Source organism: Mycobacterium sp. 852002-51961_SCH5331710, assembly GCF_001665535.1.
Classification (GTDB): domain Bacteria; phylum Actinomycetota; class Actinomycetes; order Mycobacteriales; family Mycobacteriaceae; genus Mycobacterium.
Map to the genome: position 1 here is coordinate 56,237 of NZ_LZSQ01000001.1, position 55,934 is coordinate 112,170.

The following is a 55,934-nucleotide window of genomic DNA, read 5'->3' on the forward strand; positions in this document are numbered from 1 at the left end:
CGGTGCATTTCGTCCAGATGTGGGTGGTCCCCGACGAGTCCGGAATCGACCCCGGCTACCAGCAGCTCGAAATCGATGACGAACTGCTGCGCGGCGGTCTGATCACGATCGCCAGCGGTATGCCCGCACACCGGGACCAGACCGCGATCTTCATCCGCAACAAGTACGCCGCCCTACACGGAGCGCGCATGCAGCCCGGTGACAGCGTCGAGTTGCCGCACGCCCCGTATCTCCACCTGTTCGTGCCCCGCGGCGAGGTCACGCTCGAGGGCGCGGGCCCCTTGGGTGAGGGCGACGCCGTTCGTTTCACGGGTGCGGGTGGCCAGCGCGTCACCGCCACGACGTCGGCCGAAATTCTGGTCTGGGAGATGCATGCGAGTTTGGCTGCGGCATAACGCGATCGCCTGCATCGCAGGTGTGATGCTGGCGACGGGCTGCTCGTCGGATTCCGGGAGCGCGCCTGCGCCGGACCCGTCCACGAGCGAACCCTCGACCACCGCGGAAGCGACCTCGGACCTGTCCGAGGTGACCGTCGCCGTCGACCCGGCCCTGGCGCAGGCGCCGTTCGACGAGCCGCGTCAGGCGCTCGTTCCCGCCGGTTGGTCGATGTCGGTGTGGGCGCGCATCCCGAAGGCGAGGCTGGCCGCGTGGGCACCCGACGGTGCGCTCCTCGTGTCGCAGCCGAGCACGGGCGAGGTGTTGCGCCTGCAGCCCAGCGATGCGCAACCCCGCCAGTCGACCCTGCTGTCAGGACTTGACCAGCCGCACGGGCTGGCGTTCGAAGGCGACACGCTCTACGTCGCCGAAAGCGACCAGGTCGACGCCTACGCCTACGCCAACGGCGCGGCCACCGTTCGGCGCACCGTCGCGGGGGATCTGCCCGACGCGGGAAGTCCGGACCTGCGCGGCGCGTATGCCCACGCCCTCAAATCCGTCGCGATCGGCTCTGATGGCAGCGTCTACTTCTCGATCGGTTCGACGGGCAACATCACTGCCGCCGATCGCGACGCCGATCCGCCGCGCGCCACGATCATGCGGGTCCCGCCGGGAGGTGGCCCCGCCGAGCCGTTCGCGACCGGGGTCCGCAACGGGACCGGCCTGGCGATCGCGCCGGACGGAGCGGTGTGGACCGCCGTCAACAACCGCGACAACGTCGCCGACCCGCGCACCGGCGAGGTCCGCCAGGACTACGTCAGCCTGCATCCGCCGGAATCGGTGGCGCGACTGACGCCCGGCCGCGAACTGGGCTGGCCCTTCTGCAATCCCGAGGGTGGCCCGGCGCGGCTGCCGTTGATCCGCGACGTGCAGACCAACGCCGACGGCAGCCGCCTCGACTGTGCGGCCCTGCCGCCGATCGAACAGAGCCTCGGCGCGCATGCCGCCCCGCTCGGGATGAGCTTCACCGACGGCGCGTTACCTGCTCCGTACTCGAGCGGTGCGCTCGTCGGCGTGCACGGGTCGTGGAACCGGGAGCCGCCGTATGCCCCCGAGGTGGCGTTCTTCGGCTGGCGCAACGGAGAACTCGCCGACAAGCAGACGCTGGTCGGCGGGTTCCAGTCCGAAGACGGCTCACGGTGGGGCCGCCCGGTCGCCGCGGTCGTCGGGCCCGACGGCGCCGTCTACATCACCGATGACTACGCCGACGCGGTTTACCGGTTGGCCCCGCCGGAGCGTTAGCGCGTTCTCGGCGCTCCCGTGCCCCGCCGTCCGGTGATCGCTACGTAGATGCCGATGAGGATGATGGCCACTACCAGCCCGATGACGAATGGGATCGGGGAGAACATCTTGTCCCCGGTGCCGAACATCTCATTCGAAATCCACGAGCCGAGCAGGGCTCCCACTGCACCGAGCAGCACGGTGATGAGAACACCGACGTTCTGCTTACCGGGCAGAATCAGGCGCGCCAGTGCGCCGAGGATTGCGCCGACGACGAGCGCAACAATGATCGTCCACATATGTGACTCCTTCAGTTGGCGGCACTATGTGCCGCTAAGCACACAGTGCCCGTCTTGAGCGGTTCGTAACCCCTTGATTCGGCCTCCCACTCGTCTCCTGGTGCGTGGTCGCACACAATGATTTGACTCCTGCGGGACCTCAAGCGGCGCCGGAGCATCGAATCGCGACCTCCCAGCAACTCAACTGTGATGTAACTGCGACATATGTTGACAGTGGGATTGTTGTGAATAATGTGGCATTCGTTCCGCAGTCAACGCCAAAGGAGCCTCACGTGTCGGCGCGAACAGCAAACATCAAACGCTTCGCGGCCTCGGCTGCGGCGCTGTTGCTGTGCGCGGTGCTGTCGACGGCCCCTGCCGCCAATGCCGCCGGCGCACGCGAGAAACTCGCCAACGCGATCGCCAACACCCGCGGGTCCTATCTCGTCTACAACTTCGGCGGTGGCCATCCCGCCCCGATGCTCAACGCGGGCGGCGGCTGGTACGAGACCACCAGCGGCGGGCGTCTGATGATCATCAAGGCGGCCTCCACCCGGCTTGCGCCGCGGCTGCTGGTCGACTCGCACCGGGGTTATCAAGCGCGTTGCGAGCGCGATCCCCGCGCCCGCACCGGGGAGGGGCTGTTGCAGGCGTCGGAGATCTTCACTCCGCTGCAGGCCTGGCAGGCGCTCGGACAGCCGACGATCGCGATCAACGCCAACTTCTTCGACGTGCGCGGTCAGCGAGGCGGTTCGTGGAAGTCGACTGGATGCAGTTCACCGCTGGGCGCCTATGTCGACAACACCCGTGGCCAGGGTAAGGCGAACGTGGCGGTGACCGGCACCGTCGCCTATGCGGGTAAGCAGGGGTTGTCCGGCGGCAACGAGCACTGGAAAGCGTTGTCCACCATGATTCTCCCGGTGGGCGGAGCGCCGTACGTGGTGCCGCCTGCCAGCCCCGACGACTACGACGCGGCGTCACCGGTGGTGCAACGGCTGGTCGACGAGGGCGTGCGGTTCGTGGCGGTCGCAGGCATCGGCCTGCTCGCCCCCGGGGACACCGGGCAGCTCAACGACGGTGGGCCGAGCGCGGCGCGCACCGCGCTGGCATACGCCAAGGACAAGGACGAGATGTACGTCTTCCAGGGCGGCAGCTACACCCCGGACCAGATCCAGGATCTGTTCCGCGGGTTGGGCAGTGACACCGCCATTCTGCTCGACGGCGGCGGTTCGTCGTCGATCGTGCTGCGTCGCGACACCGGCGGCATGTGGACCGGTGCGGGTGTGCCCCGCGGATCCTGTGACACACGGCAGGTGCTCTGCGATTCGCGCGAACGCGGATTGCCGAGCTGGCTCGCATTCAACTAGGCGGCGGCGCTGTCGGAGCCTTCGCCGGATGTGCCGCCGGCGGTATCGCCGGTGCTGGTGGCCGAGGAGTCGTTGTCCGGCTTGGCATGTCGCGGTGACGATCCCGGTATCGCGCTGACCGGTTCGCCGTTGTCCGGCTTGGCGTGCTTCGGGCCGGACTTGGCTCCCGTGTTCGGGCTGAACTTGTTGCCCGGCTTGTAGCCCTTCTTCGACGAGACGGTGTCACCGTCCTTGTCGGTGCCGGTCTTGGCTTCCCCGGTCTTCGGGTCGCCGGTCTTCGTGTCGCCGGTCTTCGTTTCGCCGGTGTTGGTGTCGCCGGTCTTCGTTTCGCCGGTGTTGGTGTCACCGGTGTTGGTGTCACCGGTCTTGGTGTCACCGGTCTTGGTCTGGGTGACCTCGGTCTCGCGCACCGGAGCTTCGTCGGCCTTCACGTCCCCGGTCGCGGTCTCTTCGGTGACAATCGTCTGCCCGTCGGGCGTCTGCGCGACGGTTTCGCCCTCGAGTTTGTCTGCGACGACTTCGTCGCCGGCCTTGTCCGTAACGACTTCGTCGATGACGTGGGAGCCGATCTCGTCGGTGGGCTCCTCACCCGGTTCGCCCGTCACGAGGGTGAGCATCCGCGCACCGGATTCGGGCAGGTCCGTCGGCGAGGGAAGTTCGCTCTCCTCCTGCGTGGCGCCCGGGAGGATGCCTTCGGTAGCCTGTTCCAAGGCCTCATCGACGATGCCGGTCAGCACACTGGTCGGCGTTGTGCCCCACAGGGATCCGCCGGTGAGGAACCGGAGCAGACTGGTCAGGACGTTCGGTGTGCCTGCGGTCGGGTTGCCGCTGAAGAACTCCTTGAAGATGCCCTGGACCAACTGGTTGAGGATGACGCCCGGCGCCTGGGCCCAGTCGACGTTCGGAAAGGACATGAACGGCGTCGGGTCGCCGGCCTCGTCCAGTGTCCGCTCGTAACCGCCCGTCTGCGGGTTGTAGTAGACGTCGGTGTAGCCGAGGTTCACCAGGCTGGTCAACGCCGGGGCAAGCGCGTTGGCCACCATGCTGAACGGGTTGTAGCGCGCGACGCCTCCGAGCGTGACAAGGTTGAGCACGTCTGCGGCCAGATACAGTGGCTCGAGCAGAGGCAGGGTCGCCGAGCGCAGCGTGAGATAGAGGTTGACCGCGAGCGGGTCGCCGTTCGCGATGCGCTGCGCAAGATCGTCGAGCTGCAGCAGCTGCTGGGGGTCGAGCGTGACGCCGCGAAGCATGTAGGTGGGGAGCAGCCCCGCAAAGAGGTTGTTGGCCAACGAGAACGGGTTCGGCCATGCGGCGAAGTCGCTCAGCAGGTCGTACTGGACCGTCGCGTCGAGCTTGATCGGGATCAGGTTCGCGCCGCCGACGGAAAGGCCGGTGCCGGGCACCGGGAGGCCCCCGCTGTAGGAGGCTTCGGTCTCCGGCGTGACCGTCTTGATGCCCGCAAGCCCGAAGAGGGGATAGAAGCGGGCGAACATTCCGCCGTTGGCCCGTCCGGGATTACGCAGCAGGATCATCGGGAGGATGGTGATGCTGCCCAGGAGCGGATGCTCGTCGGCGTTCTCCCCGCCCGGTTGATTCACCAGATCGGCAACGATTCGCTCGTATGCCGCGCCGGCGGAGAAGGCACCGAGCCCCATGCTCAGAACCACCGGGACCCGGACCTCGACGGCGTCGATGTCGGGGATGGGAATGTTGAGCAGGTCCAGCACCGGGTTCAAGATCTCGAGCTCGCGAAGCACTGACTCGAGGCTGACTTCAGCGTCGAGGTACGGGGTCTTGTTGACCTCCTCGGCGATGGCGCGCGGCAAGCCGGGCACCCAGCCCAGGTCGACTCCCAACAGCTTGAGCAGGGTGAATACCGGGCCCGCAGTTATCACGTTGACCGGGCCGGGGAGGTTGGAGAGGTTGAACGGATCGCTGAGGTCGAGGCCGAGCAGTCCGAGCAGACCACCGAGGGTTTCGGGTAGTGAGCCAGCCAATAGGTTGCTGATCTGCTGCTCTACGTCGGGGGCGAGTACCCCGAGGGGATCGATCAGCGCACCGACGACACCGGGTACATCGACCGGGATCGCGCCGACCACATCTTCGAGCAAACCTGGTGGAATCTCACCCAGGACCCCGCCGAGCAGGTTGTTGAGCACCGACTCCGGGTCCGCGCCGGCCGCCTGCGCCAGCACGGCCAGGTTGAAATTCTCGACCACCAGTCGGATCAGCACCTCGGCGGCGACCTGGCCGAGGTCGTAGACCGCCGAGCCGAGGCCGAATGTCAGGTCGGGGATCTCGTCGGGCCCGGGCCACTGATTCACCGCCGCGGCCAGGCTGACGTCGGTATCTACCACAGCCTTCGCATCGTCGCTGGGCTCCGGAAGGGGTGCCGCACCGATGGTGAGCGCCGTCGCTGTCGCAGTTACCGCGCCGATCGCCGCGATTTTGTTGGAGCTCCGGCTGCGTTTGCCATGCCTGCCGCGTCTGCCAGCCACTGATCCGGTCCTTTCGAACGAAACAGCAATTTACGTGACCGTAACAGGCAGACTCTCACGAGAGCACAGTTTGAGCAAATTTCTTTGCACGGTAAATAAGTTAACTTATCGAACCCGACGCATAGCCAGCGGAATCGTTTCGATCACCCGACGAGGACGCTGCGCGCCGCCGCCGATGTTTGCCGTACATAACCGCCACCGAACAGGACGACGTGGGCTAACAGCGGATAGAGCTGATGCAGACCGACCCGGCCGCGCCAGCCCGCCCGCAACGTCCGCGCGGATTGGTAGCCGTCGATCACCTCGTCGAAGTAGGGGCAGCCGAACAGTGCAAGCATGGCCAGATCGGTCTCGCGGTGGCCGCCGTGGGCGGCCGGGTCGATCAGCACCACTTCACCCGGTGTCCACATAACGTTGCCACTCCACAGGTCGCCGTGCAGGCGGGCGGGTGGGTCGTCGTCGTCGAAATCGCCTTCTTCGCACTTCACCATCGCCGTGTCGATGGCAGCGCGGCACTCCGCGTCCAGTCGATCGGCCGCTGCGCGCGCCATCGGGGCCAATCTCTCGCGCGCGTAGAAGGCGCCCCAGCGCTCGTGTCCCCTCAACGACATGGGCAGCGGATCGTGGAGCGGCCCGAAGAACCCGGGCCCTTCCCATCCGTCGGGCGGGGCTCCGAACGCCCCGGCTCCGGCGTCGTGCGTACGAGCGAGTCGGCACCCGAACTCGCGCGCGGCGGATCGGCTGGGTCCAACGCTTCGCAGCCGTTCCAGGGTGAGGCTGCGGTCGTCGTAATCGAGCACGGCCGCGCACGGAACCCCTCCGTCGGCCGCCGAAAGCCACTGCAGCCCAGCGGCTTCACAGGCGAAGAAGCCTGGGGGTGCGGAGGCGTTGCGCTTGACGAACTCGCCCATCGGTCAGGGTTGGCCGGACACCCGGCGCAACACGGCGTCGCGCACGCGGGTCGGCAACTTCGGCACCACGGCAACCTGCAGTTTGGGCCCCACCCCGACCACATAACGAGCTCGTGGTCTGCGCGCGGTGAGCGCCTCCTCGACCACGGCGGAGACTTTCGCGGTCGGGACAGCCATTCGTTGCGCGACGGGCACCATCTTCTTCATCCCCGCGATGTGTTCGGCGTACAGCGCGCGGTGCTCCGGGGAAAGGGCGGCCTCGGCTTCGACCACCATGGTGTCGGCGGTACGCCACATGTCGGTGTCGGTCTGCGCCGGCTCGACGACGACAACCGGTATCTGCCAGGGCCGCAACTCCATACGCAACGCATCGGCCGCGGCCTCGAGCGCGAACTTGCTCGCGGCATACGCTCCGAGCAACGGCATCGACATCCGACCGTTGACGCTGGAGATGAACACGATCCGGCCGCGGGCTGCCCGCATCCGCGGCAGTATCGCCCTGGTGACGGCGAGCTGGCCGATCACATTGATCTCCAACTGCTTTCGCCATTCATCCGATGTCACCGTCTCCATGGGCCCGGTGACGACCACACCGGCGTTGTTGACCACCGCGTCCAGTCGCGGAGGCAGGACGTCGGCCAACGCGGCGATGTGGCCGGCGTCGGTGACGTCGAGGAGTACCGCCGAGATACGGTCCGGATCCAGCCCGGTGACCGCCTCGGCATCCTGCTCCGTGCGGACACCGGCAATCACCTGCCATCCACGCGCGGCCAGGTGCACGGCGATCGCCCGGCCAATTCCCCGTGACGCATCGGTGACGAGTACCGAAGGCATACGGCAAGACTAGCCTCGGCCGCGCCTGTCCCCGACCCAGAACAAGACTCCGGACAGCGCCACCATTGCCGCGGCGATGCCGATGATCGGCGCGACGGTGAAACGGCTCATCGTCGCCCCCACGACCGCCCCACCGCACATCGTCAGAACCACGCTGTAGCGCAACTTCTCCCGCTCACCGGTGCCACCGGCCAACCGGCTGTCGAAGCCGATCCGCACGATCGTCGTCGTCAACACCGTGGTCGACAACTCCTGGATGCCGAACTGCTGGGCGCTGGAGTTCTGGACGCCGAACGCCACAGCCAGGCCGGCGATGAGCAGCAGTTTGGTGTTGTCCTGATAGTCGAGCACGCCGGTCCCGGCAAGCACCGACAGGGCCGCGAGCAACACGACCTCGAACGTCAGCGTGATCGCCAGCCACCGGCGGACATCGGTGCCGATGTGGCGGGTGAACCGGCCACTGACCACCGCACCCGCGACGAAGCCGGCGAACGCGACGAGCGCGGCGGTCACGTCCACCCCGGAGTTCGGCACCAGCCAGAAACCCAGGAAGATCACGTTCCCGGTCATGTTCGCCACGAACACGTGACCGAGCTTCAGCACGCTGACCGCATCGACCAAGCCGGTCGCGAACGTCAACAACAGCAGGCAGGTGATCGTCAACCGTTGCGAGACAGGCGATTCGACCGCCATGCGCCAGCTCCCCGACTACAGCTGTGGTGTCAGGTCCAGCGACGTGATGGTCGACATATTCGTGATCAGCCACTTGGCATCGCGGCGTTCCATCGTCAACCGGTAGGACAGGTAGCGCAGCGAAGGGATGTTCTTGCTCATCGGGCTGGTCGCCACCGAGTTGGTGTAGACGATCGCGGTGGCCTCGTCGGGGGTCAGGGTTTCCACCGCCGCGCCCAGCACCTGCGTGGTGTTGGTGACCTGCGCTTGTTTGTTCGTCGCGACGATCGCGTCGATGTACTTGCGGTACTCATAGGCGAAGTCGCCACCGAGGAACGCCGCCGACCGGTCCGGCAACGTCTCCATGTTGTCCGGCGTGTAGGTCCACAGTGTGGAGATCGCACTGGCCGCGGTGCGAGCCACGTCGAGTTTGGTGTCGATCTCGGCTCGCTCCGACAGGTAGGGCTGCAGGGTCGACGCGGCGAACGCGGCTGCACCGACGAACAGCACGGCGGCCGCCGCCATCGCCGCGACGAGCCGCTTGCCTGCTGGCCGGTGCGGTACGAACCGCACTTCCTGCGGCACGACGGCGGACTCGTCCGTGGGGTCAGGCTCGACGGCCCCGGCTTCGGCCTCTTTGGGTTCCGAGGCGGCTGCGTCCTGCGCCGCGGCGTCGACGGTGTCGTCGTCGGCCTCCTCGACGCGCGTCCTGCCCTGGCGTTTCGCCTTGCCGACCGGCCGACGCGCGGGCGTATCCGCTGCGGGTGCCGCCTCCGGCGTCTCCGCCGTGGCGGAATCCGGGGCGGCTTCCGCCGATTCCTTCTGCCGACGCCGAAGGAAGGACCACCGACGCCGGCTCGGCGCCGGGGTGGATTCCGCCGGGGGTCCGGTGGTCAGATCACCTGGATCAGCTGGCTGATCTTCCACTGCTGTCCCTCCTTGATAGCCGTTGCTATCCAACGACTTCCACTCTCGACTGTCGATTTGCCGTCCGGCCCTTTCGTGGAGACCTTGGTCGCGACCAGGATGTCGGCGCTGCCGTTGTCGTTCCACCGCTGCACACCCGCGGCCAGCACGGCTCCACTGGTGGGCTCAGCCTGCGCGACCTGGATCAGTATCTCGTTCTGCTTCTCCTTGAACATCTTCGCGAAATCACCCGTCCCCTGCGCCAGGATCCGGTCCACATAGGCGTTGGCGTTGAAGGGGTCCAACGACGTGTAGTCGGTCATGAATTCGCTGACGTACACCAGCGCGGCGTGGTCATTGGCGACCGTGCGGCGGTTGTTCTCGTGGCTGACCAACATCAGCGATCCCGCCGCGATCGCGGCCGCCATCAGAAGTGACGCCGCGGCGGCGATGATCGGAAGCCCCCAGCGGCGCGGTGGCCTCGGTTCCACCTCGAAGAAGTCTCGCTCATCGGCGTCGACTCTGCGCCGCGGACTCATCGGCCCTGCGTATTCATCTGGGGTCGCTTCAGCACGGTGAGATTGGCGACGCGCCACTGGCCGTCGCCGGATTTCGCCAACTCGACCTGCACGGTGGCGGTGATGAACTTCAGCTCGTTGGGGTCATCGCCCCGCTGGCCCTGCAGCGCCAGCAGCATCTCCGCGGTGTCCGGCGTCGCTTCGAGCACCGCGCTGCTGACCGCCCAGTACTCGTTGGAGCTGACACCCGCGCTCTGTCCGGCCTTCTGCTGGTCGATCAACTGCTGCCGGTAACCGTCGGTGGCCAGCGACTGTGCCCGCGCGAAATCCTCCTGCATGGTGTCGCTCTTGAAGCTCAGCATCTGCTCGACGATCCGCGGGCCCTGTTCGGCGATCTGTTCTCTGGTCTCCTCGACCGCGCGCTCGTGCCGGTACACCACCCAGTAGTTCACTGCGACGGCCGCCGCGCAGGCCACCGTGGCGACGATGAGCACGACGGCGGTCAGCGTGCTGACGTTGCGCTCGGGCGGCGGCACCGGACGTACCTCGGTGCGCAGCAGAAGGTCGGCGAAGGTGCGGTGGCGCCGATCCCACAGTGGCCATAGCCATCCGATGAACAACGCCGCGGTGTCGAGCACGTGCGCGCCGTCACGAATCAGCAGCCGCCACACTCCGACCGGTGAGCCGTCCCGCTTCCTGACCGCGATGCCGAAAACGGCGCGTCCCAGCGAGAAGCCGACGATGCCAGGCAGTACGAGGCGATTGACCGCGATCACCAACACCACGACGACCACCGCGGCGATGTAGCACCACCACAGCGGACTGCGCAGCGGCGCGGTCAGCGAAACCAATGCCAGCGTCACCAGCACGGCGAGCCCGATCAGGACGTCGACGGCGAACGCGCCGGCCCTGGCCGGCCACGACGCCACCGGCTCCACGGTGGCCTGGTCGGTGGCCGGCGAATCCGGGGTCGTGTCGAGTGTCAGGGTGGACGATGTCACGATGTGACCTGATCCAACTCGGCGACCTTGTAGGTCCCTTCGTCCGGTGCCATCCGCACCCGCAGCCGGTAGCCCTGCTCCTCATCGGCGGTGTCGGAGTTGGTGACCTTGACCCGCACCGCGACCAGGATGTCGAAAGACCCGTCGTCGTTGTGCTTCTCCACCGCCGCGCGCATATCCGAAACCTGCACCCGCACGTCGGCGGCCTGGTACGCGTCGACCAGCACCCCTGCGTACAGCGAGGACTGCACGGCGAAGTCGCCGGTCGAGCAATCGATGATCTTGGTCTGCGCCGCGGTCATGGCGGCGGTGTCGGGCGCGTGCGTCGCGGCCACACAATCCTTCGCCGCCTGCAGTGCCGCCGCTTCGGCGCGCTCGCTGGCCGCGACCCGTTGGTCATTTTTGAAGAGCAGGAATCCCGCGACACCCCCGGCGACGGCGAGCGCGAGCAGCGCCGCGCAGATACTGACAGCCAGGCCGCGACCGATCCGCGACGGTCGGCGGGGATCGGCCGAAACCTGTTCTTCTGTGGTGTCCGGATCCTCGGCGGGCGCTGGGCCTGGGGATACTGCTAACGACTCGTCGGGCGTCTCATCAGCATCGGTGGGGTTCAGCTGGCGGGTGCCAGCATCTCCTTCCATCCGTCGTCTCCTGGGTTACTCGAGTTGCTGACGTTGTATTTCACGCCGTCGGGTCCGACCACCTGGCCGCTGCTCGGGCTGTACACCGCCGTGGAGCCGGGTGGCCCTGGTGCCGGAGTGTAGATGCAGGGGTTGGGTTGTTGTCCACTGCAGGTCACGCTGCCCTGTCCGGGCGGGCTCAGCGGATCGCTGACCGGCGCCGTCGAGTTCGGCGGCGGCAGGTCGCTCGCGGGTGCAGGATTCATCCCGCTGTTGACCGACGGCGCCTGGATGACGCCGCGGCCCGGGTTGACGCCCTGATCGCAGCGCGCGCCAGGGGCCGGGCAGGACAGGATCTGGTTTGGGTCGCCGTACCACGGGTTGGTGCCCAGCGGAACGTACGGCTCATCGCTGCGGCACTCCATCGGCGTCGCCGCCCGCTTGCCCGGGACGTCGACGCAGGGATAGTTGCGGGCGCCGCGAACGACGTTGCCCTGGTAGTCCTTCGGGATCTTGCAGTAGGTGCCCCGCGGCAGCGGCGCCATGCTGGTGTCGGCCGGCGAGCGCCACTCGGACGCGGGCAGGAAGCCGGTCAGACATGGCGGCGGCTGGTTGAGTGCACCTAACGCGAGCGGCAGTTGGCCGTAGCCCTCAAACAACGTGCCCGCTTGCGCCACCGCCGCGCCCTGCGGTAAGAGAACTAGCGACTGCTCGAGGCCCTTGTTGTAGCGCTTGAGCATGTCGGTGACGATCGCGAGGTTCGCTAGCGTCTGCGGCAACGACTCGCGCACCCCGCCGAACACTGCGTTGAGCTGGTCGGCTGTCGGAGCGGCCTGCTGGAGGCCGCTCCGCAGCGCCGCATCCTGCTCGGCCGACTGCGCGGCGATCACGTTCAGGTTGCGCGACCACTGCTCGATGTTGTCGCCGGACTGCACCTGGCTGTCCAGGATCGGGCCTGCGTTGACGATGATGTCGTTGACCTGCGGCAGATGGTCCTTGAAGCCCTGCGCGATGTTGGTCGTCGAATCCACCAGCCGTTGCAGCGCCGGGCCCAGCCCGCCGACCGCCTGTGACGTCTCGGTGAGCAGCGCGTCGATCTTCTCCTTGGGCAGCACCGCCAGACCCCTGTTCGCGGCGTCCAGCGCCGGGCCGACCTCGCTGGGCACGGTGCTCTCGGTGATCGTCGAACCCGGCGACAGGTACTGGTCCGCGTCGCCCGTCGACACCAGGTCCAGATACTGCTCGCCGATCGCCGACACCGAGTGCACGTTCGCCGTCGCGTCGGCGGGAATCTTGTAGCGGTCATCGATGCTCATCACCGCGAGCGCGCCCCGCTGGGTCGGCTCGACCGAGGTGACCTTGCCGATCTGCGTGCCGCGGTAGGTGACGTTGGCCGTCGCGTACAGACCGCCCGAGCGGGGGAGTTCGGCCTTCAACTCGTACTGGCCGATACCGACGAGGCTCGGGATGCGCAGGTAGTACCACCCCAGCACCACCAGCGCGACGATCGTCAGGATGGTGAACAGCACCAGCTGGATCCTGATGAACCTGGTCAGCACAGCTCACTCACCCCTTTCCACCAGCGGGCCGTTCGGTGCGTTGTGCGCGTTCGGCACGAACCGCACATCCGGGATCATCGTCGCCGGGTCGCGACCCCACGCCTGCTCCAGCGCGCGCAGCATCCCGGAAAGGCCCGTGCCCGTCAGTACTGCATTGTCGAGCGACGAAAGTGTCAAGTCCACCATCAGTGACGCGTTGAGGTAGTCGCCGCGGATCACCTTCGGCACGTTCTCAATCGAGAACGGCGCGGTGAGCATGAGCTTGAGGGCGCCGATCAGGTACGGCGACGCCCGCCCGAGCTGCTTGAGCGGCCGCTGCAGGTTCTGCAGGTTGGTGTGCAGATTGTCGCTGGCCGGCGCCAACGCGTTGTCTGCGGCCCGGCTGATCCGGCCGACGGCCTCCACCGCGTCGGCGAACAGATCGCGCGTCTCCGCGAAATGCTTGATCAGCGGCGGGAACTCGGTCAACACCCGGTCCAGCGTGTTGTTGCGCTCCGCGACGATCGTGAGTAGCCGGTCGGTGGAATCGATTGCGCGCGTGATGTCCTGGCGCTGCTGGTTCAATTCGGCGGTGAACGTGTCCAGCTTGTTGAAAAACTCGCGGATCTCATCGGCCCGGCCGTTGAGCACGTTGAAGATCTCGGTCTGGATGACCTCGAGGTTCTGCACCCCGCCGCCCTGCAGGATGGTGGCGATGCTCGCCAGCACCCGCTCGGTGCTCGGGTAGGCCGACGAGTTCGCGAGCGGGATCGTGTCACCGCTTTGCAGCGGCTCCGGCGACGGGTTCGGCGGCGGCTCCAGCTCCACATGCTGTGAACCCAACAAGCTGGTCTGGCCGATGCGGGCTAGGGCGTTCCTGGGCAGTTCGATGTCGGGCTGCAGATCCAGCGTCAGCGTCGCGACCCAGTTCTTCAGCTCGATGGCGCGCACCCGGCCGACATAGACGTCGGCGACCCGCACCCGGCTGTTCACGTTGAGCGCCAAGGTGTCCGGCATCTGCACATAGATCGTCGTCGCGTTCGGCCCCGTGCCCGGACCGCCCGGCAACGGCACGTTCGCGATGCCCTTCCAGTTACCGCAGGAACTCAGCACGAGCGCGACCGCGCCCAGCGCGACGGCTCGCTGCGCGAACCTGCTCCACCTACGAACGCTCATCACCGACCTGCCTCTGCTGGTAGCGGCGGCCCTGCCGGGGCGGGCGCGGCCGGAGCGGGCCCCGGTCCCGGGCCGGGAGCCGGCAGCGGGCCGGCCATCGCCGCTCCGCCCGGATCGCCCGGGATCACACCCGGCGCCGGCGGCGGCGGCGGGCCCGGCTGCGGGTACCACGGCGGCGGCAGCGGGTTGTTCTGGTCGAAGGCATTCGGCGGACCGGGCAGATTGCCGTTGCGCGTCGTGCCGAACGCCGGCGGTGCCGCGGGGACCACACAGTTGGGTCCGCCCAACAGTTCCGCCAGGCACTCCGGGGTCATCATGTTCGCCGTGAACGGTTGCACGTCGACACCCTGCATACCCGGCGCGGCGACCCAGCCCGGTTCGTGGTTGCCGTGCGAGAACAAGGTGTCGCGTGACCAGATGCCCGGCACGGTCGTGTCCTTGTAGCCCGGCGGCGGCTGCAGCCGCGGCTCGGAGTAGGCGATCTGCTTGGGCAGCGTCATCGCCGAGCTGAACTGGTTGATCCCGAACGGCGGGAAGTTGAACTTGATCGCGTCCAGGATCGGCGCTAGGTACTGCGCGCACATCTCGGCCGACTCCTGATAACCCAGCCGGCTGCCCGCCTGGATTGCACTGCACACAAACTGCAGCGGATTGGCGAAGTTGTTTATGACGGCGTAGCTGTTTATGCCACCGGTGACCGGAGAAGCAATATTCACGAGATTCGCGCCGAGATTCGGGAACACGTGTAGGGCGGTCTCCAGACCGTTGCGCGGCTCTGGTTGCAGGATCGCGGTGGTCGCTTCGGCCAGGTTGTTGACGTCGGTGGTGAGCACCTCGGCGTTCTCGTCGAGGAACCCGCGGGTGGTCGTCAACAGCTGGTTGAGGTCCTGCAGTGCGTTCGCGACCTCGCGGTCGGTGTTGGTGAACGCGTTGGTGAACTCGGCGAGATCGTCGTTCAGCGCGACGAACTGCTGATCGCTCTGGTGCAGCGCGTTGACGAACAGCGCCAGGCTTTTCACCACGCTGAAGAAGTCGTCGCGGCCCTCGTTGAGCGCGAACAGTGCCTCCGACAGGTTGTTCAACGTCTCGTTGAGCTGCTTGCCCTTGCCCGCGAAGCCGTCGGCCGCGGATTCGATGATGTCGCCGAACGGGCCCATGGGCTGCTCCGGCGTCGGCCCCAGATCGGTCAGGATCCGGTTGATCGAGTCACGCAGCTCGTCGTACTCGACCGGCACCTGCGTACGCTCCAGCGGGATGACCGCACCGTCCTCCATCACCGGCCCGCCGGTGTACGGCGGCGACAGCTGGATGGTGCGCGACGCCACCAGGCTCGGGTTCAGGATCGACGCGGTGGCGTTGGCGGGCACCTTGTACTTGTTCTCGTAGTGGAAGGTGACCTTCATCTTGTCGCCGGCCGGTTCGATCGCGTCGATCGAGCCGACCTTCACCCCCATGATCTGCACCTTGTCGCCGGGATACAGCGCCAGCGTGTCGGTGAAATAGGCGACGACGGTGTTGGTGGTCAGCTTCTTGTACAGGTTGTACCCGACGAAGGCGGCCACCAACGCCAGCACCACGACCAGCGCGCCGATGATGACGGTCACCCGGGAAACCTTGGGCAACTTCAGGTTTCGGATGTTGAAGATCGTTGTCATCGATCAGCCCCCCTGTCCCTGAGAGAGTGGCGGCAGGAACGGTGGGTTCCCCGGCAGCGGTGGCGTGTTGGCGGGTGGCAGCTGCTGACCGGGGCCCGGGACCGCCGGCGCGGGCAACGCCGGTGGCAACGGTGCGATGCCCGGCGTGAAATCCGGCGGCAGCGGCGGTTGCGGCCCGACCGGCACTGTGCGCGCTCCTGGCGGGGCCGGCGGCAGCGGCATGTCCGCACCCGGCACCGGCGGCGAGATCTGACCCGGAATCGCCGCGGCCGGCACGCCCGGAGACGGCTGCGGGCCGTGCACATTCGGGTCAGAGGTCGCCACATTGGGTGGCCCGTACGCGGGACCGCCGAACGGCCCCACGGACAGATCCGCGCAGGGCAGCGGGTCGCCTGGTGTCGGCAGACCGTCGGCCGGCGGCGTGTACGAGCACGGTGAGCCCTTCAGCACACCGGGTCCCGGGTTCTCGGGGGTGCCTTCGAGCACGGCCGGTCCCGGCGGCGGGGCGCCGTTCTCGAAGCCCTGCGCGTTCGGGTCCGGGAACCGCCAGGCGGGCAGGCCCGCGTCGCGCCAGAACTTCTGCGGGTCGATACCGCGCTTCTTGAAGGCGGCGTCCACGAACGGCTGCAGGATCTGGCCCGGCAGCAGGTTGACCAGCATGACCTTGAAGTACGGGCCCGAAGCGACCGCTTCACCGAGCGACGCCACGAAGCTTGCGACCGTGGTCAGGGTGTCCATCAGGTCGTACTTGCGGTCGACCAGCACGCCGCTGACCACGCGGAGTTGTTCGAGCACCCGGTTGAGGTTCGGGTTGTCGTCGATCAAGCCCTTGACCTGTTCGGAGAACGAGCCGACGCGCTCGAGCAGCATGCTCACCGCGTACTGGCGCTCATTGATCGCGCCGAGCAAGGTCTGGGCGTTGACCAGCAATTGGTTGATCTGTTCACTGCGGCTGCCCAGGATGCCCGCGATTTTGTTGGCGTTGCTCAGCAGCTTCTTGATGTCCTCGTCGCGCTTGCCGATGGTGTCGGAGAACCGGGCCACCCCGTCGAGCGCGGCGCTCAGGTGTGGATAGGTCTGGTCGATGGTCTCCGAGAGCACGTTCAGCGAACGCTTCACGGTCTGGGTGTCCCAATCCGAGGCGGCCTTCGTCACGTCGAAGAACGCGTCGTAGATCTGGTACGGCGTCGTCGTCTGGCCGAGTGGCAGAACGCCGTTCGCGCGCAACGGATCCGAACCGCGTGGCTCGATCTCCATGGTGCGGCGTCCGAGAATGGTGTCGGTGCGGATGGCGGCGCGGCTGTCGGTGCCGATCTGCGTCCCGCCAAGCCCGAAGCCGATCTTGACCTTGTCGCCCTCGATCTCCATGCTGCGCACATCGCCGACGTCCACGCCAGCGATGCGCACCTTGTCGCCCGTGCCGATGCCACCGGTGTCAGAGAAGTACGCATAGTAGGTGGGCGATGCGAAAAGCATCGGGACACTGGCGAAGCTCTGTCCCACGCCGATGACGATGATCAGGATGATGATTCCCATCAACCCGCCACGGACCCGGTTCGACCCTTCGAGCGTCCTCATTGCGGTGTGCACCTACCCGACGGCTGACTGAAGAGTTTGACGGTCCGGACCGGCCCACCCGGCTGAAGGCCGTTGAGCCGCAAGGAGATATCGCAGGCGTAGAAGTTGAAGAAGTCGCCGTAGATACCGCCGGCCCTGCCGATGATCTTGAACGCGGTGGGCAGCCTGGTGAGCAAGTCGTTGAGCTCGTCCTTCTGATCGATCAGCGGTTGCTGGATGACCTCGAGATGTCCGACGGTGCTCTGCAGCAGCGGCCGGTTGTCGGCGAGCAGGTCGGCGACCGTGCCCGCCGCGTCGCTGATATCCCCGACCGAGGTGGCGATCGGATCCGCGCGGTTCTTCAAGCCGGTGATCAGCTTCTCGAAATCCTGCACGGTCTGGTCGAACTCGGCCTGATGCTTGACCGTGGTGTCCAGCACGGTGTTCAGGTTGCGGATCACCTCGCCGATCGCCTGGTCGCGGTCGGCCAGCGCCGATGTGAGCGAGGCGGTCTGGTCCAGGATGTCGTTGATCGTGCCGCCCTGGCCCTGGAAGACCGTGATGATCGACTCGGCGATGGTGTTGACCTTCTCCGGGTCCAGCGCGCGGAACACCGGCCGGAAGCCGCCGATCAGCGCGTCGAGATCCAGTGCGGGCTGGGTCTGCTCGAGCGGGATCGTTGCGCCGCTGGGCAGCCGCTTGTCGCTGTCACCCCGCTTGAGTTCCAGATAGCGGTCGCCGATGAGGTTCAGGTACCGCACCGAGGCGGTGGTGCCCTCGAACATCGGCAGCGATCGGTCGACATTGAATTCGACCTTCGCCTGCGATCCGCCGTTGACCAACTCGACGCTGTCAACCTTGCCGACCTCGACGCCCGACGCGCGGACGAACTGGCCGGCGCGTAGCCCGCTGGCGCTCGAGAAGATCGCCGAGTAGCTGGTGGTGCGGTCGAAGCGCATCTGTCCGAACACCACCACGATAATCGCGGTGAACAGCAGCAGCACCACTGAGAAGGCGCCGAGCTTGATGGCGGTACCGGTGATTTTCATGGGTTGATCGTGTTCTCCCCGACCTGGCGACCCCAGACGTACTCGATCAGGATCGGCTGGCCCAACTCGAAGTGGTTGTACGGCGCGATCGAAACACCCGTGTCCGCCACAAGATACGGCGCGGGATACAGGTCGCGCGTGATCGGCTGCCAGCAGCCCGGCCGGCCCTCGGGGCCACCGCGCGCGTTCACCCGCGGCAGGTTGTCCGGATACACATAGGGGTTACCGGCGCCTTCAATGGTGGACAGGGTCTGCAGCGAATACCCGTTGCCGCCAAGGGATGCAGCGACTTTTGGCTCCACGTCGTGAAAATTTCGAATGGTGCAGAACAGCGCAGGGCTGTACTCGTCGAGCGTCTTCGATGTCGTCAGAAGGTCTTCGGTGCCGCGAATCAGGTACGGCGCACTGCGCTCGAAGATGTCCGCACCGGTGTTGCCGAATCCGACGGCCGCCATCAGTGCCTGGTCGATGTTGCCCTGCTGCTCGTTGAGCGTGCGGGCGGTGGTGACCGCGTTCTCCAGTCCGTCGAACAGGTCGGGCGCCGCGTCGGCGTACACCTCGCCGAGGTCGGCCAGCAGCCGGTTGTCTCGGCGCAGCTCGGGCATCCGGGCGTTGACGTCGGTGAGGATCTCGTTGCCGTTGATGATCGACTGCCCGAAGCGGTCGCCGAGGCCGTCGAGGGCCTGTGCCGTCGCACTCAGGGTCTGGTTCAGCTTGATCGGGTCGACCTGCTCCGAGAGCGACACGACCGTCTCGAACAGCGTGTTGAACTCCGTCGTCACCGTGGTCACGTCGATCACATCCGACGACGTGATGCGTTGTGGCGTCGGGTTTTTCGGCGACGAGAAGTTGATGTACTTGTTGCCGAACACGGTGGTCGCGTCGATGCTGGCGTCGACGTTCTTCGGGATCAGCTTGAGGTACTTCGGGTCCACGTCCAGCGTGATCTTGGCCCTCGGCTCACCCCCGACGTCGACCGCGTCGACGGATGCCACCCGGCCGATCTCGACGCCGTTGTAGGTGACCTTCGCACCGGGATCCATCGACAGGCCCGAGCGCGCGGCCATCAGGGTCAGTTGTTCGCGCGGCAGGAAGTCACCACGGAACTGCATGTACACCAGCACCAGCGCGACGATGGCGAGCAGGCTCAGCACCAGGCCGGCCAGCTTGTACGGCGGGGTGCGGGGGTTGTTGAGGGGGGCGGTCATGGCGCTACACCGTCAGGTTGAAGTTCGGGTCGACGCCGTAGAGCGCCAACGAGGCGAACAGGACCACACACACGATCGCCACCAGCGATGCGCGCATCGAGCGACCGACGGCCTCGCCGACGCCGACCGGGCCGCCGCTGGCGAAGTAGCCGTAATAGCAGTGATTGAGCATCACGATCACCGAGATGATCACGGCCTGGATGAACGACCAGAACACGTCGTCGGGACGCAGGAACGTCCGGAAGTAATGCTCGTAGGTGCCGATCGACTGCCCGTAGAAGAAGGTCGTGGTCACCTGCGCGGACAGGAAGCTCATGATGATCGCCATCGCGTACAGCGGGATGATCACGATGAACCCGGCCATGATGCGCGTCGACACCAGGTAGGAGATCGACTTGATGCCCATCACCTCGAGGGCGTCGATCTCCTCGCTGATGCGCATGGCGCCCAACTCCGCGGTCGCGCCGGCGCCCACCGTGGCGGCCAGCGCCTGACCCGCGACGACGGGTGCGGCGATGCGCACGTTGATCAGCGCGGCGAAGAAGCCGGTGAACGCCTCGACACCGATGTTGCCCAGTGACGCGAAACCCTGAATGGCGACCAGCGACGAACCGGACAGCGTCACGAAGCCGACGATGGCGACCGTGCCGCCGATCACCGCCATCGCGCCGGTGCCCATGCCGATCTCGGCGATCAGCCGCAGCGTCTCCTTGCGGTAGTAGCGCAGCGCGTGGCCGATCGAGCCGACTGCGGTGATGACGAACCACGCGACGTGTCCGACGCTGTCGAGGAACCGCGCGGGTGCGCTGGCCACCCCCTTCGTGCGCTCGTACGCCCGCGGGAACCGAGATCGCAGGACCGTTGTCGTCGACACGTCAGCTCCCTGTTCCGAACCGGACACCGATCGTGGTCAGGACCACGTTGACCGCGAACAGCGCGATCACGCAGAGCACCAGCGTCTCGTTCACCGCGGTGCCGACGCCCTTCGCGCCGCCCGCGACCGTCAGCCCGCGGTAGCAGCCGACCAGGCCGGCGATCAGGCCGAAGGTCATGGCCTTGATGATCGAGATGAGGACCTCGGGCAGCCCGGTGATCAGGGTCAGCGTCGAGACGTACGCGCCGGCCGAGACGTTCTGCAGGTAGACGCCGAAGATGAAGCCACCGACCAGTCCGACGGTGATCACCGCGCCGTTGAGCAGCAGGGCCACGAAGGTGGAGGCGACGACGCGCGGCACCACCAGGCGGTGGATCGGGTCGATGCCTAGGACCTCGAGCGCGTCGATCTCCTCGCGGATGGTGCGCGCACCGAGGTCGGCGCAGATGGCGGTCGAACCCGCACCCGCGACGACGAGCACGGTCACCAAGGGGCCCAGCTGGGTGACGGCGCCGATGGCCGCACCGGCGCCGGACACGTCGGCGGCGCCGAACTCGGCCAGCAGGATGTTGAGCGTGAAGATCAGGAGCACGGTCAGCGGGATGGAGACCGCCAGCGTCGGCAGGAACGCGACGCGCATCAAAAACCAGCTCTGAAGGATGAATTCGCGCCATTGGAACGGTGGCTTGAGCAGGGTTTTACCGACGAGGACGCACATGCGGACGAATCCGCCCACCGCTTCCAGACCCGGCCGGACCTGGTCGCGGACGTACCCGACGACCCCGGTCGACGCCGTCACCAGTGTGCTCCCGCGGCGCAACGGCGACTGTCGTGGTGCACCGGCAGCCCCTGTCGCACGGCCCCTCCTTGCCCCGACCTGGTTGTTGTTATCCCCGTCTCGCTACCGATCGGTAGTAAGACAGACCACAGGAATGTACCCGATGCGATTCCCGCCGTGCAGGGCATCGGGCGGATTGTGCCTGTAACCGTTAGCAAACCCGAGTCCGTTCTCTAATTCCTCTGCGGCGCAGCGGAAACCGCGGCGCCGGCAGAACTTTCACCGACGTCAACCTGGTTTGCAGCCCCAAATCGTGCGCGCAGTTCGGTCTTGAGGACTTTGCCGGCGGGGTTGCGCGGCAACGCATCAACGACCTCGACGGCCTTCGGGTGCTTGTACCGCGCCAGCCGTTCGTCGAGGAAAGCATCAAGCTCTCGCAGGTCAAGATCGGTCTGATCGGCCGCGTCGAGGGCGGCATCCAACGCCACGACGGCCACCGGCACCTCGCCCCACTTCTGGTCGGGACGTCCGATCACGGCGACCTCGGCGATCGCCGGGTGCGCCGCGAGCGCGTTCTCGACCTCGGCGCAGTAGATGTTCTCGCCGCCGGAGATGATCATGTCCTTCTTGCGGTCGACCACCCAGACGTAGCCCTCCTCGTCCTGACGGACGAGGTCGCCGGAGTGGAACCAACCGCCGGCGAACGCTTCCGCGGTGGCCTTCGGGTTGTTCCAGTAACCGGCCATCAAAGTCGGTGCGCGATAGACGATCTCACCGACCTGACCGACCGGGACGTCGTTCATGTCCTCGTCGACGACGCGGGCCGCGACGGTGGGGATCACCTTGCCGACCGATCCGAGCTTGCGGATCGCGTCCTCGCCCAACAGCATGCAGGTCACCGGCGACATCTCGGTCTGGCCGAACGCGGCCAGGATCTGAGTGCCGGGGAACGTCTCGGCCATCTGACGCAGCAGCGTGTCCGACGCGGGCGCCGCGCCCCAGGACAGCACGCGCAGCCGCAGATCGCGGGGGCGGGCCTGCTGTGCCGCGCACACCGCCTGCCACTGGGCGGGCACCAGGAAGATGCCGGTGACCTGCTCGGCCTCGAGCACGTCGAGCAGCTCGTCGGGGTTGAACGCGCCCAACGGATAGACGACCGTCGGCCGCCCCAGCAGCAGGCCGGGGATCATGTTGCCGATCCCGGCGATGTGGAACAGCGGCACACCGATGAAGCCGACGTCGCTGTTGATGTCGGCGCCGTTGGTGAACAGGAAGGTCAGCGCCTGCCCGGCGATGTTGGTGTGGGTGAGCACCGCGCCCTTCGGCCTGCCCGTGGTGCCCGAGGTGTACATGATCAGCGCTGGGGAGTCGTTCGGGATGTCCACGACCGCCGCCGGTGCGCCGGCCTCGGAGGTCAGGTCGTCGTAGCCGATCAGGTCGTTCTCGGTGCTGCCGCCGGCCACGACGACGGTGGTCAGCGTCGGGTCGATGTCACGCACCGCGGTGGCCACGCCGGCCAGCACCGCCTCGGTGATGACCACCTCGGCCTGACAGTCGCTGACCAGGAAGGCGATCTCGGGCGGGGTCATGCGGAAGTTGACCGGGACCGCGATCGCACCGAGCTTGTTGACCGCGAGGAACGACTCGATGTACTCGGTGCGGTTGAGCATCAGGATCAGCACCCGGTCGCCGAAGCCCACTCCGCGCCGGCTCAACGCCCCGGCCAGGGCGCCGACCCGCTCGTCGAGCTCCCGCCAGGTGGTCGTCTTGCCGAGGTAGCGCAGCGCAGTGGCGTCCGGCTGCATCAGTGCGTGGCGGGCCAGCTGGTTGGTCCAATTCTGTCTGCGAGCGAGATAGGGCTGGGCGGTGGGGTCCGGCTCGATCAAGACTTGCTGCTCCATCGGATCTCGGGGTTGCGCGCGTTTGACATTTGATCAAACATGGTGTTGCCCCGGTCACACTATGGCCTCGGCCGCTCGGGTACAAGCCCTCGTCAACGAAGGCCGGATCGCACCGGGAGAACGCAGTGAACGCACCGACCGCACGGCTCTCGAAGCCGCGCCGGGGCGTACGGCGCGAACAGCTGTCCGACGAGGTCGCGGCGCGGCTGCGCGCCGACATCATGACCGGCGTGCTGCGGCCGGGCACCTTCATCCGACTCGACGAGACGGCCGCAGCGCTCGGGGTCAGCATCACGCCCGTGCGCGAGGCGCTGCGCACGCTGCGCGGCGAAGGCATGGTCCAGCTCGAGCCGCACCGCGGCCACGTGGTCGTGCCGCTGACGCGCGCCGACGTCGAGGACATCTTCTGGCTGCAGGCCGCTATCGCCCGTGAGCTGGCGGCGACGGCCACGGCCCGCATCACCGACGCCGAGATCGACGAGTTGGACCGGCTCAACGACGAGTTGGAAACCGCGGTCGCCCACCACGACATCGCCGAGATCGCCGCCGCGGAGTTCGCGTTCCACCGAGCGTTCAACCGGTCGACCGGCCGCATCAAGCTGGCCTGGTTCCTGCTCCACGTCGCCCGCTACCTGCCGGGCCAGATCTACGCCGGCGACCCGCAGTGGGGGGTCGCCGCGGTGGCCAGCCACCGCGATCTCATCGCCGCCCTGCGCCGCCGCGACGTCGACACCGTCGTCGCGCTGACCGCCGGCGAGTTCACCGACGGGGCCCAGCGCCTGATCGCGCGCCTCGACGAAACAGGGTTGTGGAGCTGACCCCTCTACGTGGCAGCCAGTTGTTCGGCGCGGGCCTTGAGGTTGTCGGCCAGATAGTCGAGCGTGTCACCGATGGCCTTCTTCACCATCGGCTTCGGGATGGGCAGCTTGGTCTCGACGTCGAGGTCGACGGTCAGCAGCGAGGTGGCGCCCAGCGGCACGACGGAGAACTTCTGTTCCTGTTTCTCGAAGTGGTCGCCCTGCTGCAGGACGGTGAAGATCTGGTTCTCGCCGGGGTAGTAGACCGCGGTGATGAAGGTGCCCGCCTGGCCCTGCACCACGACGTCGAGTCGCAGCTGGCTGGGCCGGCCGTCGTTGTACCGGGCCAGCACCCAGCACCCCTTGATCTCCTCGTTCCATTCGGGGTAGGCCTCGAAGTCCGCGACGATCCCCATGATCGCTTCGGCGGAGGCCGCCACCTCGACTGTCTTGCTCACGAGCGGCATCCGACGAGCATATCTATTGGTCGGTGCGGGCCTTTTCCAGCAGTGCGCGGATCGCATCGGGGATCGGCACCGGCTTGCGTCCCGCCCGCTCGACGTAGACGTGCACCCAGTGCCCGACGGCGGCGGTCGGACCGTCCTGCTGCCACAGCCCCAGCCGGTACGTGACGCTGCTGTTGCCCAGCCGGGTGACCGCGAGGCCGACCGTCAGCGGATCCGGGAAGCGCAGCTCGGCCAGGTACCGGCAGCCGGACTCGGCCACCACGCCCAGCCAGGGCGCGGTCAGCGGGTCGAGCCCGAGGCTGGTGTTGATCCATCCGTTGATCGCCGAATCGAAAAGCGCGTAGTACACCGCATTGTTGAGGTGTCCGAACATGTCGTTGTCGGCCCACCGCGTGGTCACCGGCCAGTGTACTGGGAAATCCGCCGCGGCCGGGACCGCCTTGCGTTCGGTCATGGCGCAAGTCTGGCAGGCGTGCGATTGCCGGTTCGGGCGGTGCGACGGCAGGCTGGTCCCATGAGGATTCGCGGTGCGGTGCTGGAGGAGATCGGCCGCGACCGGCCGTATGCCGTGTCCCGACCCCTGACGGTCGGCGAGCTCGACCTCGCCGCGCCGGGGCCCGGGGAACTGCTCGTGCGGGTCGAGGCCGCGGGGCTGTGCCACTCCGACCTGTCGGTGGTCGACGGCAACCGCGTCCGGCCGGTGCCCATGCTCCTCGGCCATGAGGCGGCCGGCGTGGTCGAAGAGATCGGCCCCGGCGGATCCGACATCGGGGTCGGCACCCGCGTGGTGATGACCTTCCTGCCGCGCTGCGGCGAATGCGCGGCATGCGCGACCGACGGCCTCACCCCTTGCGAGCCGGGCTCCGCGGCCAACGGCGCGGGCGCGCTGTTGACCGGCGAGCGCCGGCTCTCGCGCGACGGGCAGCCCGTGCACCACCACCTCGGCGTCTCCGGTTTCGCGACCCACGCGGTGGTCGACCGCCGGTCTGTCGTGCCGGTGCCCGACGACGTGCCCCCGGTGGTGGCGTCGCTTCTCGGCTGCGCCGTGCTGACCGGCGGCGGTGCGGTGGTCAACGCCGGGCGGCCCCGCCCGGGCGACACCGTCGCCGTCGTCGGCCTCGGCGGGGTGGGCATGGCCGCCGCGCTCACGGCGCTGGCCCAGGACGACGTCCGCGTGGTCGGCGTCGATCGGCTTCCCGAAAAGCTCGAGCGGGCACGCGGTCTCGGGGTGCACGACACCTACTCGCCGGAAGACGCCCGCGAGAACGGCGTCAAGGCGCACATCGTGATCGAAGCCGTCGGGCATCCGAGCGCACTGGAGACCGCGGTCGATCTCACCGCCGCGGGTGGGCGCACCGTGACGGTGGGCCTTCCCCGCCCCGATGCGCGAGTGACACTGTCTCCGTTGGGTTTCGTCGCCGAGGGACGTTCGCTGATCGGCAGCTATCTCGGTTCGGCGGTGCCGTCGCGCGAGATTCCGCAGTTCGTCGAGCTGTGGCGCGCGGGGCGGTTGCCTGTCGAATCGCTGGTGTCGTCGACGATCGCGCTCGACGAGATCAACTCCGGTATGGACCAGTTGGCCGACGGCCGGGCGGTGCGGCAGGTCATCCGGTTCGACTAGGCGTCAGAACCAGCCGTCTCGCATCTCCAGTGTCGTGCGATCCAGGCTGGCCAGCAGGTCGAGTTGCGGTGCGGTCCTGGGCAATTCGTATCGGAAGAAGTAGCGGGAGGCCTGGCGCTTGCCGTCATAGAAATCGCCGGTGTGGCCGTGCGCGGCGATCTCCTGCTGTAGCCATATCCAGGCGACGACGATGTGGCCGAACGCCTCGAGGTAGATCACGCTGTTGGCCATGGCCGCGTCGACGTCACCGGCGCCGAACATGTCGGCGGTGACGGCGGTCAGGCGGTGCCACGCCGCGTCCAGAAGGCTCGCGTGTTCGGCGGGGCGACCCCCGAGTGCGGCTGCCTCGGCGACCGTCTTCTCGATCGCGGTTCCCAACGCCGCCAGCCCCGCACCGCCGCGCGCCGGGACCTTGCGGCCCAACAGGTCCAGGCTCTGGATTCCGTGCGTGCCTTCGTGGATCGGGTTGAGCCGGTTGTCGCGGTAGTGCTGCTCGACGTCGTATTCGCGGGTGTAGCCGTATCCGCCGTGCACCTGGATCGCCAGGCTGTTGGCCTCCAGGCACCACTGCGACGGCCAGCTCTTGCCGACGGGCGTCAGCATCTCGAGCAGCAGGGTGGTGGCGTCGCGCTCCTCGTCCGACACCGCGCTGTGCTGCAGGTCGACCAGCTTCGCGCAGTACAGCAGCAACGCCAGCCCGCCTTCGGCATACGCTTTCTGCGCCAACAGCATCCGCTTGACGTCGGCGTGCTCGATGATCGGCACCTGCGGCGTCAACGGATCCTTGGCGCTGACCGGGCGGCCCTGCGGGCGCTCGCGGGCGTACTGCACCGATTTGAGATAGCCGGTGTAGCCGAGCGCCACCGCGCCCATCCCGACGCCGAGTCGGGCCTCGTTCATCATGGTGAACATGTAGGCGATGCCGCGGTGTGGTTCGCCGACGAGATAGCCGACCGCTCCGGGCTTTCCGCCCGGCGTGTACGTGCCCTCGCCGAGGTTGAGCACCGTGTTCGTGATGCCCCGCTGGCCCATCTTGTGGTTCAGCCCCGCCAGCACGATGTCGTTTCGCTCACCGACCGCGCCGTCGCCACCGGGCAGGTATTTGGGCACGATGAACAACGAGATGCCCTTGGTACCCGGTGGCCCGCCGGGAATCTTGGCGAGCACCAGGTTGACGATGTTGTCGGTCAGCTCGTGTTCGGCGCCGGAGATCCACATCTTCGACCCGAACAGCCGGTAGGTGCCGTCTTCTCGGGGTTCGGCGCGGGTGGTGATGTCGGCCAGCGACGAACCCGCCTGTGTCTCCGACAGCGCCATGGTGCCCGAGAACCGGCCCGCCAGCATCGGTTTGACGAACCCCTCGAACTGCTCGTCGGTGCCGAAGCGGGCCAGCAGGTTGGCGTTGGCCATCGTCAGCATGAGGTAGCCGGTCGTGCTGAGGTTGGCCGCCGAGAACCAGGCGAACGCGGCCTGTGCCACCGCTGCGGGCAGCTGCGCGCCACCGAGACGGTGCTCCATCGACATCGCAATCAAATCGGCGGCGGCGAACGCGTCCCACGCCTCCTTGACCTCGGGGATGACGGTGACCTTCTCGCCGTCGAAGGTCGGTTCGTTGGCGTCGCTGGTCTTGTTGTGGGGCGCGAAGTACCGCGTCGCCAGCTGCTCGCAGAGTTCCAGCACCGCGTCGAAGGTCTCGCGCGAGTGCTCGGCGAACCGTTCGCGTTCGGTCAGCTGCTCGACGCGCAGCCACTCATAGAGCAGGAAGTCGAGGTCGCGACGCGACAGCAGCAGCGACTTCACGGTGCGGTCGCGGTGTCCGGTTCGCCGGGTAGCGCGTCGACCTCGATGCCCAGCGGGGACTCCGCCCGCACGGACTCGTCGCGGATCAGGCCGCGCAGTAACGCCGTGCTGAACTCGACGGCGATCTCCTGGGCGGTGCGCCTGCCGTGGGGCCGCAGCCAGCGGTACGCGCCCAGCGTCATGCCGATGTAGCCCAGCGCCAGCACGTGTGAGTCGCAGTCGTAGAACTCACCGCTGGCGATGCCACGGTCGATGACGTCGCGCACGTGTTCGTAGACCTGCGTCTCCTTCTCGCGGATGTAGGCCACCTGCTCCTCGGTGAACCACTCGCCGATGTAGGGGCCCTCCTGGAAGTACACGGCCGCACGTTCGATGTCGCTGGCGATGCCGACGAGCAGGCGCCGGGTGAAGTGGTAGATCGTCTCGCGGGCCGACGCCGTGGGGTCGTCGTGCAGCGCGTCGACCGTGAAGTCCGCCGCGCCCTTGTAGATGTCGTAGAGGATCAGCGACTTGCTGGCGTAGTAGTGGTAAACGGTCGCCTTGTTCAGGCCGACCGCGTCGGCGACATCGTCCATCCGGGTGCCGTGGTAGCCGCGCGCGGCGAAGAGCTTGGTGGCTACGGCCAACAACTCGTCGCGACGGGTCCTCCCGTTCTGGGTGGCGGCGTCCGAAGAGGGCATGGCGACTCACTATATGCAGGCCGGAAGCGCGTCCGGCGGTCAATCAACTGGTTGGAAGTGTAGGTGTTGGGGGTGTCGCACTCCGCAGGGCGGGTCTAGACTTCGGTCATTACCGGCCGCACTCGAGAGGTGACCCCATGGATCCGAATCCGGACTATGACGCGAGCGACGAGCTGGAATACGGCGTGAACTGGTTCGCCTGGATTCTGCGTGGGGTCTACCCGCCGCCCGCCTATCCGCCGGTCTAACCCGTCAACTGCCAGCGGTGTACCCCTGCGCCTTGGGCATAGGACAGGTGCCCGCCGAGCGCACCGCCCACTGAAACCGCGGTCAACCCGAGCACGCTGAACGTGCGCGCCGCGCCCAGCTTCCCCCTCTTGTACTTCCGATAGGCCATCCAGAACGCCAGCGCCGCGACGGTGTTGCCTGCCGCGTGCACGAGCCCGACCCGCCGCTGCCGCGTTCCCAGCGTCGGGAACTCCGCAAGCCCCGCGAGTACCGCGGGTGGCGTCGCGGCCAACCCGATCGCGATGAGCTGGCGCGCGGCGTCGCGGTCCTTGAAGATCAGGTCCAGCACCATCGACGACATCCATGCGCCTATCGGAAGCGTGATCATCAACGGATGCGTCGGGTGGCCGAGCCAGGAGCCGCGCAGTCCCTGCGCCAACGCGCCGTCGCCGAGGACCCGGTCGACCGCGTCGGCCGTCCGGTCCGCGACCGCGTCGAGAGAGCCGGCCGATTCGGGGATCTGAAGAAGGGCGTGCATGTCCATGACGTCGGATTACCCGACCGCCGTCGGCTGAACCGCCCAAGGTCAGGCCGCGGCCGCCTTCACCGCTGCCCCCACCTCCGCGCGCAGTTCCGCGTACTCCGGCGAGCGCCGCAACTCGTCGGGGTCGATGCCGGTGCGGGGGAGGTCGACGGGAATGTCCAAGGCCACCTGGCCGGGCCGCCGGGTGAGCACCACGATGCGTGAGCCGAGGAACGCGGCCTCGTCGGCGCTGTGCGTGACGAACACCGTCGTGCGCCCGGTCTCGGCACTGACCGCGCGGACGTCCTCCTGCAACAGCTCACGTGTCAGGGCGTCGAGCGCGGCGAACGGTTCGTCGAGCAGGAACAGCGGGGTCTCGGCCGCCAGCGCCCTGGCGATCGCGACCCGTTGCTGCTGCCCGCCGCTGATCTCCCAGATCTTGCGGCCCGCCGTGCCTTCGAGCCCGACCCGGCGCAGCAGTTCGTCGCGCCGATCGGTGCGACGCTCGCGCGGCACTCCCGCGTATCGCAGCGCCAGGTCGACGTTTCCGCCGACCGTGCGCCACGGGAACAGCCGCGGCTGCTGGAAGACGACGCCCGCGGTGACGCCCGGCGTAGGCGGGGCGCCCGCCACCCGGACCGAGCCCTCGCTCGGTGCCTCGAACCCGGCCAGCAGCCGCAGCAGCGTGCTCTTTCCGCAGCCCGACGCCCCGACCAGGACCAGGAATGCCCCGGGTTCCACGGTGAGGTCGACGGGGCCGAGTGCGGTCACGGCGTCGCCTCCGCGGCCGTACCGGTGTGAGACGCCGCTGATCCGGATACCGTCGGTGTTCCGTTGCTGTGCAACGGTTTCGACGTCACGAAGTGAGGACACCCGGCAGACCCTTGGTGTAGAGCGCGGCCTGGAACGTCGACAGCGGTGCGGCTTCGGGAATCTGCTTCTGGTCGGCGAGGAACTGCGAGGCGCTCTGCAGGTTGACGGCCAGGTTGCCGGGTTCGCCGTCGGAGCCGAGCCATTCGGCGGACGCGACTTCCTGCGGTGTCAGGTACACCGTCTGCTTGAGCTGTCCGGCGACTTCCGATGGAGTGAGCCCGATTTCGGCAGCGATGGCCTTGGCCGCGGCGTCGGGATCGTTGTGGAGGACGTCGAGCGCGCGGGCCTGCTGCTGGCGCCAGGTGTCGACGACGTCGGGATGTGCGCCGGCGAATTCGTCGGCCACCACGGCGAGGTCGAGGGTGGGCTTGCCCGCCTCGGCCAGTTGCCGGCTGGTGATGAGGTCCTTGCCGTTCTTGCGCAGCTGATCCAGCGTCGGCAACCAGGAGTACCCGGCGTCGATGTCGCCGCGGTCGAAGGCCGCCAGAATGGCCTGCGGTTGCAGGTCGACGAGCGCAACGTCGTTGGCGGACAGCCCGTTCTGGGCCAACGCGGCGAGCAGGCTGTAGTGCGCGGTGGAGGCGAACGGCGTGCCGACCCGCTTACCGCGCAGTTCGGCGATGGTGTTCACACCGCTGCCGTTGCGGGCCACCAGCGCCTCGTTGTCGCCCGCGACGTCGAGCACGAACGCGACCTTGTAGGGGATGTTCAGCGGGGCGGACAGGCCGCGCGCGACGGGGCTCGAGCCCAGCGCGCCGAAGTCGAGTTCCTTCGCGATGAACGCGGTGTTGACGTCGGCACCGGAGTCGAACTTGGTCCACTTGATGTTGTAATCGGGCAGCGCCTCTTCGAGCCAGCGGTTGTTCTTGACGATCAGGTCGCCGCTCGGGAAGGTCTGGTAGCCGATCCGGATCGTCGGTTTGCCGGCCACCTGGTCGGACTTGTCGACCGAGCAGCCGGCAAGGGCCAGGACGGCCGAAAGAAGCGCTATCAGAAGAGCTTTCGTTCTCATATCTTTCCTCTCCACGGGACGGCGCGCCGTTCGGCCGCCCGAAGCAGACCGTCGATCAGCAGGCCGGAGATGCCGATGGCGAAGATGCCGACCAGCACGACGGGGGTGTTGTTGTAGTTGCTCGCGTCCTTGACCAGACCGCCGATGCCCGGAATGCCGTTGAACAGTTCGGCGGCGACCACCGACGAGTAGGCCATGCCCACCGCGAGCCGGATGCCGGTGAACGTTTCGGGCAGTGCGGACGGGACGACGACGTCGCGGATCACCTCGCGCCGCGACGCGCCCAATGCCCGTGCGGCTTCCTGTAATCCGACCGGCGCGGCGAGCACGGCGGCGGTGGTGGCGACGGCGGCGGGCGGCAGGGCCGCCAGCGCCAGCAGGGTGATCTTCGGGGCCTCGTCGATGCCGAGCCAGATCACCAGCAGGAAGAAGTACGCCAGCGGCGGCAGCGCGCGCAGGAATGTCAGCCACGGTTCGAGGACGCTGCGCACCCAGCCGATCGAACCCATCACCAGGCCAAGCAGCACGCCGAGGGCCACCCCGATCGCGACGCCGGCCAGCACCCGGCGCAACGTCATGTAGAGGTGCTCCCACAACAGATACCCCGCATAGCCGCGGACCCCGTCGTGGGTGGTGGAGATTTCGACGAAGGCTCGCCACACAGTGCTCGGATAGGGCACGAACGTCTGGTTCCAGACCCCGCTCGCGGCGGCGAGCTGCCAGACGGCGAAGAACACCAGCACCGACAAGACCGGCAACACCGCACGGGTCAGACGGCCGCGCCACCTCCTCGTGGGCGTGTCGACGATCGGCTCGTCGGGCACGATATCAACGAGTACGGACACGGTCTGCGGCTTTCTGTGGCTGAAGTGAGGCGAGAAGGGTTCAGCGACAGCAGCAGTCGGCAGGCAGTGTCGCGCTCACCCGGGTATTCGTACCGGGTGTTGGCGCAGGGGTGAATATCTGCGATCAGCGCGAGCGAAATTCCGCGAGCGGCTCAGGCGGAGCGCGGCAGCGTGCGCAGCGCGGTGCGGATCGCGAGGTAGATGACCGTCGAGGTGACCACGAAGATCGGCCAGCCCATCGCGACGCGCGCCAGGGCAAGCAGCCCCTCCCGGTCGGTGTCGTAAAGGTAGTACTGCACACAGAATCGTGACCACGACGCCGCGGCCATCACCGCGGTCGCGATGTCGAATGCCAGCCGCGCACTGCGCACCCGGCGCCAGGAGCCGTCGCGTCCGGTGATCCACGCCCACACCACGCCGACCAGCGGGCGGCGCACCACCAGCGAGGTCGTGAACGCGATCGCCAGGCCCAGATACATCCAGATTCCCGGCAGATAGAAATCCTTGGCGCGCCCGGTGATCAGTGCCACCACCGCGCAGACCGCGACCGCGCCGAATCCGAACAACGCCGGCCGCACCGAGTTCCGTTGCAGCAGTTGCCAAATAGCCACCACCGCCGCGGCGCCCACGGCGGCTGCGGTGGCGACCGGCAGCCCGAGCGTCGGCGACGTCGCGGCGAACACCGCGACCGGCAGGGCGGAGTAGATCAGGCCGCGAACACCGCCCGCGCGGGCCAGCAGGACCTCGAACGGTGCACCTCGCTGCGTCACCCGCCCGAGCTTACGTTCGACGCGAGCTCCGCGGCGGGCGGGACCGCTGCCGCGGTCACCCGGGCGGCCGCGGCCTGGGCGGCCTGGTCGACCAGGCCCGACTGGATGTAGAGGCTGTGTGCGGCACGGTCGTCGCCGTCGGAGCACACCGGGTCACCGACAGTGCAGTACTCGGCGGTCTTGGCGCCGTACAGCGGACTCGCCCCGGTCAGCGGCAGGCCGACCCGGTCGGAAGGGTTGCCGAACACTGCGACGGCCGCGACGCGGTCGGCCAGCGCCGGCGGCAGCGGGTCGGCGAAGTCGAGTACGGGTCCCGGTGCGGCCGTGAGGATATCGACGACCGCGGCACCCTGCGAGTAGCCGCCCAACACGAAGCTGGTGTTCGGGCAGGCCGCCGCGGTGGACTGGATGTGGGCGCTGGCGTCGTTGGCACCGTCGGTGGCTTTGAGGAAGTTGTAGGAGGCGGGATAGTTCACCGCGTAGGAGCTGACCGTCTTGTCGGGTAGCGCGCTGCGCAATGCGTCGACGAACACCTCACCCTCGGGGCCGATGCCGGCCGGCTCGTTGGTGCCCCGCGCGAACACCACGTCAACGTCGGCGCAGGCGTCGTCGGCCTGTGCCGTCGGCGCTAGTCCGATCAGCGCGGTCGCGCCCAGCATCCAGATCGCGGCAGCCACGGTGGCCAGCACGCCGGCCTTCGAAGTGTTCTGACCGGACATGCCGCCTCCTTGGTGAGATCTGTTGTTGCTTCGATCTCACCGCGGGCGCAACGCCGCGCCAATGGCGCTGGCAGCAGAAACCGCTACCGGCTAGCAGGTAGTCGCTAGAGCGCCTTGAGCTCCTCGATCACCGAGGTGACGGACTTCTTGGCGTCGCCGAACAGCATCGAGGTCTGGTCGAGGAAGAACAGCGGGTTCTCGATGCCGGCGTAGCCCGCGTTCATCGAACGCTTGAGCACGATCACCGACCGCGACTCGTCGACGTTGAGGATCGGCATGCCGTGAATCGGGCTCGACGGGTCGTTACGCGCGGCCGGATTGGTGACGTCGTTGGCGCCGATGACCAAAGTGACGTCGGTGCGGCCGAATTCGCCGTTCACGTCGTCCATCTCCTTCATCGAGTCATACTCGACGTCGGCCTCGGCCAGCAGTACGTTCATGTGCCCCGGCATGCGCCCCGCGACGGGATGGATGGCGTACTTCACCTCGACGCCTTTGCTTTCCAACAGGTCGGCCATCTCTTTGACGGTGTGCTGGGCCTGCGCGACGGCCAGCCCGTAACCGGGGACGACGATCACCTGGTTGGCGTAGGCCATCTGGATCGCGGCGTCCGCGGCCGAGGTCGCCTTGACCGTGCCCTGGTCGCCCCCTGGGCCAGCCACTGCCTCGGCGCCGCCGCCGAAGGAGCCGAACACGATCGCCGGGATCGACCGGTTCATCGCCACGGCCATCAGGTTGGTCAGGATCGAGCCCGATGCGCCGACGATCATGCCCGCGACGATCATCGCGGTGTTGTTCAGCGCCAGACCCGCTGCGGCCGCGGACAATCCGGTCAGCGCGTTCAGCAGCGAGATGACGACCGGCATGTCGGCGCCGCCGATCGGGAACACCACGAACAGGCCCATCAGGCCGGCCAGCACGAGCACCACCGCGATCGTCCAGTCCGGGCTGCCCGTACCGGCGTTCAGCCCGATGTAGATCGCCGCCGCGGTCGCACCGAGCAGCAGCACCACGTTGGCGGCCTGAAAGACCTTGGCCGAGGCGACAAGTCGCTTCTCGACGTTCTTGGGTATCGACTCCTGCAGTTTGAGGAAAGCCACCAGCGAACCCCAGAACGACACCGAACCGATGATCGCGGCGAACAGCGAACCGGCGACCAGCGCCACCGTCGGGTGCTGGTCCGGGGTGAAGTGTCCGAAGCCGTCGGTCTCGATGAACTCCGCCCACGCGATCAGCGCGACAGTGCCGCCGCCGACGCCGTTGAACAGCGCCACCAGCTGGGGCATCGCGGTCATCTTGGTCTTCTTGGCCGGCGGCACACCGAGAATCACGCCCAGCGCCAACCCGGCGACGATCAGGATCCAGTTGATCGGCGCGGTGTCACGCACCTTGATCAGGGTGGCGATCACGGCGATGGCCATACCGGTGGCGGCGATCCAGTTGCCCCGCACCGCGGTCTTGGGCCCGGTCAGCCCCGAGAGGCCGAGGATGAACAGCGCGAACGCGACGATATAGAGGACGGTGACGAGGTAGTTCACTTGTCGGCCGCCGCTTCCGTCGTCTCGATAGATTTCGGCTCCGGTTTGCGGGACTTGAACATCCCCAGCATCCGGTCTGTCACCAGGAAGCCGCCGATCACGTTGAGCGTGCCGAAGATCAAGGCCACGAACGCGATGGCGCGTACACCCCAGTGCGCGTCGGCGGGCAGGTCGCCCAGCACGATCAGCGCACCGAGCACCACGATGCCGTGGATGGCGTTGGTGCCCGACATCAGCGGTGTGTGCAAGGTGTTGGGCACCTTGGAGATGACGGCGAACCCGACGAACCCGGCGAGCACCAGGATCGCGAGATTGGCCAGCAGATTGTCGTACATCATCCCTCCCGGGTGACGCAGGAGGCCGCCACGACCTCGTCGTCGAAGTCGGGTGCCAGCGCACCGTCGGTGATCAGCAGGTCCAGCAGCGAGGTCAGGTTCTTCGAGTACAGCTCGCTGGCGTGCTCGGGCATGGTCGCGGGCAGGTTCAGCGGCGAGGCGATGGTGACGCCGTGCTTGACGACCGTCTGCCCCGGTTCGGTCAGCTCGCAGTTACCGCCCGTCTCACCCGCGAGGTCGACGACGACACTGCCCGGCTTCATCCCCTCCACGGCGGCCGCGGTCACCAGCCGGGGCGCCGGCCTCCCGGGCACCAGCGCCGTGGTGATCACGACGTCGAACCCGGTGATCGCGCGTTCCAGCTCCTTCTGTTGCTGCGCGCGCTCCTCCTCGGAGAGCTCCCGGGCGTAGCCACCCTCACCCGCGGCCTCGATGCCCAATTCGAGCCACTGCGCACCGACCGAGCGGACCTGATCGGCCACCTCGGGACGTACGTCGTAACCGGTGGTGCGCGCGCCCAACCGCTTGGCGGTGGCCAGCGCCTGCAGTCCGGCCACCCCCACGCCGAGCACCAACACCGACGCCGGCTTCACCGTGCCGGCCGCGGTGGTGAGCATCGGGAAGAACCGCGTCGACTCCGAAGCCGCCAGCAGTACGGCCTTGTAGCCCGCGACGTTGGCCTGAGACGACAGCGCGTCCATCACCTGGGCGCGCGAGATGCGGGGGATCGCCTCGACGGCGAACGCCTGCACGCCCGCGGCCTTCAGCGCCGCGATCTGGTTGTCCGCGTTGCGCGGTGCGAGGAAGCCGATCAGCGTCTGCCCGCTCTTGAGCCTGGCCACCTCGTCGGCGCTCGGCGGCGCCACCTTGACTACGACATCAGCGTTCCATGCGTCGCCGATCGTCGCGCCTGCGGCGGTGTAGAGATCGTCGGGCAGCAGCGCCCGCTCGCCCGCCCCGGATTCCACGACGACGGCGACGCCGCTGTTCACCAGCGACGCGACGGCCTTCGGCACCAGCGCGACGCGGCGCTCGTCCGCCCCGGATTCGCGGACCACCCCGACCGTCGGAGCCGCCGCGGCGGCGACATCAGCATGCGTCTGCTCCGTCATGACGGAACACCTTAACCGCTACCGCTGGTCACAGCTAAATCGATACGGGTCGTCGCGAATTTCCACCGGCACGGCGCGCCGGAATCCAGCGCCGCTGCAACTAGCATCCGCGTGGTGGGGGAAGAAGAACCGTCGAGGTTGCGCAGCCGCAGGCGCTCACGGTTGAACGACATAGCCACCGTCCTGATCATCCTGGTGATCTACGCCGCCTCGCTGGTCGGCTACCACTACCTCTCCGGGCAGGCCTCGACGCTCGGTTCGCCCGACCTCGGCACCGACGACGACAACATCGTGCGCGTGACCTTGTCGGAGCTGCACACGGTCGCCAACCAGATCGACGTCAAAGTCGTCGTCTTCCCGTCCGACGATCACATGAACGACGACCTCAACGTGGTCAACACCGATATCGCGGTGCGCCTGTTCATCGACGAGGTCAACATCGACGTCGACGATCTGCAGACACCGAAGGGCCAGCTGCCCGCCGAGATCAGCACCACGCTCACCGCCAGCGGCGACGCCGACAAGTGGCCGTTCGACTCGTACAGGCTGGGCGCGCTGGGGGCCGACATCCTCGTCGGCAGCGGTGACGCCCGCACGTTCGAGCCCGCACGGGTGGTGGTGACCGGCGGGCTGGACGGCTGGGACGTCTCGAGCACGCGCAGCGGCCCGGCCACCCAGTCGGCCAAAGACGGTGACTACGAGACGGTGACGTTGAGGCGAGCCAAGGGCCCGCTCGCGTTCGACGTGGGCCTGTGCCTGGTGTTGATCACGCTGCCCGCGCTGGCGCTCTTCGTGTCCATCGAGATGCTGCGCGGACGACGCAACTTCCTCCCGCCGTTCGGTACCTGGTATGCCGCGTCGTTGTTCGCGATCATCCCGATCCGCAACTTCATGCCCGGTGCTCCGCCGCCCGGCGCGTGGATCGACCAGGTGCTCGTCCTGTGGGTGCTGCTGGCGATGACGGGGGCCATGGTGCTGTACTTCACCGCCTGGTGGAGACGCAGCGACTGACGGCGCCAGCGCCCGCCTATGGTTGTCTCGACCCGCACAACCAGGAGGCCATCGGATGGCTGTCGACCGGCTGCTGCCCACCCCGGACGCCGAGGACCTGATCGCGCTGACCCGCGACATCGCCGACAAGGTGCTCGATCCGATCGTCGACGATCACGAGAAGGCGGAGCGCTATCCAGAAGGCGTGATGGCGCAGCTGGGCGCGGCCGGGCTGCTGAGCCTGCCCCAGCCCGAGGAATGGGGCGGCGGTGGACAGCCGTATGAGGTCTATCTGCAGGTGCTCGAGGAACTGGCGGCGCGCTGGGCGGCCGTCGCGGTGGCCGTCAGCGTGCACAGCCTGTCGTCACATCCCCTGCTGACCTTCGGCACCGACGAGCAGAAGCGGCGTTGGCTGCCCGGGATGTTGTCCGGTGAGCAGATCGGCGCGTACAGCCTGTCCGAACCCCAGGCTGGTTCCGACGCAGCAGCGCTGCGCTGCGCGGCCACCAAAACCGATGGCGGATACCGGCTCAACGGCTCCAAGTCTTGGATCACCCACGGTGGGCGCGCCGACTTCTACACATTGTTCGCGCGGACGGGCGAAGGCTCGCGGGGCATTTCGTGTTTCCTGGTGCCCGGCGACCTTCCGGGGCTGACCTTCGGCAAGCCCGAGGAGAAGATGGGCCTGCATGCGATTCCGACGACGTCGGCGTTCTACGAAGACGCCGACATCGAGGCGGATCGGCTGATCGGCGGCGAGGGTCAGGGCCTGCAGATCGCTTTCTCCGCACTGGATTCCGGGCGGTTGGGTATCGCCGCGGTGGCCACCGGGTTGGCGCAGGCCGCGCTCGACGAGGCCGTCGCCTATGCGAACGAACGAACCACGTTCGGGCGCAGGATCATCGACCATCAGGGTCTCGGGTTCCTGCTCGCCGACATGGCGGCCGCCGTGGCGACGGCCAGGGCGACGTACCTGGATGCGGCCCGAAGGCGTGATCAGGACCGGCCGTACTCACAGCAGGCCAGCGTGGCCAAGCTGGTCGCAACCGACGCCGCGATGAAGGTGACGACCGACGCGGTGCAGGTGTTCGGCGGCGCCGGCTACACCCGCGACTACCGCGTCGAGCGATACATGCGTGAAGCGAAGATCACCCAGATCTTCGAGGGCACCAACCAGATTCAACGTCTCGTCATCGCCCGCGGCCTCACTTCCTGACCGCGAGCAGACGGCAAACTGCCCATTTTCGCGGCGGAATGGTCAGCTTTGCGTCTGCTCGGCGGTTGACGGGGGCGGCTCCGGCGGCGAGGTGACCGTGGCCTGGGTGCCGTAGCCCTCAACGGAGTTCACCTTCATCGAACCGCCCATGGCGTCGAACCGGGCCAGCAGCGAGCCCAGTCCGATATGGCCGTCGGCGACATACTGTTCGACGATCGCCGCGTCGAAGCCCTTGCCGTCGTCGGAGACCGTCAGCACGACCCGGTCCCCCCGCCGTGTCAGCCCCACCCGCACGGTGGTCGCGCCGGCGTGCTTGTGGATGTTGGCGAGCAGTTCCCGGGCGGCGCGATAGAGCAGTTGCTGTGATTCGGGCTTTCCGACATCGTCGAGGTCCGCGTGCACGACATAACCACCGCGGGATTCGAACTGCCGCACCAGCTCTCGCACGGCCGGCGTAAGGCCCAGCTGTGCGAGCACCTGGGGGTGCAGTTCGGTCACCGTCGAGCGCAGCGCGGAAGCGGTCTGCTGAAGCGCTTCACGCACCGCTTCCAGCGCGGGATCGTCATTGCGCTCCTGCAACTCGTCGAGGTCGAGGCGCGCCGCGAGCAGTGTCTGCAGCGGTCCGTCGTGCAGGTTCTCGGCCACGTCGCGGTTGTGGCGCTCATCGGCCTGCATCGCCTCCGACACCAGTTGACGCCGCACCGCTTGAAGTTTCGCGACACGCGCCTGGCGGCGGACCAGTACGACGCACAGCGCGGTCATCGCCACTGCGCCCCACAGCAGAAAGCCGAAGTGCGTGTAGACGACGTTCGGTAAGCCGACCGAGTCGTCCCGCTTCGAGTAGACGATCCACGCCCCGAGGTACGCGCACGCCGTGCCGACTCCGAGCAGCGCCGTCAGCGTCGGCCGGTCCTGGAACGCCACCGCGATGGGCAGCAGGAAGAAGACCGGGAGCAGGGCCGCCGTAGCGCCTCCCGACACCAGGCACAGCACCAGGACCATCAGGACGTCGACACCGGTGGACGCCCAATCTCCCCACCGGGGCACCGGGCCACGCAACACCGCGATGAGCCAGACCACGGCCGCCACCGCCCACGTCCCGAGCACCACCGCGTAGAGGCCCGGCAGCCAGTGATCGACCTCCCAGATCAGCACCAGCACCGCGACGAGTGCGAGCAGCGGCAGCCGCATCACGGCGGAGACGCGCACGGGTTCCGTGGCGAAGAAGTTGGCGATCCGATCCACCACGGCGGCGTCAGTCCAACAGCTTGCGGCGCATCGCCTCGGCGACGGCGGCACCGCGGTCGTTGACCCCGAGCTTCTCGTAGAGCCGCTGCACGTGGGTCTTCACCGTCGAGGGCGCCAGGAAGAGTTGTTTGGCCATCGCCGGGATGCTGCTGCCGGACGCGATGAGCTTGAGCACCTCGCGCTCGCGAGGGCTGAGCGTCGGACCGTCGGGCTCCGCGCGCTTGCGGATCTCACCGGCGAGTCCGGCGGCCAGGCTCGGGGCGACGATGTCTCGACCCTTGGCGCAGTCGAGCACGGCGTTGACGAGCTCGGAGCGGGTGGATTCCTTGGGCAGGAAGCCCGAGGCGCCGTTCTGCAGCGCCTGATAGACGATCGCGGATTCGTCGTGTGCGGAGATCAGCAGCACGCGGGTGGGCAGTTCGTCGCGCGCCACCGCGGCGGCCACCTCCGAACCGCCCATCCCGGGCATCCGGTAGTCCAGCAGCGCCACTTGCGGGTTGTGCTCACGGATCGCGGCAAGCGCCGTCACCCCGTCGTCGGCCTCGGCAACCACGTCGATCTGCCCGCTGGAGACCAACGCTCGGACCACGCCGTCGCGAAACATCGGGTGGTCGTCGCCCACCACCACCCGGACCCTGTCACCGGTCGTGCTGCTCACCACCCGGTCAGCTTGGCACAGCGGTGCGTTCGCTTCCCCCATTTGGAGGACACGAGATTCATCCGGTTCGACCGCCGTTCACCGGACATACACCCGGCCCGCGGTGCAGCACTCTTGAGTCATCGCCGGAACAGCCCGGTCGGTCAAACCAAAAAGGGAAGAATCAAAGGAGATTCAGATGAACACCAACACCACTCGCCGCTTCGCCCGCTTCTTCGCGCTGCCGGTCCTCGCGGCCGGAATCCTCGCCGGGGCACTCGGTTTCGCCGGTGCGGCCAGCGCCGGGACCTACACGCAGGATCCGACGCCGCGGCCGGGCATCGTCGCGACGCCCGAGATCCACGCGCCGGGAGTCCAGTCCGGGACCCACGGTCACCGCATCGATCACATCGAGTTCGAGCAGCCGACCTGGCATCGCTGACGCGGATACGAGAGCGGGGGCACCGATTCGGTGCCCCCGCTTCTTCGTGTTCGGTCAAACGGTTGTCAGCACGTCGGCGGTCTGCAGCGCCTGGGCCACACCCGAGACGATCGAGGCCAGCCGGATCGCTTCGAAGATCACCGTCCGCGACACCTGCGCGTCACGCAGCGTCTTCTCGTGCGCCGCGAGGCAGTGGCCGCATCCGTTGATCGCCGACACCGCCAGCGACCACAGCTCGAAATCCTCCTTGGCCACACCGGGATTGCCGATGATGTTCATCCGCAGGCCGGCACGCAGATCGTCGTAGGCGCCGTCGAGCTGGCCCTTCGTGCGGTAGAACACGTTGTTCATCCCCATGATGGCGGCCGCGCCGAGGGCGGCGTCGTAGGCCTCCTGGCTGAGGATGTCCAGTGCGTCCTCTGCGATTTCGCGCAGCAGGCGGTCGGACTTGGTCGCCGCGGCCGTCGCCACCAGGGCACCCCACAACTGTTGCTCGGACAGCTCGGTGGTCTTGACGATGCTGCCGAAGTTGAGCTTCAGATCCTTGGCGTAACCCGGAAGCGCTTCCTTGATGTTGTCGATGCTCATGGTCACACCGCCTCTGCCAGCAGCTCGGCCGGCTTGATCGTCGGATCGCCCTTCTTCCAGTTGCAGGCGCACAGCTCGTCGGACTGCAGCGCGTCGAGCACCCGCAGCACCTCGTCGACGTTGCGGCCGACGGAGCCGGCGGTCACCGACACGAACTGGATCTCGTTGTTCGGGTCGACGATGAACGTCGCGCGGTCGGCGACTCCTTCGGCGTTGAGCACGCCGGTGGCCAGCGACAGCTCGCGCTTGAGGTCAGAGGCCATCGGGAACGGCAGCGTCTTGAGGTCCTCGTGCTGGGCGCGCCACTGGAAGTGGACGAACTCGTTGTCCACCGACACCCCGATGACCTTCGCGTCGCGGTCCTCGAAGTCCTCGTTGAGCTTGCCGAAGGTGGCGATTTCGGTCGGGCACACGAAGGTGAAGTCCTTCGGCCAGAAGAAGACGATGCGCCACTTGCCGGGGTGATCCTCGCTGGTCACACGGATGAAGTAGTCGTCGGGCTGCTTGGCATCGACCTCGGAGAGGTCACCGCCGACCACCGCCGCCATGTCGTAGCTGGGGAACTGGTCACCGATTGTCAACAATGCCATCGCGAGCACCATCCTTGTTTCGCTTAGTTTGGATTCAGTCCAGATTACGTACTCAATACTCTGTCCCTCGCACGAATAAGGCAAGCAAAACGGCCGTGATTGTGGCCACACCGGGCCCAGTCAAATCGATTCGCAGTCAGCAGATTTCGGGGGCGTGCCCGACAGTGGACGCATCGGCGAACGCACGACACCATAGCCTGCAGCCGGCGTTGCTACGGTCGACGGATGTCGAACATCTCTGAGAACGACCGCATCGAGGACGTCGCACCCGGCGACATCGTGCTGGTCGACCGCGGCGAAGAACCCGTCCCCTGCAAGGTGGTGCACAAGGACGTCAACGACGGCACCGCCCTGATCACCTACGAGGTCGACGACGGTGCGACGTTCCAGGTCGAGTACGCCGCGGGCACCCGGGTGACCCGCAGCCTGGAGTCCAAGTGGGAGTCCCCGCAAAGCCCGACGCAGCAGAAGCCCGGCTGAGGATGTGACATATCGTGGCGGGCATGGATTTCGCGATGTCGGCCAAGGCTGCGGACTATCACCAGCGGCTGTCCGAGTTCATGACGGAGTTCGTCTTCCCCGCCGAAGCCGAATACGACCGCTACCGCGAAGAGGCCGGCCCCAAGGACCACACCGTCCCGCCGATCGTCGAGGACCTCAAGAAGCTCGCCAAGGACCGCGGCCTGTGGAACCTGTTCCTGCCCGCGGAGTCCGGTCTGACCAACCTCGAGTACGCGCAGCTCGCCGAGCTGACCGGCTGGAGCATGGAGATCGCACCCGAGGTCACCAACTGCGCGGCCCCCGACACCGGCAACATGGAGACGCTGCACCTGTTCGCCGATGAGCAGCAGCGCAAGCAGTGGCTTGAGCCGCTGCTGGCCGGCGAGATCCGCAGCGCATTCGCGATGACCGAGCCCGCGGTCGCCTCCAGCGATGCCCGCAACATCGAGACGACCATGCTGCGCGACGGCAACGACTACGTCATCAACGGTCGCAAGTGGTGGATCACCGGAGCGGCCGATCCGCGCTGCAAGATCCTGATCGTGATGGGCCGAACCAATCCGGATGCCGCCAGCCACCAGCAGCAGTCGATGATCCTCGTGCCGGTCGACACCCCAGGTGTCGACATCCGGCGGTCGCTTCCGGTGTTCGGTTGGCAGGACCAGCACGGTCACTGCGAGATCGTGTTCGACAACGTGCGGGTGCCCGTCGAGAACCTGCTCCACGAGGAGGGCAGCGGCTTCGCGATCGCCCAGGCGCGACTGGGTCCGGGCCGTATCCACCACTGCATGCGGGCGCTGGGCGCGGCCGAGCGCGCGCTGGCGTTGATGATCGACCGTGTGCAGAAGCGCGTGGCGTTCGGCAAGCCGTTGGCCGAGCAGGGTGTGGTGCGCGAGTCGATCGCGAAGTCGCGCAACGAGATCGACCAGGCCCGGCTGCTGTGCCACAAGGCGGCGTGGACCATCGACCAGCAGGGCAACAAGAGCAAGGACGCCCAGGTGCAGGTGGCCCAGATCAAGGCGGTCGCCCCGCAGGTCGCCTGCGATGTCATCGACCGCGCCATCCAGGTGCACGGCGGCATGGGCGTTTCCGACGACGTGCCCTTGGCGCGCCTGTACGCCTGGCACCGCGCCATGCGGCTGTTCGACGGCCCCGACGAGGTGCACATGCGGACCATCGCGCGCGCCGAACTGGGCAGGGAGAAGAGCGCTTTCGCTGCCGCGGTGACCGGAGGGGCCGGATAGGTGGCGGGCAACCCTGACGCCCTGTCAGGGGCGTGGAACTTTCGCGACATCGCCGAGGAAACGGGCATCCGGCCGGGCCGGTTCTTCCGATCCAGCGAGCTGAGCGGTCTGGACGATGCGGGCCGGGAGCTGTTGCGCCGGTTGAACATCACCGATGTCGCCGACCTGCGCTCGGAGCGCGAGGTCGAGCGGCGCGGGCCGGGCCGCGTACCCGACGGTGTGGCGATTCACCGGCTGCCATTCCACGAGTTGGCCAAGCCGGGCGCGGAGGCCCCGCACGAGCAGAGCTTCCAGCGGATGATGACCGAGAAGCCGGACGACGAGGACGTGACGGTGGCCGCGCGCCGGTTCATGATCGAGGAGTATCAGAAGTTCCCGACGTTGCCCGGTGCGCATCTTGCCGTGCGCCAGGTCGTTTCGATGCTCGCCGAACAGCGCCCGGTCATCGCGCACTGCTTCGCGGGTAAGGACCGCACGGGTTTCACGGTGGCGTCGGTGCTCGACGCCGTCGGCGTGGATCGTGACGCCGTCGTCGCCGACTTCCTGCGCAGCAATGACGCCGTGCCGCGGCTGCGCGAAAGCATTCTCGAATCGATCCGCGACCGGGCGGAGGAGAGCACCGACGAGATCGTCACGTTCGCCGAGGCGCAGCTCACCTCCGAAGTGCTGGGGGTGCGCGAGGAGTACCTGGATACCGCGCGGCGCTCGATCGTCGAGAACTACGGATCGGTGCGTGGCTTCCTCGAGGCGTCCGGCGTGACCGACGACGAGGTGGTCCGGCTGCGCGCGGTGCTGCTGGGCTGAAATCCCCTCAGCTGCCGCCTTTTTCGGCCTCGTACTTCTGCGTCATGTGCTCGATCGCGGACAGCTGCGTCTGCGCGAGGTTTTCGCGCACATCGCGGGCCCGCTCCGCGGCGTCCAGCGTCGGCTGGGCCTGACCCTGGAAGTGCGGCATGACCTCGGCGGCGAACAATTCAGCCGAGCGTTTGGTGGCCGCGGGGTTGGCCCACTCGTGGCCCATCTGCAGCATGCAGCCGAACCCGCCGGACTGGTCCCACAGCCGCTGCACCTGGGCGCGTGCCTGTTCGGGTGTTCCGATCACGCCCGCGCCCGCGCCGTTGATGATATCGACGACCTCGTCGAGGTTCTCCCCCGGAACCTCCATCTGCGGGAACGCCGCAACCTTCTGGAAGTAGCGGTACCAGTGCTCGAGGCCGAAGCGCACGTCGGCGCGGGCCTGCTCCTCGGTCTCGGCGATGTGCATGGGGCAGACCAGCGACCAGTTGCGGCGGTCGACCGTGGTGCCGAACGCGGCCGCGCGTTCCTCGGCGATGCCCCAGTGGTGCGCGAGCGCGTCGAATCCCTCGACCACCAGCGTCGCGCCGATCGACAGCAGGCCGATACCGTGCTTGCCCGCCAGCCGAGCACCGGTCGGTGACGACACCGCGGCGACGGCGAGCGGGATGCCGTCCTCCGAGTAGGGCGCCAGTTGCAGTCGCGCGTCGAACAATTCGTGTGTGGCGGTCTTGGCGGACACCGTCTCGCCCTTGAGCAATCGGACCATGATGTCGAGGTTGGTCTCGAGCAGTTCGCGGGTGTCGGTGGGGGTCAGCCCGATCATCGCCGAATCCGTGGGCAGCGAGCCGGGCCCCACGCCGCCAATGATCCGGCCGTGGGTGAGGTGGTCGAGCAGCATCAGCCGGTCGGCCGTCCACAGCGGGTTGTGATACGCCAACGAGATGACGCCGGTGCCGAACCGGATCCGTTTGGCCCGCTGCGCGGCCGCAGCGATGAACACCTCGGGTGAGCTGATGATCTCGCTTCCGGCCGAATGGTGTTCGCCGATCCAGGCCTCGTCGAAGCCCAGCGCGTCGAGGTGCTCGATGAGCTCCAGGTCGCGCTGCAGCGCCAGCGTCGGGTTGGTGCCCGCGCGGTGGAACGGAGCGATGAAGTATCCGAAACGCAGCTTGGCCATGCCTGCAAGTTACTGCGTCAGGTACACCCCGATGGCCCAAACGACGGTGGCGAGCAACGCGCCGGCCAACTCGACGCCGACCGACAGGGCGACGCCCTTGAGCGCGTGCTTGGTCGACGTCCACGCCGCGCGCTGCTCGTGCCGGTTGGCCAGTTCGGCGAGGTAGATGCCCAGCACGAAACCGATCGGCAGTCCGAGCACGGGGATGACGAAGAAACCGACGACACCGACCACGGCCCCGGCGACCAGGCTCGACGTGCGCACGTCGGCCTCACGCATCCGCCGGACGGGCCAGGTGTACTTGATGAACGCGGCCGTCAGGAGCAGCGCGGACGCGACGCCGAGCGTCACCCACGCGGTGACGTCGCGCTCGACGACCGCCCACACTGCGATAGCGCCGAAGACCAGCAGCGTGCCGGGCAGCAGCGGTACGACGATGCCGACGATGCCCACCGCGATCGCCAACGCGACGAGGACGATGCCGCCGGTGCTCATGCGTCGAATCTACGGGCGCTGCGCCCGGACCCACTGCATGTTGCCGGTGGTCTTGGTGCGCACGCGCTCGAATCCGCGATGTTCGAACACGTCGCCCAGTTCGTCTTCGGCGAAGAAGCGCGCCCCGCCCCGCGACACCCATCGCAGCGGCGGAGGAACGCTGCCGACAGTCGGCACCATGATCGCGATCCGGCCGCCGGGTCGCAGCACCCGGTGCATCTCGGCCACCGCCGAGGAGGGCTCGGGGATGAGCTGCAAGACCGCGAGCGACGTCACCGCGTCGACGGTCGCATCGCGGAACGGCAACCGCTGCGCGTCCGCGCGCAGGAACCCGACGTTCGGCCCGGCTTGCGCGCTGACCGCGCGCGCCAGCATCGGTTTCGAGATGTCGACGCCGATCGCCAGCCCCTGCGGTCCGGCCGCGCGGGCCAGCGAGGCGGTCACGTTGCCGGGGCCGCTTCCGATGTCGAGCGCGACACCGCCCTGCGGAATCTCGAGCCACTCGATCGGCAACTGCCACATGCTCAGGAACCTGCGGGCGAAGGCCTGCGAGTAGTCGTAGAACATCGACCCGGGGCCCGACGCCCACACCGCCTGGATCAGACCCTTGTTCTCAGGCGGTGACTGGCTCGGGGCGGCGTCGTCGTCGAGCAGATCCAGGTAGCCACCGCTGACGTCGAGGCGCGCCGGCGTTTCGGCGAAGAGTTCGACCGCCCGGCGCAGCGCAGGCGGCAGCGAGGAGGTATCGGTCACGCTCCCACGCTACTCCTGTCGGTCACGCTCCGAGCCGCTCCGCCAGGTCCACGAAATCGGTTGCCAGGACGTCGAATTCCCCGTCCTCGATCTTCGACGGACGTCGCCTGCCCTCGCCGTACTCCAGCGGCCGGTCGACGTATGCCGTCATCAGCCCAGCGCGTTTGGCGCCGCGCAGATCGCTGGCGTGCGCCGCGACCAGCATCAGCTCACCGGGTGCGACGTCGAGCAGCTCGGCGCAGCCGAGATAGGCCTCGGGATCGGGTTTGTAGTGGCGGAAGAGCTCGGCGGAGATCACGCAGTCCCACGGCAGCCCCGCCCGCTTGGCCATGTTCGTCAGCAGCGAGACGTTCCCGTTGGACAGCGTCGTGATGAGGTAGCGACGCTTCAGCCGGGTGAGCCCGTCGACGGCGTCGGGCCACGGGTCGAGCCGGTGCCACGCCCGGTTCAGGTGGTCGACGGCGGCGTCGTCGATACCGGTGATGCCCGCGCCGTCGAGCAGGTCGACGAGGATCATGCGGTGCAGGTCGTCGATCCTGGTCCACGGCAGCTCGCCGCGACGCACCCGGTCCATCGCGGGCGGATAGCCGGCCCGCCAGTCGTCGGCGAACGCCGCCCAGTTCCGTTGCACGCCATGGGCGCGGCCGAACTCCTCGAGCTCGCGGATGACGCTCGAGCGCCAGTCAACGACGGTGCCGAAGGTGTCGAAAGCCAGTGCGCGAGGCGCCATTACGGCTCCAGCACGACCTTGCCCAGCACGCCGCCGTCGGCCAGCGCCTGCAGCGCGTCGGCGCCCTTCGACAGCGGGTAGCGCACGGGCGGCGGCGGGCGCAGTCCGGCCTTGACGAGTTGCGCGACGCCGAACTCGAACACCGACTGCGAGCCCGGCTTGCGGTTGACGTACTCGCCGTAGCCGACACCGATCACCGCGACGTTGCGCAGCAGCAGCCGGTTCACCTTCACGGTCGGGATCCCGCCCGCCGCAAAGCCGATCACCAACAGCCGCCCCTCCACCGAGAGCGCCCGGACGGCGTCGTCGAACGCGTCACCGCCGATCGGGTCGACCACCAGATCGACGCCGCGGCCCTCGGTCGCCTCCTGCACCGCCGTCAACCATCCGTCGGTCAACGGCAGCACGACATCGGCGCCCAGCGACTCGACGAACTCGACGGCGTGCGGGCGGTGCACCATCGCGATCACCCTGGCGCCCAACGCCTTCGCGACCTGCACCGCCGCGGTGCCGACACCTCCGGCCGACCCCAGCACCAGCACCGTCTCACCCGGCCGCAGCGCGCCGCGCTTGGCCAGCGCGAAGTACATCGTCTGGTAGTTACCCAGCAGCGCAACGGCTTGCGCGTCGTCGAGATCGTCCGGCGTGGGCTTGACGCTCTCGGGCGCCACCGCCACCCGCTCCGCCCATCCGCCGAGCATGGACAGCGCCGTCACCCGCTGCCCCGGCTTGAACTCCGACTCGTACGGCGCAGAACGCACCACCCCGGCGACCTCCATGCCGGGGACGAACGGCGGGTCGAGCCGCAGCTGGTATTCGCCGCGCAAGAGCAGCAGGTCGGGGAAGCTGACCCCGGCCGCACCGACGTCGACGACGATGACGTCCTCGCCGCCGACATCGTCGACGTCGGTGTAGGCCAGTCCGGCCGGTCCGGTGAGTTCTTGCGCGACAAGCGCTTTCATCGAACTCAGCCGAGGCTGAAGGTTGCCCGCTGCGCCGCCGACAAGTCGGTGATCTCGCCCCACTTCGCGGCGATGTCGTCGACGGAGGGCACCTCGGTGAAGGTGACGCCCTCGTTCTGGAACAGCGCGGTGCGCTGCACCTTGCCACCGCCGACGATGAACACCGAAGCGGTCTCGGGCACTTCCTCGGTCATCAGGTAAGCCACCACCGGCGCAACGTATTCCGGCGTCAGCTTCTCGAAGACCTCCGGCGGCAGGATGTCCTGCGTCATCCGGGTCGCGGCGATCGGTGCGAGCGCGTTGGTCTTGATGTTGTACTTCGCGCCCTCCTGGGCCAGCGTGTTGATCAGGCCGACGAGGCCGAGCTTGGCGGCGCCGTAGTTGGCCTGGCCGAAGTTGCCGAACAGGCCGCTGGTCGAGGTGGCCACGACGACGCGGCCGAAGTTGTTCTCCCGGAAGTGCGGCCAGGCGGCGCGGATCACGTTGTAGCCGCCGTACAGGTGGACCTTGAGTACGGCGTCCCAGTTCTCGAACGTCATCTTGTGGAACGTGCCGTCGCGCAGGATGCCCGCGTTGGAGACGACGCCGTCGATCTTGCCGAACTCGTCGAGCGCGGTCTTGATGATGTTCTCGGCGCCCTCGGTTTCGGCCACCGAGTCGTAGTTGGCCACGGCGCGGCCACCGGCGTCCTTGATCTCCTGGACGACCTGGTCGGCCATGTTGTGGCCGGCGCCGGTGCCGTCACGTGCACCACCGAGGTCGTTGACGACGACGCTGGCGCCCTCCTTGGCGAGCGTCAACGCGTATTCGCGCCCCAGTCCGCCTCCGGCACCGGTGACGACGATGACGCGATCCTGCACTCCTGGCATGGGATTCCTCTCTGCTGTGCTGGTCCCGAGGCGCTGCGCGCCTACCCCTAGAAGAGCTTTTTGGCGAGCTTTAGCGCCTTCTCTGTATACGGGGGATAGATGAATGCGCCGACGTCGGGTCGGGTCGGTTTGGTCATCACGGTCTTCTTGTGGCTGAACTGCTCGAAGCCGTACCTGCCGTGGTAGGCGCCCATGCCCGACGGGCCGACGCCGCCGAACGGCAGCTTGTTGGTGGCGAAGTGGAACAGCAGGTGGTTGACCACCATGCCGCCGGCCGGCACCTCCTTGATCACCCGTTCCCGGATGCTCTTGGTCTTGGTGAACAGGTACGCCGCCAACGGCTTCGGCCGCGAGTTCACGAAACTGATTGCGTCGTCGAGGGATTGGACCGTCACGACGGGCAGGATCGGACCGAAGATCTCGTCGGTCATCAGCGGTTCCGCGGGGTCGGGGTCGACCACGACCGTCGGCTGGATGCTGATCTTCGACGCGTCGGAACCGCCGCCGATCACGACCTCACCCTTGGTCGCGGCCAGCGCGTCGGTCAGCCGGCCGAAGTGCCGTTCGTTGACGATGCGCTTGCCGTCGGGGTTCTCGGACTCGAACGTCGTCACCGCCTCTTTGATCTTGTCGACCAGCTTGTCGCGGATCTTCGCGTCGGCGAGCACGTAGTCGGGCGCGATGCAGATCTGCCCGGAGTTGATCAGCTTGGTCCAGGCGATGCGCTTGGCCGCGACGTCGACGTCGGCGTCGGCCGACACGATGACCGGGCTCTTGCCGCCGAGTTCGAGCGTGACCGGCGTCAAGTGCGGTGCGGCGCCCTCGTAGACCTTGCGGCCGATCTCGGTGCCGCCGGTGAAGCAGATGTGGTCGAAGCCCTGCGAAATGAGCTCTTGGCTGACCGAACCGTCGCCCTCGATCACCGCGATCGCATCGGAGTCGAGGTACCGCGGCACCAGCTCAGCCATGAGCGCCGACGAAGCCGGGCAGACCTCGGACGGCTTGAGCACCACGGTGTTACCCGCCGCGATCGCCCCGATCGCCGGGCCCAGCGTCAGCACGAACGGGAAGTTCCACGCGCCGATGACCAACACCGTGCCGAAGGGCTCGTACTCGACCCAGCCCCGGCCGGGCAGCTGCGACATCTCCAGCAGCCGGTAGCGGCGGCGGGTCCACTTCTTCACGTTCTTCGCGGCGTCCTTGGCCTCGCCCGCGGTGCTCGCGATGTCGGCCAGCCACGCCTCGAAGCGGCTGCGGCCCAGATCCTGTTCGAGCGCGGCGGCGATGGCCTCCTCGTTCTCGACGGCGAGGCGCTCGATCGCCTTGAGCTGCCGTTTACGCCACTCGAGGTCCCTGGTGCGTCCGGTTTTGAAGGTCTCTCGCAGCCGGCGGACGACGCTGGGAATGTCGTCGGTGGCTTGGGTGGGAGCGGCGATGTCGGTGGTCATGGGGGAGTCCTTCCTGACCCGAGGAATGCCCCGATCCTAACCAACCGGTTGGGCCGCCCAGAAGGGCTCCGTCAGTCCTTGTACGCGGTGACGAACTCGGAAAACCCGCTGTCGTTCTCGTACTCGGCCGGAAGCACCCAGCGGTCCAGTCGACGCATCTCCTCCAGCGAGGTCACCGATGTCGCCCGCCAGCCGTGCGCATCGAGCCACTCGGAGACGTCCGCGCGGTCCGGGTCGTTGTACATCAGTTCCGCGACGTCGACGGAATCGTCCATTCCGAGCTGCGCACGGATGCGCTCGAACCGCTCGCGCATCTGCTCCCGACGCTCCTCGGCCTGCACCCCGACGGTCTCCACCGATACGCGGCTACCGGGCGCGCTGAGCGCGGTGATCTGCTCGAACAGGCGGTCCTGGGCGTCGGCGGGCAGGTACATCAACAGGCCTTCGGCCAGCCATGCGGTCGGAGCCGTTGGGTCGAACCCGGCCTCCTGCAGCGCGGCCGGCCAGTCGTGGCGCAGGTCGACCGCGACCGCCACGCGCTTGGCGGCCGGCAGCACGCCCTGTTCGGCCAGCCGGGCGGCCTTGTACTCGAGCACCTTGGGCTGGTCGATCTCGTAGACCGTCGTGCCCGCGGGCCAGTCGAGCCGGTATGCGCGCGAGTCCAGCCCCGACGCCAGGATGACGATCTGCCGGATGCCCGCGCCGACGGCGTCGGTGAAGTAGGCGTCGAAGTAGTGCGTCCGCACCGCCTGGTAGTTGCCCATGTGCTCGAAGATCGCGGCGACGTCGGGATCCGCCTCGTCGACCTTCGCGCGGGTGGCAGGGTCCGTCATCACGTCCCAGGCACCGCCGCCGGTGCCCGCCACCAGCACCTTCGCGAACGGATCGCGGATCAGCGCGTCGTCCCGATCGGTTTCGGCGGCGCGGGCGGCCGCCACCATGACCGCGGTCGTCCCAACGCTGGTCACGATGTCCCAGGTGTCGTCTTCAGTGCGCAGCGAACTCATCGAACGCCATGGTAGCCGGAAGAACTTAGGCAGGCTATCGAGCTGTGGGGCAGGTCACCCGTCAGGACTGAAGGCGCCAGAGATTGTTCGACATCAGCAGCTCGAACTGCCGCACCACGGCCTTGAGCTCGTCGTGGCTGCCGACGAAGCCGGCGTAGAAGCCCATGCCCCACATCACCGCGACGAGCATCTCGACCAGCGATTCGACCTCGGTATCGGTGGTGAGCTCGCCGCGCTGGATGGCCTCGTTGACCGCCCAGGCCACGAATTCGCGGGAATGCCGCAGCGAGTCGTGCTCCTCGTCGGCGAGCTCCGGGTGGCGCTGGGCCTCGAGCACCGACGTCACCAAAAAGGCTGCGGCCGAACGATCTTCGGACTCGGCCTGCATCGCCGCGGTGAAGTACGCCGACAGCCTGGCGAGCAGGTTCGTCTCGTCCTCCGCGCGTGCCCGGCCCGCGCTAACTATCGCGGCGTTGGTCTGCTGCACGACCTCGCGCCACAACACCTGCTTGTTGGAGAAGTAGTGGTTGATCGCCGGCCGCGTCAGATCCGCCCGAATCGCGATCGCCTGGAAGGTCGCGGCGTCATATCCGAGTTCGCTGAAAACCTCGCGCGCAGCCCCTATGATGCGCTCACGTGTCTCCGCAGCCTTCGCTGCGGGTGGACGACCCGGACCCCTACTCGCCGTATGCGGCACGGTCAAATTGTGCCACACGTCACCTGGTGCTTCAGACATCAGCTCCTGGCGCCGCCCCGACCAGCCGTTTGTCAGCAAATCACGAGATTTGATCGCCGAGAAATCCGACGTAGAGAATCAGCACCTCTTGGAACTAATGTCCAGGTAATGGGGAGCGTCGTGTCGCGGGACGGTTACTTCGATGTGGGTATCGAGATTCTGTCCGACATGGGGTACGGCGGCCTGAAACTGGCGGAGGTCTGTCAACGCCTCGGCGTGACGACCGGCTCGTTCTACCACTACTTCCCGAATTGGCCCGCCTACACCAGGGAGCTGCTCTCGCACTGGACGCAAGAGCGCACGGTGCGGGTGATCGAGGCCGTCCGCAGTGAGCCGGACCCGCGCCGCCGCATCGACGCCCTGTTCCAGACCGGGCTGGATCTGCCCCACAGCGCGGAAGCCGCGATCCGCGTGTGGAGCGCGCTGGACCCGCACGTGCACGAGGTGCAGGTGGCAGTCGACCAGCAGCGCTTCGACATCCTCTACGAATCGGCGTTCGAGATCCTGGAGAACAAACGCCAGGCACAGCTTTTCGCTGAATCCGCCGTGTACGTCTTCATCGGGTACGAGCAGACGAAGTTGACGCCCGACCCAGACGGATTGCAGTGGATCTCCGCACAGCTACGCCAGGCCCTCGACGACGGCCGGTTCGCGTCGGTTCCCGACGCCGAGTAGCGCGGGCGGCGGGGTTGTCGCTCTCTGAAGTCGTCGCTCCGCTGCTGCGCCGCGCCGAAAACCGGCTGCGGCGGCGCGATCCCGAACTGGACGCGCTGCGGCGCGCGATCCGGGCCGCGATCGTGGTGCCGATCGCCGCCGCAGTGAGCTTCGCGGTCGGCGGCGGAACCCAGACACCGATGATCACGATCTTCGGCTCGGTCTCGCTGCTGATCATGGTCGACTTTCCGGGCAACCGGCCGGCTCGCGCGCTGGCGTATCTGGGGCTGGCGATCAACGGCGCCATCCTGATCACGCTCGGCACCCTGGTCGCTCCGCATCCGTGGCTGAGCGTCGCGGCGATGTTCGTACTCGGGGTGGTGGTGACGTTCTCGGGAGTGCTCAGCGAGATCATCGCCTCCGGCCAACGTGCGACGCTGCTGACGTTCGTGCTGCCCGCATGTACCCCGGTGGGCCCCATCCCCGATCGGCTGCTCGGCTGGCTCATCGCGCTCGTGTTCTGCGTGCCCGCCGCGCTGTTCCTCCTGCCGCCGCGCCACCACGACGAGTTGCGCAGTGGCGCCGCGCGGGTTTGCGACCGCCTCGCCGACTGTCTGCAGGGCACCACGCCCGCCAAGAACGTGACCCGGGCGATGAACAACCTGTGGGAGACGTTTCTGGGCGCCGACTACCGCCCGGTCGCGCTGACCGCTGGCAGCCGCGCGCTGGTCCGGGTGGTCGACGATCTCGGGTGGCTGTCCGACCGGATCTCTGACGACACCGGGCGGTTCCTGGCCGACATGAAGGACCCGCTGATCCGGGTGCTGCGTGATTCGGCCGCCGTACTGCAGATCTCCGACGTCGCGGCCCGTCGAGCCCGCTCGGCCGATCTCGACGAGGCGCTGACCGAACTGCGCGCGATCGCCCAGGGTCGCTATCGCGAAGACATCGTCGAGATCCTCGCATCGCCCGACGACGCGGACGCCATCGAGGTGGGCCGGAAGTTGTTGGGACGACGCACGTTTTCGGCCACGGTCGGGGTGACCGGCCGTGTCATTCGCAACGCCGCGGCGGCCGACGCCCGCCCGGTGTTGGCGCGCGTGCTGGGCCGCGGGCTGCCCAAGACCGGCACCGCGGACTGGGTGATGCCCGAGACGACGGCCGTCGCCGCCATCACGAGCGGGTTCTTCGCCACCCGGGCGGTGGTGCTGCGCAACAGCATTCGCACCGGTCTGGGTTTGGCGCTGGCCATCGCCGTCACCCATCTGTTCCCGCTCGAGCACGGCTTCTGGGTCGTACTCGGCGCGATGTCGGTGCTGCGCAGCAGCGCGCTGACCACCGGCACGCGGGTGTTGCGCGCCGTCGCGGGCACCGCGATCGGATTTCTGTTGGGCGTCGGGCTGATCGAACTGGTCGGCGTGGATCCGGTCGTGATGTGGATGCTCCTGCCGGTGGTGGCCTTCGGTTCGGCGTTCGTGCCGGAGGTGGCGTCTTTCATCGCCGGCCAGGCCGCGTTCACGATGATGGTGCTGATCATCTTCAACCTGATCGCGCCGACCGGTTGGAGTGTCGGGCTGATCCGCGTCGAGGACGTGGCCGTCGGGGCGCTTGTGGGCATCATGGTTTCGCTGTTGTTGTGGCCGCGGGGTGCGCGTAATCGGTTGGGGCGGGCCATCGACGACGCGTTCGCGGTAGGTGCGACGTTCCTGAGGGAGGCGGTGCTGCGGGTGACCCGCGGGGCGTCGGAGGAGGCCACGAATCGGGTGATTGCGCTGAGCCAGGAGGCATTGCGCGCGACGCGGACCGTGGATGACGCGGTGCGACAGTTCCTTTCGGAGAGCAGCGGTCCCACCGACATCCGCGGGCCTGCCGTGCGGTCGGCGAACCGGGCGGTCAGGCTGCGCGCCGCTGCCGAGCTGATCACCGACGTCGTCCCCCCGCCGCACGGGGTCTACTTGAAGACCAGGGAGGTGCTCGAAACGCACGCGGAGGCCATCTGCGCGAGAGCCACTGGCGGCGCGCCGCGCTCGCTACCGCGACTCAGTGACGACTTCGTGACGGCGTTGCGGGACGAGACCACCGACGACGAACTGGCTGTCTCGGCGGCGCTGCCGCTGGTGGCGGTCGCGGCACATCTCGGCGCGTTGAACCTGCTGTACCCGAAGCCCGAGCCGCGGCGGACGGCGGCTAAGGACGGTGCGGCATAAGCGCATTCGGCGGGATGGTGCCGAACTTGCCTGCCTGGTAGTCCTCGAGCGCCTGGACCAGTTCGGACTTGCTGTTCATCACGAACGGGCCGTACTGGAACACGGGTTCGCGGATGGGCCGGCCGCCGAGGATCAACACCTCGAGTGCGGGACGGTGGGCGTCCTGGTCGCCCTTAGCGTCGACGCGGATCCGGTCGCCGGGTCCGAGCACCGCGAGCTGTCCCTGCTGGATCGGATGGGCGACGGGCCCGACCGTCCCACGGCCCGACAGCACGTAGACGAGCGCGTTGAAGTCGCGTCGCCAGGGCAGGTCGAGGCGCGCACC

The 55,934-nt window shown here is 67.7% G+C and carries 58 protein-coding genes and 1 pseudogene (2 of these 59 running past the window's edge); 14 read left to right on the forward strand and 45 right to left on the reverse strand.

Annotated elements, in window-relative coordinates; all coding sequences use genetic code 11:
* Together A5752_RS00285 and A5752_RS00290 are read left to right on the forward strand one after the other, a co-directional pair.
* On the forward strand, window positions 1-395 hold the end of the coding sequence (locus tag A5752_RS00285) for a pirin family protein (RefSeq protein ID WP_067080273.1). The gene continues 397 nt to the left of window position 1, outside the view; 395 of the gene's 792 nt are visible here — the last part of the coding sequence; its start codon lies beyond the left edge, outside the window; the stop codon is at window positions 393-395.
* Window positions 373-1,677 (forward strand): PQQ-dependent sugar dehydrogenase, encoded by a 1,305-nt coding sequence (locus A5752_RS00290; protein WP_067080275.1) that lies wholly within the window; start codon window positions 373-375, stop codon window positions 1,675-1,677. Before A5752_RS00285 ends, A5752_RS00290 begins: the two co-directional genes overlap by 23 nt.
* On the opposite strand, the gene A5752_RS00295 is transcribed toward A5752_RS00290, so the two are convergent.
* Window positions 1,674-1,955, reverse strand: coding sequence for a GlsB/YeaQ/YmgE family stress response membrane protein (locus tag A5752_RS00295; RefSeq protein ID WP_066841950.1), 282 nt, complete (start codon window positions 1,953-1,955; stop codon window positions 1,674-1,676). The two genes, A5752_RS00290 and A5752_RS00295, sit on opposite strands and share 4 nt — an antisense overlap.
* A 272-nt stretch (window positions 1,956-2,227) precedes the next feature.
* Between A5752_RS00295 and A5752_RS00300 the strand changes: the two genes are divergently transcribed.
* Entirely contained in the window at window positions 2,228-3,301 is a 1,074-nt protein-coding gene (locus A5752_RS00300) for a phosphodiester glycosidase family protein (protein WP_067080279.1), read from the forward strand.
* Here the strand turns inward: A5752_RS00300 and A5752_RS27640 are convergent.
* From A5752_RS27640 to fadD5, 17 genes are all read right to left on the reverse strand, one after another.
* A complete protein-coding gene (locus A5752_RS27640; protein WP_067080281.1) occupies window positions 3,298-5,799 on the reverse strand; it encodes a hypothetical protein in 2,502 nt (833 codons plus the stop codon). The two genes, A5752_RS00300 and A5752_RS27640, sit on opposite strands and share 4 nt — an antisense overlap.
* Window positions 5,800-5,942: 143 nt before the next feature.
* Window positions 5,943-6,710 (reverse strand): fructosamine kinase family protein, encoded by a 768-nt coding sequence (locus A5752_RS00310; protein WP_067080284.1) that lies wholly within the window; start codon window positions 6,708-6,710, stop codon window positions 5,943-5,945.
* A 3-nt stretch (window positions 6,711-6,713) separates the two neighbouring features.
* Window positions 6,714-7,544 carry an SDR family NAD(P)-dependent oxidoreductase gene (locus A5752_RS00315; RefSeq protein ID WP_067080288.1) on the reverse strand — a complete coding sequence of 277 codons (831 nt, stop codon included), beginning with the start codon at window positions 7,542-7,544 and terminating at the stop codon, window positions 6,714-6,716.
* Window positions 7,545-7,553: 9 nt separating this feature from the next.
* Entirely contained in the window at window positions 7,554-8,237 is a 684-nt protein-coding gene (locus A5752_RS00320) for a YoaK family protein (protein ID WP_067080293.1), read from the reverse strand.
* A gap of 15 nt (window positions 8,238-8,252) precedes the next feature.
* The gene (locus A5752_RS00325) at window positions 8,253-9,143 is read right to left on the reverse strand and encodes a mammalian cell entry protein (protein ID WP_067080297.1); all 891 of its coding nucleotides are present in this window, start codon (window positions 9,141-9,143) and stop codon (window positions 8,253-8,255) included.
* A complete protein-coding gene (locus A5752_RS00330; RefSeq protein WP_067080300.1) occupies window positions 9,110-9,661 on the reverse strand; it encodes an Rv1363c family protein in 552 nt (183 codons plus the stop codon). The genes A5752_RS00325 and A5752_RS00330 overlap by 34 nt, the downstream gene beginning before the upstream one ends.
* The gene (locus tag A5752_RS00335) at window positions 9,658-10,641 is read right to left on the reverse strand and encodes an RDD family protein (RefSeq protein WP_067080303.1); all 984 of its coding nucleotides are present in this window, start codon (window positions 10,639-10,641) and stop codon (window positions 9,658-9,660) included. Before A5752_RS00335 ends, A5752_RS00330 begins: the two co-directional genes overlap by 4 nt.
* Window positions 10,638-11,282, reverse strand: a complete 645-nt coding sequence (locus A5752_RS00340) for an Rv1363c family protein (protein ID WP_067080306.1) — start codon at window positions 11,280-11,282, stop codon at window positions 10,638-10,640. The genes A5752_RS00335 and A5752_RS00340 overlap by 4 nt, the downstream gene beginning before the upstream one ends.
* Window positions 11,252-12,820: a virulence factor Mce family protein gene (locus A5752_RS00345; protein WP_067080307.1), complete on the reverse strand. Its 1,569-nt coding sequence runs from the start codon at window positions 12,818-12,820 to the stop codon at window positions 11,252-11,254. Before A5752_RS00345 ends, A5752_RS00340 begins: the two co-directional genes overlap by 31 nt.
* 3 nt (window positions 12,821-12,823) lie before the next feature.
* Window positions 12,824-13,975, reverse strand: a complete 1,152-nt coding sequence (locus A5752_RS00350) for an MCE family protein (RefSeq protein WP_067080309.1) — start codon at window positions 13,973-13,975, stop codon at window positions 12,824-12,826.
* Window positions 13,975-15,630, reverse strand: a complete 1,656-nt coding sequence (locus A5752_RS00355) for a virulence factor Mce family protein (protein ID WP_067080312.1) — start codon at window positions 15,628-15,630, stop codon at window positions 13,975-13,977. The genes A5752_RS00350 and A5752_RS00355 overlap by 1 nt, the downstream gene beginning before the upstream one ends.
* 3 nt (window positions 15,631-15,633) lie before the next feature.
* Window positions 15,634-17,208: an MCE family protein gene (locus tag A5752_RS00360; RefSeq protein WP_067080315.1), complete on the reverse strand. Its 1,575-nt coding sequence runs from the start codon at window positions 17,206-17,208 to the stop codon at window positions 15,634-15,636.
* Complete coding sequence (locus tag A5752_RS00365) at window positions 17,205-18,236, reverse strand: virulence factor Mce family protein (RefSeq protein WP_067080318.1); 1,032 nt, start codon at window positions 18,234-18,236, stop codon at window positions 17,205-17,207. Before A5752_RS00365 ends, A5752_RS00360 begins: the two co-directional genes overlap by 4 nt.
* Window positions 18,233-19,444 (reverse strand): MCE family protein, encoded by a 1,212-nt coding sequence (locus A5752_RS00370; RefSeq protein WP_067080320.1) that lies wholly within the window; start codon window positions 19,442-19,444, stop codon window positions 18,233-18,235. Before A5752_RS00370 ends, A5752_RS00365 begins: the two co-directional genes overlap by 4 nt.
* Before the next feature lie 4 nt (window positions 19,445-19,448).
* Window positions 19,449-20,318 carry an MlaE family ABC transporter permease gene (locus A5752_RS00375; protein WP_067080323.1) on the reverse strand — a complete coding sequence of 290 codons (870 nt, stop codon included), beginning with the start codon at window positions 20,316-20,318 and terminating at the stop codon, window positions 19,449-19,451.
* 1 nt (window position 20,319) lies between these two features.
* On the reverse strand, window positions 20,320-21,117 hold the full coding sequence (locus tag A5752_RS00380) for an MlaE family ABC transporter permease (protein WP_067080326.1): 798 nt from the start codon (window positions 21,115-21,117) through the stop codon (window positions 20,320-20,322).
* A 212-nt stretch (window positions 21,118-21,329) separates the two neighbouring features.
* Window positions 21,330-22,997 carry a fatty-acid--CoA ligase FadD5 gene (gene fadD5 / locus A5752_RS00385; protein WP_067080329.1) on the reverse strand — a complete coding sequence of 556 codons (1,668 nt, stop codon included), beginning with the start codon at window positions 22,995-22,997 and terminating at the stop codon, window positions 21,330-21,332.
* A 125-nt stretch (window positions 22,998-23,122) separates the two neighbouring features.
* On the opposite strand from fadD5, the gene A5752_RS00390 reads away from it, so the two are divergent.
* A complete protein-coding gene (locus A5752_RS00390) occupies window positions 23,123-23,815 on the forward strand; it encodes a GntR family transcriptional regulator (protein WP_067080332.1) in 693 nt (230 codons plus the stop codon).
* Between the two features lie 5 nt (window positions 23,816-23,820).
* Here the strand turns inward: A5752_RS00390 and A5752_RS00395 are convergent, their stop codons facing one another.
* Together A5752_RS00395 and A5752_RS00400 are read right to left on the reverse strand one after the other, a co-directional pair.
* Window positions 23,821-24,261, reverse strand: a complete 441-nt coding sequence (locus A5752_RS00395) for an SRPBCC family protein (RefSeq protein ID WP_067080334.1) — start codon at window positions 24,259-24,261, stop codon at window positions 23,821-23,823.
* A gap of 13 nt (window positions 24,262-24,274) precedes the next feature.
* A complete protein-coding gene (locus tag A5752_RS00400) occupies window positions 24,275-24,715 on the reverse strand; it encodes an acyl-CoA thioesterase (protein WP_067080337.1) in 441 nt (146 codons plus the stop codon).
* Window positions 24,716-24,775: 60 nt separating this feature from the next.
* Here A5752_RS00400 and A5752_RS00405 point away from each other — a divergent pair, with 60 nt between their 5' ends.
* Window positions 24,776-25,882 (forward strand): alcohol dehydrogenase catalytic domain-containing protein, encoded by a 1,107-nt coding sequence (locus A5752_RS00405; protein WP_067080340.1) that lies wholly within the window; start codon window positions 24,776-24,778, stop codon window positions 25,880-25,882.
* Between the two features lie 3 nt (window positions 25,883-25,885).
* On the opposite strand, the gene A5752_RS00410 is transcribed toward A5752_RS00405, so the two are convergent.
* Window positions 25,886-27,682, reverse strand: coding sequence for an acyl-CoA dehydrogenase (locus A5752_RS00410; protein ID WP_067080343.1), 1,797 nt, complete (start codon window positions 27,680-27,682; stop codon window positions 25,886-25,888).
* Entirely contained in the window at window positions 27,679-28,362 is a 684-nt protein-coding gene (locus A5752_RS00415; RefSeq protein ID WP_067080346.1) for a TetR/AcrR family transcriptional regulator, read from the reverse strand. Before A5752_RS00415 ends, A5752_RS00410 begins: the two co-directional genes overlap by 4 nt.
* Window positions 28,363-28,496: 134 nt before the next feature.
* Between A5752_RS00415 and A5752_RS27645 the strand changes: the two are divergent.
* Window positions 28,497-28,610, forward strand: a pseudogene (locus A5752_RS27645) (CAP domain-containing protein); the annotation flags it as partial.
* Here A5752_RS27645 and A5752_RS00420 read toward each other — a convergent pair.
* The 9 genes from A5752_RS00420 to A5752_RS00460 all read right to left on the reverse strand — a co-directional run bounded on the left by A5752_RS00420 (window position 28,607) and on the right by A5752_RS00460 (window position 36,317).
* On the reverse strand, window positions 28,607-29,134 hold the full coding sequence (locus tag A5752_RS00420) for a DUF2231 domain-containing protein (protein WP_067080349.1): 528 nt from the start codon (window positions 29,132-29,134) through the stop codon (window positions 28,607-28,609). The pseudogene A5752_RS27645 and the gene A5752_RS00420 overlap by 4 nt on opposite strands.
* 42 nt (window positions 29,135-29,176) lie before the next feature.
* A complete protein-coding gene (locus tag A5752_RS00425) occupies window positions 29,177-29,986 on the reverse strand; it encodes an ABC transporter ATP-binding protein (RefSeq protein WP_067080351.1) in 810 nt (269 codons plus the stop codon).
* Window positions 29,970-30,998 (reverse strand): taurine ABC transporter substrate-binding protein, encoded by a 1,029-nt coding sequence (locus tag A5752_RS00430; RefSeq protein ID WP_067080352.1) that lies wholly within the window; start codon window positions 30,996-30,998, stop codon window positions 29,970-29,972. Before A5752_RS00430 ends, A5752_RS00425 begins: the two co-directional genes overlap by 17 nt.
* The gene (locus tag A5752_RS00435; protein ID WP_067080353.1) at window positions 30,995-31,843 is read right to left on the reverse strand and encodes an ABC transporter permease; all 849 of its coding nucleotides are present in this window, start codon (window positions 31,841-31,843) and stop codon (window positions 30,995-30,997) included. The genes A5752_RS00430 and A5752_RS00435 overlap by 4 nt, the downstream gene beginning before the upstream one ends.
* A gap of 152 nt (window positions 31,844-31,995) precedes the next feature.
* Entirely contained in the window at window positions 31,996-32,613 is a 618-nt protein-coding gene (locus A5752_RS00440) for a DUF3159 domain-containing protein (protein WP_067080356.1), read from the reverse strand.
* Window positions 32,610-33,332, reverse strand: coding sequence for a cutinase family protein (locus A5752_RS00445; protein ID WP_067080358.1), 723 nt, complete (start codon window positions 33,330-33,332; stop codon window positions 32,610-32,612). The genes A5752_RS00440 and A5752_RS00445 overlap by 4 nt, the downstream gene beginning before the upstream one ends.
* 104 nt (window positions 33,333-33,436) lie before the next feature.
* On the reverse strand, window positions 33,437-34,870 hold the full coding sequence (locus tag A5752_RS00450) for an NAD(P)(+) transhydrogenase (Re/Si-specific) subunit beta (protein WP_067080359.1): 1,434 nt from the start codon (window positions 34,868-34,870) through the stop codon (window positions 33,437-33,439).
* The gene (locus A5752_RS00455; protein ID WP_067080361.1) at window positions 34,867-35,205 is read right to left on the reverse strand and encodes an NAD(P) transhydrogenase subunit alpha part 2; all 339 of its coding nucleotides are present in this window, start codon (window positions 35,203-35,205) and stop codon (window positions 34,867-34,869) included. The genes A5752_RS00450 and A5752_RS00455 overlap by 4 nt, the downstream gene beginning before the upstream one ends.
* Window positions 35,205-36,317, reverse strand: coding sequence for a Re/Si-specific NAD(P)(+) transhydrogenase subunit alpha (locus A5752_RS00460; protein ID WP_067080368.1), 1,113 nt, complete (start codon window positions 36,315-36,317; stop codon window positions 35,205-35,207). The genes A5752_RS00455 and A5752_RS00460 overlap by 1 nt, the downstream gene beginning before the upstream one ends.
* A 114-nt stretch (window positions 36,318-36,431) precedes the next feature.
* Here A5752_RS00460 and A5752_RS00465 point away from each other — a divergent pair, with 114 nt between their 5' ends.
* Window positions 36,432-37,328, forward strand: coding sequence for a DUF4436 domain-containing protein (locus A5752_RS00465; RefSeq protein WP_197500504.1), 897 nt, complete (start codon window positions 36,432-36,434; stop codon window positions 37,326-37,328).
* 55 nt (window positions 37,329-37,383) lie between these two features.
* Window positions 37,384-38,523 (forward strand): acyl-CoA dehydrogenase family protein, encoded by a 1,140-nt coding sequence (locus tag A5752_RS00470; protein WP_067080371.1) that lies wholly within the window; start codon window positions 37,384-37,386, stop codon window positions 38,521-38,523.
* 42 nt (window positions 38,524-38,565) lie between these two features.
* Here A5752_RS00470 and A5752_RS00475 read toward each other — a convergent pair whose 3' ends face one another.
* Together A5752_RS00475 and A5752_RS00480 are read right to left on the reverse strand one after the other, a co-directional pair.
* Window positions 38,566-39,714, reverse strand: a complete 1,149-nt coding sequence (locus tag A5752_RS00475) for a sensor histidine kinase (protein WP_067080444.1) — start codon at window positions 39,712-39,714, stop codon at window positions 38,566-38,568.
* Between the two features lie 64 nt (window positions 39,715-39,778).
* A complete protein-coding gene (locus A5752_RS00480; RefSeq protein WP_197500505.1) occupies window positions 39,779-40,429 on the reverse strand; it encodes a response regulator in 651 nt (216 codons plus the stop codon).
* A gap of 178 nt (window positions 40,430-40,607) precedes the next feature.
* Between A5752_RS00480 and A5752_RS00485 the strand changes: the two genes are divergently transcribed.
* Window positions 40,608-40,850, forward strand: coding sequence for a hypothetical protein (locus A5752_RS00485; RefSeq protein WP_067080374.1), 243 nt, complete (start codon window positions 40,608-40,610; stop codon window positions 40,848-40,850).
* Between the two features lie 54 nt (window positions 40,851-40,904).
* Here A5752_RS00485 and ahpD read toward each other — a convergent pair whose 3' ends face one another.
* Together ahpD and A5752_RS00495 are read right to left on the reverse strand one after the other, a co-directional pair.
* Window positions 40,905-41,438: an alkyl hydroperoxide reductase AhpD gene (ahpD, locus tag A5752_RS00490; RefSeq protein ID WP_067080448.1), complete on the reverse strand. Its 534-nt coding sequence runs from the start codon at window positions 41,436-41,438 to the stop codon at window positions 40,905-40,907.
* 2 nt (window positions 41,439-41,440) lie between these two features.
* Window positions 41,441-42,028 carry a peroxiredoxin gene (locus tag A5752_RS00495; protein ID WP_067080451.1) on the reverse strand — a complete coding sequence of 196 codons (588 nt, stop codon included), beginning with the start codon at window positions 42,026-42,028 and terminating at the stop codon, window positions 41,441-41,443.
* A 225-nt stretch (window positions 42,029-42,253) separates the two neighbouring features.
* On the opposite strand from A5752_RS00495, the gene A5752_RS00500 reads away from it, so the two are divergent.
* The 3 genes from A5752_RS00500 to A5752_RS00510 are packed head-to-tail and all read left to right on the forward strand — an operon-like array spanning window position 42,254 to window position 44,577.
* Complete coding sequence (locus A5752_RS00500) at window positions 42,254-42,508, forward strand: hypothetical protein (protein WP_067080377.1); 255 nt, start codon at window positions 42,254-42,256, stop codon at window positions 42,506-42,508.
* Between the two features lie 35 nt (window positions 42,509-42,543).
* Window positions 42,544-43,773 (forward strand): acyl-CoA dehydrogenase family protein, encoded by a 1,230-nt coding sequence (locus A5752_RS00505; protein WP_197500507.1) that lies wholly within the window; start codon window positions 42,544-42,546, stop codon window positions 43,771-43,773.
* Window positions 43,774-44,577, forward strand: coding sequence for a tyrosine-protein phosphatase (locus A5752_RS00510; protein WP_067080383.1), 804 nt, complete (start codon window positions 43,774-43,776; stop codon window positions 44,575-44,577).
* A 7-nt stretch (window positions 44,578-44,584) separates the two neighbouring features.
* Here A5752_RS00510 and A5752_RS00515 read toward each other — a convergent pair whose 3' ends face one another.
* The 9 genes from A5752_RS00515 to A5752_RS00555 all read right to left on the reverse strand — a co-directional run bounded on the left by A5752_RS00515 (window position 44,585) and on the right by A5752_RS00555 (window position 52,748).
* Complete coding sequence (locus A5752_RS00515; RefSeq protein ID WP_067080385.1) at window positions 44,585-45,748, reverse strand: LLM class flavin-dependent oxidoreductase; 1,164 nt, start codon at window positions 45,746-45,748, stop codon at window positions 44,585-44,587.
* 9 nt (window positions 45,749-45,757) lie between these two features.
* Window positions 45,758-46,243 (reverse strand): DUF456 domain-containing protein, encoded by a 486-nt coding sequence (locus A5752_RS00520; protein ID WP_067080388.1) that lies wholly within the window; start codon window positions 46,241-46,243, stop codon window positions 45,758-45,760.
* A gap of 9 nt (window positions 46,244-46,252) precedes the next feature.
* Window positions 46,253-46,996: a methyltransferase domain-containing protein gene (locus A5752_RS00525; protein ID WP_067080391.1), complete on the reverse strand. Its 744-nt coding sequence runs from the start codon at window positions 46,994-46,996 to the stop codon at window positions 46,253-46,255.
* 22 nt (window positions 46,997-47,018) lie between these two features.
* Window positions 47,019-47,726, reverse strand: coding sequence for a haloacid dehalogenase type II (locus A5752_RS00530; protein WP_067080394.1), 708 nt, complete (start codon window positions 47,724-47,726; stop codon window positions 47,019-47,021).
* The gene (locus A5752_RS00535) at window positions 47,726-48,688 is read right to left on the reverse strand and encodes an NADPH:quinone oxidoreductase family protein (protein WP_067080397.1); all 963 of its coding nucleotides are present in this window, start codon (window positions 48,686-48,688) and stop codon (window positions 47,726-47,728) included. The genes A5752_RS00530 and A5752_RS00535 overlap by 1 nt, the downstream gene beginning before the upstream one ends.
* Window positions 48,689-48,693: 5 nt before the next feature.
* The gene (locus tag A5752_RS00540) at window positions 48,694-49,557 is read right to left on the reverse strand and encodes an SDR family oxidoreductase (protein ID WP_067080405.1); all 864 of its coding nucleotides are present in this window, start codon (window positions 49,555-49,557) and stop codon (window positions 48,694-48,696) included.
* 47 nt (window positions 49,558-49,604) lie between these two features.
* The gene (locus A5752_RS00545; protein WP_067080407.1) at window positions 49,605-51,005 is read right to left on the reverse strand and encodes an aldehyde dehydrogenase family protein; all 1,401 of its coding nucleotides are present in this window, start codon (window positions 51,003-51,005) and stop codon (window positions 49,605-49,607) included.
* A gap of 71 nt (window positions 51,006-51,076) precedes the next feature.
* Complete coding sequence (locus A5752_RS00550; protein ID WP_067080410.1) at window positions 51,077-52,012, reverse strand: class I SAM-dependent methyltransferase; 936 nt, start codon at window positions 52,010-52,012, stop codon at window positions 51,077-51,079.
* A 61-nt stretch (window positions 52,013-52,073) separates the two neighbouring features.
* Window positions 52,074-52,748: a TetR/AcrR family transcriptional regulator gene (locus A5752_RS00555; protein ID WP_502686590.1), complete on the reverse strand. Its 675-nt coding sequence runs from the start codon at window positions 52,746-52,748 to the stop codon at window positions 52,074-52,076.
* 108 nt (window positions 52,749-52,856) lie between these two features.
* On the opposite strand from A5752_RS00555, the gene A5752_RS00560 reads away from it, so the two are divergent.
* Both A5752_RS00560 and A5752_RS00565 read left to right on the forward strand, forming a co-directional pair.
* Window positions 52,857-53,423 carry a TetR/AcrR family transcriptional regulator gene (locus A5752_RS00560; RefSeq protein ID WP_067080413.1) on the forward strand — a complete coding sequence of 189 codons (567 nt, stop codon included), beginning with the start codon at window positions 52,857-52,859 and terminating at the stop codon, window positions 53,421-53,423.
* Window positions 53,424-53,437: 14 nt separating this feature from the next.
* Complete coding sequence (locus tag A5752_RS00565; RefSeq protein ID WP_067080416.1) at window positions 53,438-55,609, forward strand: FUSC family protein; 2,172 nt, start codon at window positions 53,438-53,440, stop codon at window positions 55,607-55,609.
* Here A5752_RS00565 and A5752_RS00570 read toward each other — a convergent pair.
* A protein-coding gene (locus tag A5752_RS00570) for a pirin family protein (RefSeq protein WP_067080419.1) crosses the window boundary here: on the reverse strand, window positions 55,590-55,934 show its end. 624 nt of this gene lie beyond the right edge of the window; 345 of the gene's 969 nt are visible here — the last part of the coding sequence; the start codon falls outside the window, past its right edge; it ends in the stop codon at window positions 55,590-55,592. The genes A5752_RS00565 and A5752_RS00570 overlap by 20 nt on opposite strands.

Excerpts from the sequence above, each read along its gene's own strand:
- A5752_RS00395 (WP_067080334.1), bottom strand. The coding sequence starts at position 24,261 with ATGCCGCTCGTGAGCAAGACAGTCGAGGTGGCGGCCTCCGCCGAAGCG.
- A5752_RS00505 (WP_197500507.1), top strand. The coding sequence starts at position 42,544 with ATGTCGGCCAAGGCTGCGGACTATCACCAGCGGCTGTCCGAGTTCATG.
- A5752_RS00535 (WP_067080397.1), bottom strand. The coding sequence starts at position 48,688 with ATGAAAGCGCTTGTCGCGCAAGAACTCACCGGACCGGCCGGACTGGCC.
- ahpD (WP_067080448.1), bottom strand. The coding sequence starts at position 41,438 with ATGAGCATCGACAACATCAAGGAAGCGCTTCCGGGTTACGCCAAGGAT.
- A5752_RS00310 (WP_067080284.1), bottom strand. The coding sequence starts at position 6,710 with ATGGGCGAGTTCGTCAAGCGCAACGCCTCCGCACCCCCAGGCTTCTTC.
- A5752_RS00290 (WP_067080275.1), top strand. The coding sequence starts at position 373 with ATGCGAGTTTGGCTGCGGCATAACGCGATCGCCTGCATCGCAGGTGTG.
- A5752_RS00540 (WP_067080405.1), bottom strand. The coding sequence starts at position 49,557 with ATGCCAGGAGTGCAGGATCGCGTCATCGTCGTCACCGGTGCCGGAGGC.
- A5752_RS00315 (WP_067080288.1), bottom strand. The coding sequence starts at position 7,544 with ATGCCTTCGGTACTCGTCACCGATGCGTCACGGGGAATTGGCCGGGCG.
- A5752_RS00545 (WP_067080407.1), bottom strand. The coding sequence starts at position 51,005 with ATGACCACCGACATCGCCGCTCCCACCCAAGCCACCGACGACATTCCC.
- A5752_RS00500 (WP_067080377.1), top strand. The coding sequence starts at position 42,254 with ATGTCGAACATCTCTGAGAACGACCGCATCGAGGACGTCGCACCCGGC.
- A5752_RS00355 (WP_067080312.1), bottom strand. The coding sequence starts at position 15,630 with ATGACAACGATCTTCAACATCCGAAACCTGAAGTTGCCCAAGGTTTCC.
- A5752_RS00445 (WP_067080358.1), bottom strand. The coding sequence starts at position 33,332 with ATGTCCGGTCAGAACACTTCGAAGGCCGGCGTGCTGGCCACCGTGGCT.
- A5752_RS00360 (WP_067080315.1), bottom strand. The coding sequence starts at position 17,208 with ATGAGGACGCTCGAAGGGTCGAACCGGGTCCGTGGCGGGTTGATGGGA.
- A5752_RS00415 (WP_067080346.1), bottom strand. The coding sequence starts at position 28,362 with ATGCCCTCTTCGGACGCCGCCACCCAGAACGGGAGGACCCGTCGCGAC.
- A5752_RS00330 (WP_067080300.1), bottom strand. The coding sequence starts at position 9,661 with ATGAGTCCGCGGCGCAGAGTCGACGCCGATGAGCGAGACTTCTTCGAG.
- A5752_RS00550 (WP_067080410.1), bottom strand. The coding sequence starts at position 52,012 with ATGAGTTCGCTGCGCACTGAAGACGACACCTGGGACATCGTGACCAGC.
- A5752_RS00530 (WP_067080394.1), bottom strand. The coding sequence starts at position 47,726 with ATGGCGCCTCGCGCACTGGCTTTCGACACCTTCGGCACCGTCGTTGAC.
- A5752_RS00320 (WP_067080293.1), bottom strand. The coding sequence starts at position 8,237 with ATGGCGGTCGAATCGCCTGTCTCGCAACGGTTGACGATCACCTGCCTG.
- A5752_RS00460 (WP_067080368.1), bottom strand. The coding sequence starts at position 36,317 with ATGACGGAGCAGACGCATGCTGATGTCGCCGCCGCGGCGGCTCCGACG.
- A5752_RS00420 (WP_067080349.1), bottom strand. The coding sequence starts at position 29,134 with ATGGACATGCACGCCCTTCTTCAGATCCCCGAATCGGCCGGCTCTCTC.
- A5752_RS00495 (WP_067080451.1), bottom strand. The coding sequence starts at position 42,028 with ATGGCATTGTTGACAATCGGTGACCAGTTCCCCAGCTACGACATGGCG.
- A5752_RS00340 (WP_067080306.1), bottom strand. The coding sequence starts at position 11,282 with ATGGAAGGAGATGCTGGCACCCGCCAGCTGAACCCCACCGATGCTGAT.
- A5752_RS00520 (WP_067080388.1), bottom strand. The coding sequence starts at position 46,243 with ATGAGCACCGGCGGCATCGTCCTCGTCGCGTTGGCGATCGCGGTGGGC.
- A5752_RS00555 (WP_502686590.1), bottom strand. The coding sequence starts at position 52,748 with ATGTCTGAAGCACCAGGTGACGTGTGGCACAATTTGACCGTGCCGCAT.
- A5752_RS00365 (WP_067080318.1), bottom strand. The coding sequence starts at position 18,236 with ATGAAAATCACCGGTACCGCCATCAAGCTCGGCGCCTTCTCAGTGGTG.
- A5752_RS00515 (WP_067080385.1), bottom strand. The coding sequence starts at position 45,748 with ATGGCCAAGCTGCGTTTCGGATACTTCATCGCTCCGTTCCACCGCGCG.
- A5752_RS00430 (WP_067080352.1), bottom strand. The coding sequence starts at position 30,998 with ATGAGAACGAAAGCTCTTCTGATAGCGCTTCTTTCGGCCGTCCTGGCC.
- A5752_RS00560 (WP_067080413.1), top strand. The coding sequence starts at position 52,857 with ATGGGGAGCGTCGTGTCGCGGGACGGTTACTTCGATGTGGGTATCGAG.
- A5752_RS00455 (WP_067080361.1), bottom strand. The coding sequence starts at position 35,205 with ATGTACGACAATCTGCTGGCCAATCTCGCGATCCTGGTGCTCGCCGGG.
- A5752_RS00370 (WP_067080320.1), bottom strand. The coding sequence starts at position 19,444 with ATGACCGCCCCCCTCAACAACCCCCGCACCCCGCCGTACAAGCTGGCC.
- A5752_RS00470 (WP_067080371.1), top strand. The coding sequence starts at position 37,384 with ATGGCTGTCGACCGGCTGCTGCCCACCCCGGACGCCGAGGACCTGATC.
- A5752_RS00350 (WP_067080309.1), bottom strand. The coding sequence starts at position 13,975 with ATGAGCGTTCGTAGGTGGAGCAGGTTCGCGCAGCGAGCCGTCGCGCTG.
- fadD5 (WP_067080329.1), bottom strand. The coding sequence starts at position 22,997 with ATGGAGCAGCAAGTCTTGATCGAGCCGGACCCCACCGCCCAGCCCTAT.
- A5752_RS00295 (WP_066841950.1), bottom strand. The coding sequence starts at position 1,955 with ATGTGGACGATCATTGTTGCGCTCGTCGTCGGCGCAATCCTCGGCGCA.
- A5752_RS00475 (WP_067080444.1), bottom strand. The coding sequence starts at position 39,714 with ATGCGGCTGCCGCTGCTCGCACTCGTCGCGGTGCTGGTGCTGATCTGG.
- A5752_RS00485 (WP_067080374.1), top strand. The coding sequence starts at position 40,608 with ATGAACACCAACACCACTCGCCGCTTCGCCCGCTTCTTCGCGCTGCCG.
- A5752_RS00405 (WP_067080340.1), top strand. The coding sequence starts at position 24,776 with ATGAGGATTCGCGGTGCGGTGCTGGAGGAGATCGGCCGCGACCGGCCG.
- A5752_RS00400 (WP_067080337.1), bottom strand. The coding sequence starts at position 24,715 with ATGACCGAACGCAAGGCGGTCCCGGCCGCGGCGGATTTCCCAGTACAC.